The organism is Mucilaginibacter flavus, assembly GCF_030409315.1.
GTDB classification, from domain to species: domain Bacteria; phylum Bacteroidota; class Bacteroidia; order Sphingobacteriales; family Sphingobacteriaceae; genus Mucilaginibacter; species Mucilaginibacter flavus.
Map to the genome: position 1 here is coordinate 1 of NZ_JAUFPS010000015.1, position 57671 is coordinate 57671.

Annotated in this window: 46 protein-coding genes (1 of these 46 running past the window's edge); 20 read left to right on the forward strand and 26 right to left on the reverse strand. The window is 41.5% G+C overall.

The genetic code is table 11. From position 1 onward, the window contains the following. The first annotated feature begins 224 nt into the window (after nt 1-224). The 4 genes from QWZ17_RS05250 (at nt 225) to QWZ17_RS05265 (ending at nt 5740) form a co-directional block, all read left to right on the forward strand. On the forward strand, nt 225-974 hold the full coding sequence (locus tag QWZ17_RS05250) for a DUF4290 domain-containing protein (RefSeq protein ID WP_290303957.1): 750 nt from the start codon (nt 225-227) through the stop codon (nt 972-974). A 448-nt stretch (nt 975-1422) separates the two neighbouring features. Beyond that, a complete protein-coding gene (murA, locus tag QWZ17_RS05255; RefSeq protein WP_290303959.1) occupies nt 1423-2730 on the forward strand; it encodes a UDP-N-acetylglucosamine 1-carboxyvinyltransferase in 1308 nt (435 codons plus the stop codon). Between the two features lie 183 nt (nt 2731-2913). Further along, nucleotides 2914-4479, forward strand: coding sequence for an ArnT family glycosyltransferase (locus QWZ17_RS05260; RefSeq protein WP_290303961.1), 1566 nt, complete (start codon nt 2914-2916; stop codon nt 4477-4479). Nucleotides 4480-4609: 130 nt separating this feature from the next. Beyond that, nucleotides 4610-5740, forward strand: coding sequence for a DUF6438 domain-containing protein (locus QWZ17_RS05265; protein ID WP_290303963.1), 1131 nt, complete (start codon nt 4610-4612; stop codon nt 5738-5740). 5 nt (nt 5741-5745) lie between these two features. Here the strand turns inward: QWZ17_RS05265 and QWZ17_RS05270 are convergent, their stop codons facing one another. Together QWZ17_RS05270 and QWZ17_RS05275 are read right to left on the reverse strand one after the other, a co-directional pair. Next, nucleotides 5746-6129: an NTF2 fold immunity protein gene (locus tag QWZ17_RS05270; RefSeq protein ID WP_290303964.1), complete on the reverse strand. Its 384-nt coding sequence runs from the start codon at nt 6127-6129 to the stop codon at nt 5746-5748. A 408-nt stretch (nt 6130-6537) separates the two neighbouring features. Beyond that, nucleotides 6538-7899 (reverse strand): pyridoxal-phosphate dependent enzyme, encoded by a 1362-nt coding sequence (locus tag QWZ17_RS05275; RefSeq protein WP_290304027.1) that lies wholly within the window; start codon nt 7897-7899, stop codon nt 6538-6540. Between the two features lie 168 nt (nt 7900-8067). On the opposite strand from QWZ17_RS05275, the gene QWZ17_RS05280 reads away from it, so the two are divergent. From QWZ17_RS05280 to QWZ17_RS05300, 5 genes are all read left to right on the forward strand, one after another. After that, nucleotides 8068-13962 (forward strand): carboxypeptidase-like regulatory domain-containing protein, encoded by a 5895-nt coding sequence (locus QWZ17_RS05280; RefSeq protein ID WP_290303965.1) that lies wholly within the window; start codon nt 8068-8070, stop codon nt 13960-13962. Nucleotides 13963-13972: 10 nt separating this feature from the next. Next, complete coding sequence (locus QWZ17_RS05285) at nt 13973-14635, forward strand: hypothetical protein (RefSeq protein WP_290303966.1); 663 nt, start codon at nt 13973-13975, stop codon at nt 14633-14635. A gap of 105 nt (nt 14636-14740) precedes the next feature. Beyond that, entirely contained in the window at nt 14741-15721 is a 981-nt protein-coding gene (locus QWZ17_RS05290; protein WP_290303967.1) for a glycosyl transferase family 90, read from the forward strand. A 150-nt stretch (nt 15722-15871) separates the two neighbouring features. Continuing rightward, nucleotides 15872-16726 (forward strand): cupin-like domain-containing protein, encoded by an 855-nt coding sequence (locus QWZ17_RS05295; protein ID WP_290303970.1) that lies wholly within the window; start codon nt 15872-15874, stop codon nt 16724-16726. 106 nt (nt 16727-16832) lie between these two features. Continuing rightward, entirely contained in the window at nt 16833-18035 is a 1203-nt protein-coding gene (locus QWZ17_RS05300; protein WP_290304028.1) for an NADH-quinone oxidoreductase subunit D, read from the forward strand. Between the two features lie 427 nt (nt 18036-18462). On the opposite strand, the gene QWZ17_RS05305 is transcribed toward QWZ17_RS05300, so the two are convergent. Beyond that, complete coding sequence (locus tag QWZ17_RS05305; protein ID WP_290303971.1) at nt 18463-19557, reverse strand: S1C family serine protease; 1095 nt, start codon at nt 19555-19557, stop codon at nt 18463-18465. 14 nt (nt 19558-19571) lie between these two features. Then, a complete protein-coding gene (locus QWZ17_RS05310) occupies nt 19572-20141 on the reverse strand; it encodes an RNA polymerase sigma factor (RefSeq protein WP_290303972.1) in 570 nt (189 codons plus the stop codon). Between the two features lie 360 nt (nt 20142-20501). Here QWZ17_RS05310 and QWZ17_RS05315 point away from each other — a divergent pair, with 360 nt between their 5' ends. From QWZ17_RS05315 to QWZ17_RS05325, 3 genes are all read left to right on the forward strand, one after another. Further along, on the forward strand, nt 20502-20723 hold the full coding sequence (locus QWZ17_RS05315; RefSeq protein ID WP_290303973.1) for a hypothetical protein: 222 nt from the start codon (nt 20502-20504) through the stop codon (nt 20721-20723). Nucleotides 20724-20905: 182 nt separating this feature from the next. Continuing rightward, entirely contained in the window at nt 20906-21121 is a 216-nt protein-coding gene (locus QWZ17_RS05320) for a hypothetical protein (protein WP_290303974.1), read from the forward strand. A 115-nt stretch (nt 21122-21236) separates the two neighbouring features. Then, the gene (locus QWZ17_RS05325; RefSeq protein WP_290303975.1) at nt 21237-21674 is read left to right on the forward strand and encodes a hypothetical protein; all 438 of its coding nucleotides are present in this window, start codon (nt 21237-21239) and stop codon (nt 21672-21674) included. 151 nt (nt 21675-21825) lie between these two features. Here the strand turns inward: QWZ17_RS05325 and QWZ17_RS05330 are convergent, their stop codons facing one another. Both QWZ17_RS05330 and QWZ17_RS05335 read right to left on the reverse strand, forming a co-directional pair. Beyond that, on the reverse strand, nt 21826-22281 hold the full coding sequence (locus QWZ17_RS05330) for a PA2169 family four-helix-bundle protein (RefSeq protein WP_290303977.1): 456 nt from the start codon (nt 22279-22281) through the stop codon (nt 21826-21828). 89 nt (nt 22282-22370) lie between these two features. Further along, the gene (locus QWZ17_RS05335) at nt 22371-22532 is read right to left on the reverse strand and encodes a hypothetical protein (RefSeq protein ID WP_290303978.1); all 162 of its coding nucleotides are present in this window, start codon (nt 22530-22532) and stop codon (nt 22371-22373) included. Nucleotides 22533-23308: 776 nt separating this feature from the next. On the opposite strand from QWZ17_RS05335, the gene QWZ17_RS05340 reads away from it, so the two are divergent. The 4 genes from QWZ17_RS05340 (at nt 23309) to QWZ17_RS05355 (ending at nt 35239) form a co-directional block, all read left to right on the forward strand. Beyond that, the gene (locus tag QWZ17_RS05340; protein WP_290303980.1) at nt 23309-24811 is read left to right on the forward strand and encodes an ATP-binding cassette domain-containing protein; all 1503 of its coding nucleotides are present in this window, start codon (nt 23309-23311) and stop codon (nt 24809-24811) included. Between the two features lie 191 nt (nt 24812-25002). Beyond that, nucleotides 25003-28221, forward strand: coding sequence for a T9SS type A sorting domain-containing protein (locus QWZ17_RS05345; protein WP_290303981.1), 3219 nt, complete (start codon nt 25003-25005; stop codon nt 28219-28221). Between the two features lie 402 nt (nt 28222-28623). Beyond that, nucleotides 28624-34998, forward strand: a complete 6375-nt coding sequence (locus QWZ17_RS05350; protein ID WP_290303982.1) for a LamG-like jellyroll fold domain-containing protein — start codon at nt 28624-28626, stop codon at nt 34996-34998. A 7-nt stretch (nt 34999-35005) separates the two neighbouring features. After that, nucleotides 35006-35239 (forward strand): hypothetical protein, encoded by a 234-nt coding sequence (locus QWZ17_RS05355; RefSeq protein ID WP_290303984.1) that lies wholly within the window; start codon nt 35006-35008, stop codon nt 35237-35239. Nucleotides 35240-35406: 167 nt separating this feature from the next. On the opposite strand, the gene QWZ17_RS05360 is transcribed toward QWZ17_RS05355, so the two are convergent. The 6 genes from QWZ17_RS05360 to QWZ17_RS05385 form a co-directional block, all read right to left on the reverse strand. Next, a complete protein-coding gene (locus QWZ17_RS05360) occupies nt 35407-36072 on the reverse strand; it encodes a DUF4136 domain-containing protein (protein ID WP_290303985.1) in 666 nt (221 codons plus the stop codon). Between the two features lie 65 nt (nt 36073-36137). Beyond that, nucleotides 36138-36707, reverse strand: coding sequence for a Maf family nucleotide pyrophosphatase (locus tag QWZ17_RS05365; RefSeq protein ID WP_290303986.1), 570 nt, complete (start codon nt 36705-36707; stop codon nt 36138-36140). Between the two features lie 88 nt (nt 36708-36795). Then, on the reverse strand, nt 36796-37317 hold the full coding sequence (locus QWZ17_RS05370) for a KdsC family phosphatase (protein ID WP_290303988.1): 522 nt from the start codon (nt 37315-37317) through the stop codon (nt 36796-36798). 117 nt (nt 37318-37434) lie between these two features. Beyond that, complete coding sequence (gene iscX, locus QWZ17_RS05375) at nt 37435-37677, reverse strand: Fe-S cluster assembly protein IscX (RefSeq protein WP_259096531.1); 243 nt, start codon at nt 37675-37677, stop codon at nt 37435-37437. Nucleotides 37678-37800: 123 nt separating this feature from the next. After that, nucleotides 37801-38133: a 2Fe-2S iron-sulfur cluster-binding protein gene (locus tag QWZ17_RS05380; protein ID WP_290303990.1), complete on the reverse strand. Its 333-nt coding sequence runs from the start codon at nt 38131-38133 to the stop codon at nt 37801-37803. Nucleotides 38134-38152: 19 nt separating this feature from the next. Further along, complete coding sequence (locus QWZ17_RS05385; RefSeq protein WP_290303991.1) at nt 38153-38935, reverse strand: Rossmann-like and DUF2520 domain-containing protein; 783 nt, start codon at nt 38933-38935, stop codon at nt 38153-38155. 80 nt (nt 38936-39015) lie between these two features. On the opposite strand from QWZ17_RS05385, the gene QWZ17_RS05390 reads away from it, so the two are divergent. Then, nucleotides 39016-39936, forward strand: a complete 921-nt coding sequence (locus QWZ17_RS05390; RefSeq protein ID WP_290303992.1) for an alpha/beta fold hydrolase — start codon at nt 39016-39018, stop codon at nt 39934-39936. 79 nt (nt 39937-40015) lie between these two features. Here the strand turns inward: QWZ17_RS05390 and QWZ17_RS05395 are convergent, their stop codons facing one another. Then, the gene (locus QWZ17_RS05395) at nt 40016-41542 is read right to left on the reverse strand and encodes a family 43 glycosylhydrolase (RefSeq protein ID WP_290303993.1); all 1527 of its coding nucleotides are present in this window, start codon (nt 41540-41542) and stop codon (nt 40016-40018) included. Between the two features lie 378 nt (nt 41543-41920). Here QWZ17_RS05395 and QWZ17_RS05400 point away from each other — a divergent pair, with 378 nt between their 5' ends. After that, a complete protein-coding gene (locus QWZ17_RS05400) occupies nt 41921-42643 on the forward strand; it encodes a hypothetical protein (protein ID WP_290303994.1) in 723 nt (240 codons plus the stop codon). A gap of 11 nt (nt 42644-42654) precedes the next feature. Next, the gene (locus tag QWZ17_RS05405; RefSeq protein WP_290303996.1) at nt 42655-43374 is read left to right on the forward strand and encodes a hypothetical protein; all 720 of its coding nucleotides are present in this window, start codon (nt 42655-42657) and stop codon (nt 43372-43374) included. 3 nt (nt 43375-43377) lie between these two features. On the opposite strand, the gene QWZ17_RS05410 is transcribed toward QWZ17_RS05405, so the two are convergent. The 8 genes from QWZ17_RS05410 to QWZ17_RS05445 all read right to left on the reverse strand — a co-directional run bounded on the left by QWZ17_RS05410 (nt 43378) and on the right by QWZ17_RS05445 (nt 51935). Then, nucleotides 43378-44100 carry a phytanoyl-CoA dioxygenase family protein gene (locus tag QWZ17_RS05410; RefSeq protein ID WP_290303997.1) on the reverse strand — a complete coding sequence of 241 codons (723 nt, stop codon included), beginning with the start codon at nt 44098-44100 and terminating at the stop codon, nt 43378-43380. 10 nt (nt 44101-44110) lie between these two features. Next, nucleotides 44111-46573: a cytochrome c biogenesis protein CcsA gene (gene ccsA / locus QWZ17_RS05415; protein WP_290303998.1), complete on the reverse strand. Its 2463-nt coding sequence runs from the start codon at nt 46571-46573 to the stop codon at nt 44111-44113. Between the two features lie 10 nt (nt 46574-46583). Next, entirely contained in the window at nt 46584-46994 is a 411-nt protein-coding gene (locus QWZ17_RS05420) for a cytochrome c maturation protein CcmE domain-containing protein (protein ID WP_290303999.1), read from the reverse strand. Between the two features lie 579 nt (nt 46995-47573). Further along, nucleotides 47574-49010, reverse strand: a complete 1437-nt coding sequence (locus tag QWZ17_RS05425; RefSeq protein WP_290304000.1) for a Glu/Leu/Phe/Val family dehydrogenase — start codon at nt 49008-49010, stop codon at nt 47574-47576. A 152-nt stretch (nt 49011-49162) separates the two neighbouring features. Then, complete coding sequence (locus tag QWZ17_RS05430) at nt 49163-49372, reverse strand: CcmD family protein (RefSeq protein WP_290304001.1); 210 nt, start codon at nt 49370-49372, stop codon at nt 49163-49165. Next, nucleotides 49372-50046: a cytochrome c biogenesis protein CcsA gene (gene ccsA, locus QWZ17_RS05435; RefSeq protein ID WP_435404576.1), complete on the reverse strand. Its 675-nt coding sequence runs from the start codon at nt 50044-50046 to the stop codon at nt 49372-49374. The genes QWZ17_RS05430 and ccsA (QWZ17_RS05435) overlap by 1 nt, the downstream gene beginning before the upstream one ends. A 242-nt stretch (nt 50047-50288) precedes the next feature. Then, entirely contained in the window at nt 50289-51476 is a 1188-nt protein-coding gene (locus QWZ17_RS05440) for a carboxypeptidase-like regulatory domain-containing protein (protein ID WP_290304003.1), read from the reverse strand. Between the two features lie 138 nt (nt 51477-51614). Further along, the gene (locus QWZ17_RS05445; RefSeq protein WP_290304004.1) at nt 51615-51935 is read right to left on the reverse strand and encodes a hypothetical protein; all 321 of its coding nucleotides are present in this window, start codon (nt 51933-51935) and stop codon (nt 51615-51617) included. A 346-nt stretch (nt 51936-52281) separates the two neighbouring features. Between QWZ17_RS05445 and QWZ17_RS05450 the strand changes: the two genes are divergently transcribed. Beyond that, entirely contained in the window at nt 52282-52719 is a 438-nt protein-coding gene (locus QWZ17_RS05450) for a hypothetical protein (protein WP_290304005.1), read from the forward strand. Nucleotides 52720-52786: 67 nt separating this feature from the next. On the opposite strand, the gene QWZ17_RS05455 is transcribed toward QWZ17_RS05450, so the two are convergent. The 5 genes from QWZ17_RS05455 to QWZ17_RS05475 all read right to left on the reverse strand — a co-directional run. Further along, on the reverse strand, nt 52787-54160 hold the full coding sequence (locus QWZ17_RS05455; RefSeq protein ID WP_290304006.1) for a di-heme oxidoreductase family protein: 1374 nt from the start codon (nt 54158-54160) through the stop codon (nt 52787-52789). Nucleotides 54161-54168: 8 nt separating this feature from the next. After that, nucleotides 54169-55239 carry an imelysin family protein gene (locus QWZ17_RS05460; protein WP_290304007.1) on the reverse strand — a complete coding sequence of 357 codons (1071 nt, stop codon included), beginning with the start codon at nt 55237-55239 and terminating at the stop codon, nt 54169-54171. A gap of 7 nt (nt 55240-55246) precedes the next feature. Next, entirely contained in the window at nt 55247-55669 is a 423-nt protein-coding gene (locus tag QWZ17_RS05465; RefSeq protein ID WP_290304009.1) for a QcrA and Rieske domain-containing protein, read from the reverse strand. Nucleotides 55670-55682: 13 nt separating this feature from the next. Next, nucleotides 55683-56921 (reverse strand): hypothetical protein, encoded by a 1239-nt coding sequence (locus tag QWZ17_RS05470; RefSeq protein WP_290304011.1) that lies wholly within the window; start codon nt 56919-56921, stop codon nt 55683-55685. A gap of 104 nt (nt 56922-57025) precedes the next feature. Beyond that, a protein-coding gene (locus QWZ17_RS05475) for a heme exporter protein CcmB (protein WP_290304013.1) crosses the window boundary here: on the reverse strand, nt 57026-57671 show its 3' portion. It continues 38 nt past the right edge of the window; 646 of the gene's 684 nt are visible here — the last part of the coding sequence; its start codon lies beyond the right edge, outside the window — the gene reads right to left on this strand; its stop codon occupies nt 57026-57028.

Below are 57671 nucleotides of genomic sequence, written 5' to 3' on the forward strand. Positions count from 1 at the left end.
TTTTTTTTTCTTTTCTCCCTTTGACATGAAACAAAAGTAAGAAATAAAAAAATAAATTTAATTTTCAAACTGAGACACTACCAGAAATTTGCACAATAACACTTTTAAGTTATATTTGCGTTACTACAGTAATAACAATTCAATTTTAGCCTCCTGGGCCCTCAACTACGCAGGGAAAAGATGCACGGCTAACTTAAAACTTTCTTAAAACATTTAATAATTGCATGGCATTAAATAACACGCCTGAATTTGACTATAATTCAACCAGGAATAAACTGATCCTGACAGAATATGGCCGCAATGTACAAAACATGGTTAAGTACATTATCGCGCTGCCTACTAAAGAAGAACGTAACCGTTACGCCCAGGTGGTGATAGACCTGATGGGCTTTTTAAATCCGCACCTGCGCGATGTGGCCGATTTTAAGCACAAGCTTTGGGATCACCTGCACATCATATCTGATTACCAGATTGATGTTGACTCACCGTACCCAAAACCATCCCCAGAACAAATTCACCTGAAGCCCGCGCCTTTGCGTTACCCGCATCAGCGTATCAAATACAAGCACTATGGCAAAACCATTGAGCTGATGATTGAAAAAGCGAAAAGCATTGAAGAGCCGGAACGTAAACGCCACATGGTGCAAGCCGTTGCCAACTTCATGAAAATGGCCTACGTACAGTGGAACAAAGATTCGGTAGCTGACGAAAGCATTATTGCCGATTTGTACGCCCTATCTGGCGGCACCCTAAAACTGGACGAAAACGTGAACCTTAACCGTGTTGAGTTTAGGCCAAACAACCATCCGCAAAACAACAATAACAACAATCGCGGGCGTACCAACAATAACCAAAACAACAATAACCGTGGCGGTGGTGGTGGCGGTGCCCGTACCAACAATGGCGGCGGTCAGCGTAATAACAACAATAACCAAAACAACCGCAACCGTAACAATGGTGGCAAAAAATATTAGTTCACTTGTTCATTAGTTCATTGGTCTCGTCTGATGGATTAGGTGACAGGATGAATTGCTAAACTTGTTTAAAAATTTTAGCTGATAGCCCGGCTCTTTGTGATGAAGAGCCGGGCTATTTTCGTTTTAAAGACTTTTTAAAGGATGAGTTTGGTATAAGAAAGGTGCATTAAAAGATATGGAAAGATACTTCAAAAGGTGTTTGCAGGGAGCTGTCAAGTATATTAAAAGGCCTGTTTTAACACAAAAAACAAAGTTTAAGAAGTTTTAGGTCGATATTTTCAAATTTCAAAAAGCGACAAACTATAAAAGACCAATGAACTAATGAACCACTGAACTAATGAACCAAAGGTGAAAAAAAATTATAATCTTTGCCGGGAATTAAAACTCTTTTGGTGGAGTTGGAGTTCAACAATTTGAAACATTGATATATCAATTATAAGCACCTATGACTAACGCATTTGTGATCAACGGCGGGAAACCGCTAAAAGGCGAAATCACTCCGCAGGGAGCAAAAAACGAGGCACTACAGGTAATTTCGGCGGTATTGCTTACCGAAGAAAAAGTTACCATCAGCAATATACCCGATATTAAAGATGTTAACAAACTCATTGAACTACTGGGCGATATGGGTGTTGTCACCGAAAAAGTGGCCGATGCTACTTACACGTTCATAGCCAAAGATATCGACCAGGATTTTTTCCAGTCGGAAGCCTTTAAATCAAAAGGTGGCGGCTTAAGGGGCTCTATCATGATTGTGGGGCCGTTGCTGGCCCGTTTCGGCAAGGCATCCATCCCAAAACCCGGCGGCGATAAAATAGGCCGTAGGAGGCTGGATACGCACTTTTTAGGCTTCGAGAAGCTGGGTGCCCAGTTCAATTACAATCCCGAGGACGGCTTTTTCAACGTAGATGCTTCCAACCTGCAGGGTACCTATATTTTGCTCGATGAAGCATCCGTAACCGGTACAGCCAACATTGTAATGACTGCCGTGCTATCAAAAGGAACCACCACCATTTACAACGCCGCCTGCGAGCCATATCTGCAACAGCTTTGTAAAATGCTTAACCGCATGGGTGCCAAAATCAGCGGTATAGGGTCAAACCTGCTTACTATTGAGGGGGTTACCAAACTTGGCGGTACCGAGCATAGGATGCTGCCGGATATGATCGAGATTGGTTCATTCATCGGTCTTGCGGCGATGACTGGCTCCGAGATCACCATTAAAGATGTGCAGTACAAAGAACTGGGCATGATTCCCGATGTATTTAAACGCCTGGGCATCAAACTGGAGCTGCGTGGCGACGATATCTACATCCCTGCCCAGGACCATTACGAAATTGAGACGTTCATCGATGGCTCCATCATGACCATTGCCGATGCTCCATGGCCTGGCTTTACGCCCGATTTGTTAAGTATTGTGCTGGTAGTAGCCATACAGGCCAAAGGATCGGTGTTAATTCATCAGAAGATGTTTGAAAGCCGTTTATTCTTTGTAGATAAACTATTGGATATGGGCGCCCAAATCATCCTGTGCGATCCGCACCGTGCTACCGTGATCGGCCTGGATAAACAGGTGCAGCTGCGCGGTATCAGCATGACTTCGCCGGATATCCGCGCGGGGGTTTCCCTGCTTATCGCCGCTTTATCAGCACAGGGCAAATCAACCATTTACAACATCGAACAAATTGAACGTGGTTATCAAAATATCGATACCCGCCTTAAAGCCTTAGGTGCAGATATAACCCGGATATAAGGCGTTATTGGAGGCGAAAGGCTAAAGGTAAAAGGCCAAAGGTAGCTTCAAAAGTTGCCATGCAAACCTTTTACCTTTCGCCTTTAACCTTTTACCTACCTTTGGTTTTTAACCTCTCTTTACTATCTTTAGCCCTTGGCATTAAGCTTTGGGCTTTTTGCTTTCAGCCTTAAGCTCCTGAACATGCCCTACAAAAACCGGAAGTCGACATACGTTTATTTCATACTGATTTTTGTATTGATCAAAATGGTAATCAACCTGTTTGCCATTGGTCATTTTGGGTTTCACCGCGATGAATTTCTGCACCTGGTATTAGCCGATCATATGGATTGGGGTTATAAGGAGGTACCTCCTTTTATAGCGCTTTTAGCTAAAATCACCATCACTTTATTCGGTAATTCGGTATTTGCGGCACGCATTTTCCCAACCATTTTTGCCGGACTCATCATTTGGTTTACCGGCCGAATCGTAGTTGAATTTGGCGGGCGCAGGTTTGCCATTACCCTGGCTTGCTTAACGCTTATCTTTTCGCCTGCCTTCGCTGCCAGCGATTACCTTTTTCAGCCCGTTGTGTTCGATCAGTTTTGGTGGGTGCTCACCGTTTGGCTGTTTATCAAATACCTCAACACAACCGATGTAAGGTACCTTTACTGGCTTGGTATGGCGGTAGGTTTCGGGATGCTCACCAAGTATACCATGCTGTTTTTTACCGTAGCGCTTATTATCGGTGTACTTATCAGCAAGCAGCGTAAGTTATTGTTCAACTGGCATATATTAGGTGCTATGGCCCTTGCCATGGTTATATTTTTGCCCAATTTTATCTGGCAGGTAACGCACCATTTCCCGGTGATCACCCACATGGCAGCCTTGCGTAAAGAGCAGCTTGACTACATTACACCCGGTAATTTCATTAAACAGCAAATCACCGTGCATGGCGCGGCGCTGTTTGTTTGGCTAACAGGTTTTGCTTTTCTTATTTTCTCGTTCAGGCTGCGTAATTTTCAATTCCTGGCTATAGCTTATGTGCTTATCTTCCTGTTTTTATTGGAGATGGATGGTAAAAACTATTACCTGTTTGGAGCATATCCCATGCTTTTTGCAGCCGGTGGTTTTGGCTTTGAAAGATGGCTTAAATCAAACGGCCTGGTTTTACGCACTTTAACGGTAACACTTTTTACGCTGCCCAATATGCTACTATTGCCGCTGTTTTTGCCCATCCTACCGCTTGAGCAAACTATAGCGTGCTTTAAATACGCCACCCGACATATCAATGCATTAAAATTTGCTGTAACCTGGGAAGATCAAAAAACGCACCCCACCACGCAGGACTATGCCGATATGCTCGGCTGGGACGAAATGGCCCAAAAAGTTGGCCAGGCGTACAACAGTCTCACACCCGAACAGCAAAAACAAACCATAGTTTACGCCGATAACTACGGCGAGGCAGGCGCGCTGCACCATTACCGCAAGCAATTTAACTACCCCGATGTAGCATCGCTAAACAGTAGTTTCACCCTTTGGGCACCAGATACCCTTGCCTGCAAATACATGATCTACGTTGATGACAGCAATGGCGAAAACATCCGCCAGTTTGTGGCCGGCAACATGATAGGCTCCTATAAAAAGATAGGCGAAGTTGAATATTACCTGGCCCGAGAAAAAGGCACGGCTATTTATTTGTTAACCGATATTAAGTTTCCGTTGAAGGAAAGGTATAGGAAAGAGTTGATTAGAAAGAGGTTGGAGTAAGAGAATCCCCCTCTAAATCTCGCCTAAAGGATGAATTTCTAACTTTTCGGCGGTAAAGAATAATGCAAAGACCACAAAATAACCCTTTTAGTGCTATCGTTTAGCTTGTAACTAAAACCTATCGTATAATATGAACCGCATTTCTATAGGTGTTTTATCGATTACATTGTTTTTTTACTCCTGCAAACAGGGCAAATTACAATCTGCAAATGAAAAAAATATACTTGGGGATTGGGTAAAAGTCAGAAATCCCGAATTAAAAAACAAAAACAGCATTGTTTCAGAGTTTCCTGATTTTGAAAGGGCCGGTTTTAGTTTTTTTACCAATGGTACTTGCAACAACAAAACGGGTTATTTAAAACGGACGGACAGCACAACCATCTACCTTGGTAATCATTCAAAGTATCGGATCTCTGCTGATAGCTTATATATACTGAACCCGGACAATAGCAAATGGGAAAGTTATAAACTCCTCAAACTAACACCCGACACTTTGCAATTCTACCTTCGGGATAGGTTAGCAACTTTCAAACATTACAAGCTAAACACCTATAAATCTATCAATTTTGATAAGATAATCCTATCAACATCCGGCTGCTATGGCTCATGCCCTATTATGAGTATTATACTTAACAACGATGGCACTGTACTATTTAGAGGATTAGGACACACTGGAAAAAAAGGCGACTATGTTGGTAAAATAACTAAAGAGGAATTCCAACAACTGCAAAATAACTTCTTTAAAACCAATATCGACTCATTAAAAAACTTCTACCGGGCTGGGTGGACGGATGATGAAACCATTAGTACGACATTTGTAAAAAACGGTAAAATATATAAAACGGTGGATGATTATGGGCGACAAGCGCCTTACCAATTTACATGGGCATATATACCATTGCGGTATCTATATCAGCATATCAAATTAAAACCTAACCCTACACCAGTTTTCTTTGCACGTTTTAACGAGGTGAGAGGTTCAAGTTTTAGAAAAGATGGTAGTATGGCACCGCATACCGAGTCAGAAACTTTTCTATTATTTGATTATTTAAGAAATGGTAAACAGGTAAATTGCCAATTTAACAACCGCTTTAAATTACACATTGAATTAAGCAGTTTTCCCTATTATGATATTGATACGGATGGCCGCTACTACACATTTATCCAAAACGGCAAGCCCGTAACCATCGATATCGGCTTCAACTTTTACGATATAAATGCCAAAAACCGTGAGTGGAGAAAAATTACCGAATATGACTGATGAGGTTACTTATAGTGAATTAGTTTTATAACCTGCGCGTCCTTTGCAGATAAGATAATTAAAAAGCCGCCGCCATGAGATCCTTCTGGCAAAGTTCCGTTTAATACCCAATAACCGTCAATAAAATATACTTCATAAGGGCGTTCCTGCAAAATTTCTTGCTTCCCATAAACCTCAAACAATATTGGTTCGGCTATTGCTATTGCTGCCTCTTGGGTAGTGATTAGATTGCCGTAATTAAGTTTTCGGTTCTCCTTGTAAAGCAATGCGCCTTTAAGCTCATCTTTCGCTACCTGTAAACCTAATTTTTGATGTTTGGTGCAAGAGCAAAAACTCAAAAAAAAGCATATCATCATCAGGTTGTTTTTAAATATGCCTAATTTTTTCATCGCTCTAATTCTATTTTTATTTCACCACCGGCCGGTACGGAGGCAGTAGCTATCTTATATGCTGGTTTAAAAGCTGATATATCCATATTGGGGCGTCCAAATAAACCACCGGAAATACCGGACAGTTCAAACTCACCAGTTGAATCGGTTTACATTTCACGCGCAAACCCGTTTTGCTTTTTTACTAAAACATTGGCGACGGGCTTCCCCGTTGCTTCATCAACAACATTACCTTTAACATGCTGTACACAATCACACGAAATAAAAAAGAGCCTCAATATGATTATAGTCGACAATTTAAACCACGCATTACTCTTCATATTCAAATGTAAATAAAAAAGGTGCCCTGCTCACGCAAAACACCTTCTAAAAATCTTGATACTTGATACTAACTACTTGCTACTTCTCCTAAGCTGATATCGCATTTATAATATCATACTGTGTAATAATCTCAATTTTACCGTTTTCGTCTTCAACCAATACAGCTATGTTTTCTTTGTTGATCATGCCCGAAATCCTATCGATAGAGGTATTCAGATCCACAAACGGGAATGGCGCGGTACTGATGTTTTTTACCGGTTGCGATTTGATAGATGGGTTCTCTAAGAGCGAGTTCAAGATATCGCTTTCGGTGATTTTGCCTATTACCATACCTTTTTGCGTAACCGGAATTTGCGAAATATTGAGCGATTTAATGGTGTTGATGGCTTCTAAAACCGTTTTTTCGCAATCAATGGTCACAATTTCCTGGGCCTCTTTTTTACTGATGATATCAAGTGCGGTGAGTTTACCATCTTTCAGGAAACCACGATCGCGCAGCCAGTCGTCGTTATACATTTTGCCCAGGTAACGGGTACCGTGATCGGGGAAGATCACTACCACCACGTCGCCTTCTTTAAACATATCCTTCATTTGCACTACGCCGGCCACTGCCGATCCGGTTGAGTTACCGGCAAAAATCCCTTCTCTGCGGGCAATTTCGCGGGTCATTAGCGCCGCATCCTTATCGGTTACCTTTTCAAAGTGATCTATCAGGCTAAAATCAACGTTTTGCGGTAAAAAATCTTCACCAATACCTTCTGTGATATAGGGATAAATTTCGTTTTTATCAAAATCGCCGGTTTCCTTATACTTTTTAAATACCGAACCATAGGTATCAATTCCCAAAACCTTAATGTTAGGATTCATCTCTTTAAGGTAACGTGCCGTGCCTGATATGGTACCGCCTGTACCTACACCAGCGACCAGGTGAGTTACTTTCCCTTCAGTCTGCGCCCAAATTTCGGGACCGGTTTGCTCATAATGCGCCTGGGAGTTACTTAGGTTATCATACTGGTTGGGTTTCCACGAATTAGGCACCTCACGCTCCAAACGCGACGAAACGGAATAGTACGACCGTGGATCTTCAGGCTCTACATTGGTAGGGCAAACAATTACCTCGGCGCCAAAGGCACGCAGGGCGTCAAATTTCTCTTTTGATTGCTTATCGGTACTGGTAAAAATACATTTGTAGCCTTTGATAACAGCGGCGATGGCCAGGCCCATACCGGTATTACCCGATGTACCTTCAATGATGGTACCGCCGGGTTTAAGCTTACCGCTCTTTTCGGCATCCTCAATCATTTTAAGGGCCATACGGTCCTTTATGGAATTACCGGGATTGGTTGTTTCAATTTTAGCCAAAACGGTGGCAGGAATGTCCTTTGTTACCTTATTCAGCTTTACCAGGGGCGTATCGCCAATGGTTTCCAATATATTGTTATACCACATAAATTTAAATTCTACTAATCCGGTATACTTAGCGGGATTATTGTCCAAAAATAGTTTTTATAAACTGATATTTCTTTATGGAAAGTTAAATAGATGTGCATCATATAAGCAAAACATCATTAAAATTTATATTTAAACCGAGGCTTAACAGCTACAATTTACCTACATATGTTATCATTTTACAAAAGAGCAATATCACTTTCGGCTTTATCATGCTTGTTTACCATGGCTGCTTTTGCGCAGCGCCCGCTTACCTCAAGTAAAGAACATAGTTATTACACCTACATCTATAAACTTACCACCGCCCAGGTTGCCAGGTTTTATACCCATCCCGATGATTCGCTTAATGAAAACATCCTTCACCACCCTATTGATTCATTTAAAACCAACACGCGCTGGGAAAACACCTTACCAGCAGGCAACTATTTAAAAGTTGCTGCCGATAAAAACAGGCTCACCTATGCTCTTTTAGAAAATCACTCGGCTTTTATAAAGGTATTGCATAATGATTATGACCATCGTTTCATTATTTGGGATAAACAGGGTAATACTATCAAAAATGCCGCAGTATTGTATAATGGCAAAACACTTAATTACGATAGCAAAAGTGGCACCTGGCACAGTAAAAACACAGAAAAAGCTAGCACTATACAGGTAGATTTTAATGGTGTAGCCAACTTTTTCACTTTGAAAGAAGAAGATTATGAGCCTGATAATGATAAAATTAGCTGGTTATCATCCTTTTGGAAATCAATCAAAAACATCTTTTCAAAAGGTAACGATGATAACAGCCGCGACCGGTATCAACAACATGCCCAAAAACCTAAACCTTACTACAGCTTTGTAATATTTAACAAACCGCGATACAAACCAAACGATACCCTAAGATTTAAGGCTTTTATACTTTATTCAAAATCGAAACTCCCAATTGTTCAAAAGAAACTGGACGTATTACTTTGCGAAGGATCATACACCAGCCGTGGTAAAAAGATAGGCACCGTCAATAGCTATCGTCCCGGCGGTTTTGAGTATAGCTTTGTACTGGGCGATAGCATCCGGCTTGATCAATATTACAACATCGCGCTGATTGACCCGGAATATAAACGGGCGAAGAAAGATGCTGAACAGGAAGAAAGTTTGTATAACGATCCGGCAGTTGTGGCCTATGGCGGGTTTAAATACGAAGAATATGAGTTGAAATCGACTAAATTTAACTTACGAACCGATAAAAAAGAACACTGGCGCGGCAACCCCCTGGCGATTTATCTGAAAGCTACCGACGAGAATGATTTACCGGTGCCAGATGGACGCGTCACGCTTACTTTAACCAACAGTTCGGCATCCGCATATAATGAAAAAAACGTTTTTGTGCCCGATACCCTTTGGACTAAACAAATCGCACTCGATCCCGTTGGTGAAACTAAAATAATGCTTCCCGACTCTATTTTCCCGTCTGCAAATATAAGCTATCAGTTAAATGCCCGCTTCCTAAACTCGGCCAATGAGGAGCGCACCCAATACAAATACCTTAATTTTAATAACAAACGCTTTAATATCAACACCGGGCTAACTGCCGATACGTTGAAAGCGCAGCTACAGGAGTTAGGGAAGCAACTAAAGGGCACCGCAATTATCAGCGCCTTTGATGGCAATGAGGATACCATATCTAAAGTAAAAGTAAACTTGCCGGCAAACATTATAATTAACCCGGCTGCTTACAGCTATAATATTGAAGCAGATAGTACAGATACTGATGTAGAATTAAAAGATTTTAATGGCGGTATCTCGCTGGAATCTGACCGAACTGCCGACTCTATTTTTGTAAAGGTTATTAATGATAGAAAGCTGCATTTTTGGTACTCCGTTTTTGCAGGCAATAAACTGATAGATGCTGGCGAAGCAGATAATTTAACCTACAAAAAAGCATATCAAGGACAAAACATGGTTACTTTTTGGGTAAATTACATATGGGGCGGAATAAATCATAGTGAGCAGGCCCGGTTACTTTACCGTAAAGATTTACTCACAATTAATGTAAAACAACCCACAACAGTTTATCCGGGGCAGCGGGTAACTACAGATATTGTAGTTACCGATAACGCGGGCAAACCGGTTGCCAATGCTGATATTACCGCGTGGAGCCTTACGGGCAAATTTGAAGGCTACCGGGCACCAACTTTACCATACCTGGGTTACAAATTCAAATACCGCAAAACACTTAAACCATTCGATACAGAAAAAACAGACGCGGGCGGTTCAAACAAATTGAATTGGCAACGCTGGAGCAAAGAAATGGGGCTTGATAGCATTGAATACTACAAGTTTACCAATCCTAAAAAAATGTATACTATTGAAGAGCAAGGCATTGATACCATAACTCAAATAGCCCCATTCGTGGTAAAAAACGGGAACATTGAACCTGTACATATTTTATACATTGACGAAAAGCCGGTATATTTTAGCCAGGCTCAGCAGTTACATCGCTATAGCTTTGAGGTTAGTGCAGGGCGGCACCAGTTAAGGTTCAGGACCAATAACCGCAATTTCAGAGTAGATAGTATAATTGTAGCACGCGGCAAAAAACTAATCCTCAGTGTTAATGAAAATGCCTTTGGTGGCGATAAAGTAACAGATACACTGAGTACTTATGAGGCAAACCTGCTCAATAACTATTTTGTGACCATAGTTAACAACTTTGATCATAAAATGGCGCTGGTAAGCCAGGATAAGCTTTTGTATTACCTTAATCCCGCGAGCGAAAATCGTAGCCAAATCCTTACCGGCCCGTTTCCTTCAAACTTTGTTACGCTCGATGTAAAAACCCAGGAACCAAAAACGTTTGTTGCCGAACCCGGCTTTTCATACCAGTTTGAGCCGGGCTTACTTAAACAAAAAAGTGTTCCAGGGAAGTATCCTTTTAATCCGATAATTTCTGGTGCGACTACCACTACCGACTACACCCAATATGTGCTTACCTGGCATGCGGCGGATAGCCTGTGGCAAAACTATCTTGATAACAGGGCCAATACTACCGAGCTGTTTAGAAACAACTTTGAGCCTGATGGTGAAACGGGTAAACTAATCATTGAAAGGGAGGTACGGAAAGAAGAAATACCTGTCCTTATCAGGAACATCATCATTTACAGATACAACGAGCCCGACTTTCTAAGAATTTTCCCGGGGAATAGCACCAACCTGGGACAACTTAAAAAAGGCAAATACAGGGTAATGTTTTTGATGCAGGGGGGCAGGTACGATATTTTAGAGAATGTGAATATCAAACCCTACGGAACCAACTTTTACAAAGTTTATATCACTCCCACCCATCCCCGCGATTCGGTGAGTATTAAGATAATTAATATTGTAGATAGCCGCCCGGACAACCGGTATTATGGGGGTCTTAATCAGGACGATGACGCAACTAAAATAAAAGAGGCTTTTAATGACAAATACACCCCGGTTAGTAATTACCAAAATATCATGACGGGAGTGGTAGTTGATAAAAAAGACAAATCGCCGCTGCCTGGTGTAAGCGTGCGTATAAAAGGTACTACAACCGGCACGGTAACCAATGCACAAGGGCGATTTATGTTAAAAGTACCGGCAAACGGAAAATTAGTATTCAATTACATTGGTTACGAAAGCGATGAAATAAGCATTACCGCGGGAAGCGAAGTGAGCGTTGCGCTCGCTGCATCAGCTAAGTACTTGCAGGAGGTTGTAGTAATAGGTTATGGAGCACAAAGCAAACGCGAACTTACGGGATCGGTAAGTGTTGTTAAAGCGGGTTATTTAAATATGCCATCAACCAATCTAAGCAACGCTTTGGCCGGCAGGGTTGCCGGGGTACAAGTAGTAAACACCGGCACACCCGGCTCTACAGATAAAATTTTTATCAGGGGCACAGCATCACCAGCAGGCGGCAGTCCACTTTATATTGTCGACGGCGAAATAGTAACTAACATAGCTGGCATAAACGTTAACGATATAAATGACCTTAACATTTTAAAATCATCGGCGGCCGAAGCCTTGTATGGTGCCCGTGCTGCAAATGGCGTTATCATCATCACCACGAAAAAGAAAAACCAGGATGCAACGGCGCCCTCCCAGGCACAGCAAACCGAACAAACCTTACGTAAAAACTTTACCGATTATGCTTACTGGCAGCCCAAACTGACTACCGATGCGCAGGGCAAAGTTAGTTTTACAGCTACCTTCCCGGATGACATAACCAACTGGCGTACGTTTATAGCCGGAGTGACGGACCATAAACAAACCGGTTTTATAGAAAACCAAATAAAATCATTTAAACCGCTCAGCGCGAATTTCATTGCCCCCCAATTTGCCGTTGCCGGCGATGAGATGAAACTGATAGGTAAGGTATTAAACTACAATGCCACCCCGGCTACACTCACCCGCACATTTACTTATAATGGCCGGCAACTTAAACAAGATGTATTATTGGTAGATAACTCCAAAATTGATACGCTAAACATTATCGCATCAGCTACAGACAGCCTGGCGTTTGAATATACCCTTAAACAGGATAAGGGCTATTTCGATGGCGAGGAACGTAAAGTACCGGTAATAAAACAAGGCGTTGAAGAAACCAAGGGCATTTTTGAAGCGCTGAACAGCGATACCACCGTAAACCTGAAATTTGATGCCGCAATGGGGCCGGTAACTTTCAGGGCAGAAGCTTCTGTATTACCTACGCTTATAGAGGAGAGCCGTAAGCTAAGGGAATACAAATATTTGTGTAACGAACAACTGGCTTCCAAACTAAAAGGCCTGCTTGCCGAGCGCAGGATTAAAAAGTTCCTGGGGGAAGAATTTAAGTATGATAAAAACATTAAAGCGGTTATTAAAAAGCTACAGGAAAACCGCAAAACCAATGGAACCTGGGGTTGGTGGAAAGATACCGACGAAGAACTTTGGATTAGCCTGCACGCTGTTGAAGCTTTACTGGATGCCCAAAAAGAAGGCTACGCCGTTCAGCTCGATCAACAAAAATTAATTGATTATTTGGTTTACCAATTAGAAAGCTACCGGGGTGCCGATAAACTCACCTGCCTGGAGTTACTGCATAAACTACAGGCCAAGGTTGATTATGCCAAATATGCAGGCCTGGTTGAAAAAGAATATAAGGTGGTTAAATTAAACGCCGGGTTCGCGCTATCAAACTACGATAAATTGAGGTTGATGCTAATTAAACAAGAAACCGGAACAACCATTAAGCTGGATAGCTTACTGGCAAAAGAGCGCCACACGTTGTTTGGCAACGTTTATTGGGGCGAGGATAGCTACCGTTTCTTCGACAACTCCATACAGTTAAGCGTGCTTGCCTACCACATCATCAAAAACGATGGCAAACACCCCGAGCTATTGCAAAAAATCCGTGGCTATTTCCTGGAACAACGCGGCCATGGTGATTGGCGCAATACTTATGAATCGGCCCTCATCCTGGAAACCATTCTGCCCGATTTGCTTGTAAACAACAAACCCATAAAACCGGCATCAATCACTCTAAAAGGTCAAAAAAACGAAACTATTACCCAGTTCCCCTATTCGGCTAAACTTGATGCCGGAAACCTAAGCATCAGCAAAACAGGCGATTTACCTGTGTACATTACAGGTTACCAACAGTTTTGGAATGCAAAACCAGAAAAGGTAAGTAAAGATTTCACAGTAAATACCAGGTTTGAACACCAGGGCAAAAAAACAAACCAATTAAAAGGTGGCGAAGTAGTTAACCTGCAAGCCGAGGTAACAGCCAAAGGCGATGCCGATTTTGTAATGATTGAGGTACCTATCCCTGCCGGGTGTTCGTACGAAAGTAAAGAACAAAACTGGACCAATAACGAAGTACACCGCGAATACTTTAAAGAAAAAGTAAGCATATTTTGCCGTAAACTTAAACAGGGAACATATACTTTCAGCATTAATCTTATACCACGATATGATGGTAAATACACCCTAAACCCGGCCAAGGCAGAAATGATGTATTTCCCGGTATTTTATGGGCGAGAGGGGATGAAATCGGTGGTTATTGCTTCGCATTAGTCATTAGTCATTGGTCATTGGTCATTGGTCATTGGTCATTGGTCATTGGTCATTGGTCATTGGTCATTGGTCATTGGTCATTGGTCATTGGTCATTGGTCATTGGTCATTGGTCATTGGTCATTGGTCATTGGTCATTGGTCATTGGTCATTGGTCATTGGTCATTGGTCATTGGTCATTGGTCATTGGTCATTGGTCATTGGTCATTGGTCATTGGTCATTGGTCATTGGTCATTGGTCATTGGTCATTGGTCATTGGTCATTGGTCATTGGTCATTGGTCATTGGTCATTGGTCATTGGTCATTGGTCATTGGTCATTGGTCATTGGTCATTGGTCATTGGTCATTGGTCATTGGTCATTGGTCATTGGTCATTGGTCATTGGTCATTGGTCATTGGTCATTGGTCATTGGTCATTGGTCATTGGTCATTGGTCATTGGTCATTGGTCATTGGTCATTGGTCATTGGTCATTGGTCATTGGTCATTGGTCATTGGTCATTGGTCATTGGTCATTGGTCATTGGTCATTGGTCATTGGTCATTGGTCATTGGTCATTGGTCATTGGTCATTGGTCATTGGTCATTGGTCATTGGTCATTGGTCATTGGTCATTGGTCATTAGGGCAAGTTGATTCTGCTGATGTTGTTTCAAAATTCTCAAATAAAAACTAATGACTAATGACAGCGAAGCGAAATGACCAATGACGCGAAGCAAATGACCAATGACCTAATGACTGCGAAGCAAAGAATTTGTAGCTTTGTCGCGTAAAGCAACATATGGGTTTCAGGAATTTATATATCGACGTAAAAAAGAATAAGATCCCCTATTATGTTGTAAACATCCTGAGGCAGGCTGTACCTGTATCGCTTTATCAAAAGGCCTTAAACAGAAAGCTTAAATCCATCAAAAAACACGATGAAGCCGCGGTGATTGATAGAGTGAATTATTACAATAAGCTGCAAACAATTTCGCCTATTAATGATGACGCTTTTGCTATAAAAGAGCTTAAGGTTTTTAATAGTCCTAAGGCTTACAACTTTGATCTTTTTGAATACTGGCGCTATTTTAGTCACCATCTGAAGCTGAATTTTCTGTTAGGCGATATCACCCATGTAGAAACTAAACCCACCATCCAAAAAAGCCGACCTGTTGGGGATGATAACCAGAACGCCATATTGCTTAAGCTGGATAAGAAAAGGCATTTCCTTTTTGTAAAAGACACCAAAATATTTGCAGCAAAAAAGAATTTGCTGATCGGACGCGGGGTGATGAGCCAGCCGCATAGGATCAGGTTTATGGAAATGTATTTCGATAATCCCCTTTGCGACTTAGGGCAGGTGAATAAGCGTGGTGGCAATCCGGATTGGATAAAACCGAAGATCAATATTATTGATCACCTTGATTATAAATTTATCCTGAGCCTGGAGGGGAATGATGTAGCCACCAATTTAAAGTGGATCATGTCGTCAAACTCCATAGCTGTTATGCCCAAACCTAAATACGAAACCTGGTTTATGGAAGGCCGGTTGATGGCCGATTATCACTATATCCAAATCAAAGATGATTTTTCTGACCTGGAGGCCAAGCTTCATTACTATATAGCCAATCCCGATAAAGCCCTTGTTATCATCAAAAACGCCAATGCTCACGTTTGGCAGTTTATGAATAAATCGCAGGAAGATTTGATCTCTTTATTGGTGCTTCAAAAGTTTTTTTACTACACCGGGCAAACCCAAAGTATTAGTACGCAACTTTAAAGCCGGGCTATCTTCGCAATTTTATAACATAACCTTAGCAGTTTATTTTTCGTAAAAATCTATCTATAGGAAACAGTAAAATATCACCTAAAACAGCTGTTATATACTTAAATATTTTACTTAAGATTGTATAAACCTAATTGCTTAAACATGGACATCATCAGGAGAGACAACATTACGTACGAAGAATTTATGGAAGAGCATTATAAACCGGGCATTCCCCTGGTTTTTACCAATGCCGCCAAAGTTTGGAAAGCAAATGGCCTGTTTACCCCCGATTGGTTCCGTGAAAATTACCCCGACCGTAAAACCGACGTGCGCGGTACAACACTTACCATTAAAGAAGCAATGGATATGGTTGAAGCCAGTACCGAAGAAAAGCCGGCCGTATACCCTATTATTTTTGATATCCCGGCAACCATTCCCGAGCTGATGCCTTTGATAGATCCGCTGGATTTAAACTACGCATCGCCAAACTGGCTAAAAAACAAAATGTTCAGTTTAGGTAAATGGGGAGGTGCTACAGAAATGTTTATAGGCGGTCCTGGTGGCAGGTTCCCATATATGCACATTGATTATTATCATCTTAATGCCTGGATCACTCAACTTTATGGCGAAAAACGTTTCACCGTTTTCCCACGCGGACAGGAACACTTACTTTACCCTCGTCCGGACGATCCGTGGCGCTCTGAAGTAAATGTTTTTGAGCCTGATTATGAAAAACACCCGTTGTTTAAACAAGCAACCCCTATTAGCTTTGTGGTTGGCCCCGGCGAAACTTTATTTATACCCTTTGGTACATGGCATACAGCATACTCCCTTACGCCAACAATTTCGGTAGCGTTTGATACTCTGAATAAGAAAAACCATAAAGAGTTTATGCAGGACGTTTGGACCTTTAAAAGCCGTCAAAGTAAACTAAAGGCCGTGGCCATGTATAGCTACGCCTGGTTAGCTACCCAAAGTTCAAAATTTGGCGAAACATTGTCAGGTAAAAAATATTAATATCCTGCACTAAATTTTATTGATTTAGCCGGATTAACAGAAAAAAAACTGATTTTTGAAACCCGACCTGACAGGTCGGGTTTTTTATATTTTACAGCGTTTAACTATGGTGGTCACTAATTCCAAATACGAAGAGGCATTAATTAATTACAATAAAAAAATTGCTGATGCCAGCGTTGAGGATATGGTGCTTAACATGGGGCCGCAGCACCCATCAACCCATGGCGTTTTACGCCTGGAACTGATAACCGATGGCGAAATTGTTAAAGAAGTTATCCCCCACATTGGTTACCTGCACCGCTGCTTTGAAAAACATGCCGAATCATTAACCTACCAGCAAACCATCCCCTTTACAGATAGGTTGGATTACCTGGCCTCTATGAATAACAGCCACGCTTTTGTAATGGGTGTTGAGCGAATGATGGGTATTGATAAAGATATCCCCAAACGAGTGGAGTACATTCGCGTACTGGTTTGCGAACTTAACCGCATTGCATCCCACCTGATAGCTATTGGAACTTACGGCATTGATATTGGTGCTTTTACCCCTTTCTTATGGTGTTTCAGAGATCGAGAGCACATTATGGGTATGCTGGAGTGGGCCTCGGGCTCACGCATGCTGTATAACTATATTTGGGTTGGCGGTTTATTTTACGATTTACCGGTTGGCTTTGAAGAACGCTGCCGCGACTTTGTGGAATACTTTAAACCCAAAATGGTTGAGCTTAATCAACTATTAACAGATAACCAGGTATTTATATCGCGCACAGCCAATATTGGCGTGTTACCGCTTGATGTTGCCATTAACTATGGCTGTACCGGCCCAATGCTGCGTGCTTCTGGCTTAAAATGGGATTTACGCCGTATTGATAATTATTCGGCCTACCCCGAACTTGATTTTGAAATACCAGTAGGTACAGGCCTGATGGGGAAGGTTGGCGATTGCTGGGACCGTTATAAAGTTAGGGTTGATGAAATTGAACAATCGCTAAGGATTGTAGAACAGTGTCTTGATCGCCTGCAAAAAGAACTGAAGCGCACGCCAGACTTCGATCCGCGTGCCAAAATGCCCCGCAAAACTATCCCAAAGGCACAAGACTACTATGTACGCTGCGAAGGGGCAAAAGGCGAATTGGGCTTCTATTTTGTATGTGATGGTAAATCAGAGATCCCTACCCGCGTAAAATCCCGCGGACCAAGCTTTAACAACCTATCGGTGCTCCCCGAACTTTCAAAAGGCGTACTCATTGCCGATTTAATAGCCATTGTAGGCTCTATTGATTTTGTGTTAGGCGAAGTGGATAGGTAATCTGTCTGAATCAGAATTTTCAGGATTGAAGGATTAACAGAATAAAAAAACTCCTTTACCTAAAAAGCTTTTTATCCTTTGTTCAAAAGTCCTTTGTCCCGAAGTCTTTACTCCTTACTCCCAAAATGGGCGTTGCCTACGGCCGGGCTCTTTGCTCATACTCCACAGGCCTTAACCACATTGGCCGGTATCCGCGCCGATCCCTAACGCAATTGTCTGAACCCCAGTATTTAGAATTAAAGAATTAGCAGAATTTCTAAAATCCTTTGTCCAAAAGTCTTTGCTCCTTCATCTAAAAGTCCTTTATCTAAAAGTCCTTTGTCTAAAAGTCTCAAAGTCCAATAGTCCAAAAATCCTTGCTCAAAAAAAAGAGACGCCTTCCGGCGTCTCTTTTTAATTATTAATTTTTATTGGTATTTGGGCATTATTAATAAGCTTTAACCATAAACACATAGTTTTTAAGCTTTTTAAGCTGTTGTGGTCGGCTTAAGCCTATCAGTGTGTTTTTAGTACTAATGGTTAAAGATTTGTTTAACGAATCGGCAGGGATATTTTGTATCGCTTTTAACAAGTAGGTTGATTTTTTGGCGAAGGCAGCACCTGCAATATCAGGTTGTTTACCACTGATAATACCTATTAGGTTGCCTTTGTCATCCAACAGCGGGCCGCCGCTATTACCCGGGTTAACCGGTATAGAAACCTGGTATTCTGTAGTATCGCCAGAATGCCCGTTAATAGCACTTACCGAGCCAAGATTATAAACTTCCTCGCCCCCAGGATAACCAAAGGTGTAAGCATTTTCGCCAAGATCGCTTATTGATTTTTTGAAGTTATAAGGAACGTTACCTAAGTCCTTGAACGCTGGATCGTTAATTTGCAATATCGCTAAATCGTATACAGGTTCGGTATAAATAACCTTCGCGTGGAAAGACTCCCCTGCAGCGTTTTGTACGTAGATCGAATCGGCGCCATCAATAACATGATAATCTGTAGCTATATAACCATTTGATGATAATGCAAATCCTGTGCCTCTGTATTTACCGGGGCTTGAAATTCTTGGCTTTAGCGGAGTTCGATTATTATTAATAGTCCTCTCTATTTTTTTTGTTTTATCCTCAACGCGCTTTATCTGGTCCTTCAACAATACAAAGTTAGAATCCTGATTATTTAACTTGCCGGTAAAGAACAATGTACTCAAAATAGCAAATATAGCTATCGAAGCAGCTACCGATATTTTGGAGTGGTGATGCCTCCACATGCTTACTACCCAATTCGGTTTTATCAGCAGTTCTTCTTTCAAAGCATCAACATCAATTTCGCTGTGGATAGCGTCAAGGCGTTTTTCAAGTTCAATACGTTCGCCATATTGCTTTATTAAACCAATAAACAATTTGTGCTCAATTACTTTACTATCAACATTGGCATCTTTTTTACGCAACAATTCAAACTGGTTACGTTCTTCGGCAGTCATTTCGCCATTTAAGTAACGTTCAATTGTTTCTAAAAGTTGATTCTCGCTCATTTATGTACCCTCCTTTACTTCTGCTGAAAAAATAATTTCTTCAGCCTTTGCAGGCATTTATACTTTTGTGTTTTGGCATTATCTGCATTGGTATAGCCAAAACGTTCACAAATCTCCTGCATAGATCTGTTGTTTATATAAAAATCCTCCATAATGGTTTTACAGGGCTCACCTAAAAGCTGAAGCGCTGCTTCCATCTTATTAAACTGAATATCCCGGTCATTATGTTTTTCAACCTCATCATCAACAGGCAGGTACTCCTCAAAATCCCTTATATCCCCTCCGTACCTGTTCATATGGCTCAGCTTTTTAAGCCAAAGCCTGCGGCAAACCGAGTAGATATATGTTTTAAGCTTACTGCTTAATTCAAACTCGCCCGATTTTACCTTGTTATAAAGAACAATAATTGCTTCCTGATATATATCCTTGGCATCATCCTCACTTCCGTTATTGTTGATAATTAGCTGCAATATCATCGGAAAATAGGTAGTATATAACCTTTTTAATACAATTTCCGAATTGTTAAGTATCCCCAGAACTATTTCACTATCTGTTGGCGCCGAAGCTTTTATATCTTTATTCACTCTTAATACTGTTTATACAAAATTGTAACCCATCGTTTAAAAAAAAAGTAGAATCAAGAGTTAAGAGTCAAGAATCAAAGAGAATCGCTATTTTATTTTGCCTCTCTTGTACCTATTCGTCCATTTATCTACGCCCCTAAATTAATACCACAAACGCAAATAAGGTAACCCGGAGTTAATAATAATTACACCTGCAAATCTGCGATAAAAAAACGGCAGGCAAAACATTCCCAAGAGCTATAAAATCTACCAATTCTATAGAATTTAATTTTTTTTTCAATTTAATGGGTTACCTTTTTTAGAATAGGGTATTAATTACCGAAAACGATCAAAAAACATTAACATTTAAAACTCACGAAAATGAAAAATTTATTTAAAACCGGTTTAGTTGCTTTAGTTATTGCTGTTTCTTTCTCTGCTTGTGGTGGTGCTGCTAAATCTGGCGCTGCTGATTCAGCTAAAAAAGATTCAGCTAAAGTTGATTCAGTGAAAAAAGATTCAACAGTAGCTACTGATTCAACTGCTAAAGCTGGTGCAGCTAAAGTTGACTCTGTAAAAAAAGACACAGCAGCTAAAAAGTAATTGCTGAAACATATTTATAAAAAGGGAGCACAGGTATAAACCTTAATCCCTTTTTATTGATTTTTTAGTTTTTTTACAACGTAAAAGGTAATTCTTAATTTTTTTTTGAAAATTATGGGTTACCTTTTTGCATTTGCGGTATTAACAGAAAAACTATTAAATCATTTATTAAAAAATTAAACATGAAAAATTCATTCAAATTAGGCTTAGTTGCCTTAGCTATCGCTACTTCATTTGCAGCTTGTAAAGGTGCTTCATCTTCTTCTGCTGCAGATTCAGCTAAAAAAGATTCAGCTAAAATGGACTCAGCTAAAATGGATACTGCTGCTAAAATGGGCGCAATGAAAGATACTGCTAAAGTTGATTCAGCTAAAAAAGACACAGCTAAAAAAATGTAATCTTACTTTTTTTAGATTGCTAAAAACGCTTCCGGTTTCGGAAGCGTTTTTTTGTGCTATCAATTTCCCAAAACAATTTAAAGCGCCATTGTTTAATTGGGTAAATTATCTATCTATGAAATATTCCGACTGGAAAAATTTATCTGCCCAAGAGCGTAAAAATATTGGCTGGCACCGGCATCCTCATATTAAAACCGCCACTCTTTATAGCATTGCTTTTTTTGTTACCGCCATCATTATAATTTTCGGCATTAGCAAAAACAGCGTAGTGCATATAAACCGCAAGCCTACTTCAAAAGAAGCCTTCGAAAGTGCAAAAATATTTGTGCGCGAACGTTTAAAGCAACCAGGCACAGCAAGTTTTCCGGATAACAACTTCAGTCCGGTTATTGATACCACTACAAACAGCTATCAAATTAAATCTACCGTAAAGTCTATTGACGCAAACGGCCAAACAACAAAATCAAACTGGACCATCAAAATGACATACAAAGGCGGCGACTGGTCTGAACGAAACAGCTGGCAAGTTCAGGAAATTAGTCTCGGGCAGTAAAGGATGAATTGTGAGCGGTCAGTAGTGCGTGGTGATTACTTGTAAAGTTGTTTTTTAAGGAGGGCCTGGCTTAAAAAAAAGGTCTGGCGTTCTCTGCGCCAGACCTTTTTGTTTTTTGTATTGATACTTACTACTTGATACTAAAATCAAATCAATGAACGCTATCGCGTAAAGCTTTGATCTCATCGTGAGCATCAAGAATTTCGTCTTGCTGCCTGGTAATCAGGTCACGCAAAAAAGCGGGAACATACTCTTCGTTTAACGCTGCGCGATAGGCCTTCACTATAGCATCTTCTCCAAACTCACATTCTTCGAGGATGTTGTGCGTATCGTGACCCGTAAAGGCCGCCTTAACGTCGAGCCAGGCCCTGTGAATCTTTCCGCTGGTGGTGGTGCTTGTGTCAATATCTTTACCTAACACTTCCACCTCTTTTCCGAGTTCGTTTTTATAACGGTTACTGGCATCAATGTTTGCTAAAAAGAGAGATTTCAAATCGGGCTCTCCGTCTTTCAAATCTTTTAAGGCACGGTTATATCCTTCAATTCTGTCGTTGTTGATCTGAATCAGATCATTCAGTACTTCTGTTGTTGCTTGCGTATTTTCCATGGTAAATTATGTTTTTGTTATTAATACAACTCAAGAAGCAAAGGATTGTTTAATTAAAAATACAATAATTATCCCCATAGTAAATATATCTATTTTCTAAAAAGAGAAATAAGCCAAACAATAACAAGGATTACAACAATAACGGCTATAATTCCAACAACAGCCCCAGCTTTAAATATTCCTGAAATTACAGAGCAACTGCTTAGCGTTAACATGATCATTCCGATCAACAATAAATTTAGGTTTTTCATAGTGGTTTTTTTTAGATAGAATTAGCAACAGCGTTCAATTTTTTTCTGTGCTGTTAAACTTAATACAATAACCAGACCTACTTTAAAAATGGCCATTTTATAGCGCTAACTCAACCTTTAAGTGTATCATGTTTGTTATCAACTCAAAAAAATGTACAGAAAGTTATACATTGCATTAAACTAAATAAACTTTCTGAAGTCATAGCTCAAATGATAGCAGAGGGCATTTTAGAGAGATTTAATTAATCAATCATTTAATAACTATTTTTTTGATTAACTAAAAAACAATTGCATCGCCCATGCGTTTTAAAATTTATTACAAACTTCAAAAGCCTGCAACAACAGTACTTTACTATCCCCTGTATATACATTAACATACTAATAGTGCATGTTTTTGTTAAATATTAAAAAGTACTGTTCAGTTTTAGTAATTTTGAAAATTCTATTTATAACTATACATTATTATGACTATCGAAATACAACCAAACATTGAATGCGAGAATTGCATCAAATGTGGAACCAGACCTCAGGTTGAGCAAGTAAAAAAACACTGGATTGTTGCCTGCCCGAATAAGAAATGCAATAATTTTGTAAAGGACGAAATGGTTAATATAGCAGGCTGGAACAGGCTAAACAAAAACAACGCGCAATTAAACCCAAATCAATCGTTAAAGAGAACCGCATAATTAAAGATAAATCAACTTTTATGTTTAAATAATACTTGATAGAAGCGCTTTTTCATGTAGATGACTAATTTTGCCACTACAGAACAAGCTATGACTACAAACTATTTTTCTATAAACAATGCCACTGTTAGATTTTTGAACAATACGCTGTTCAAAAATCTAACTTTCAAAATAAACCAAAATGAACATTGGGCACTCATCGGTCCAAGTGGTTCTGGCAAAAGCGCCTTGCTGCAAACAATAGCAGGGAGATTTAATATTACCGGGGGCGAGATCAATTATCATTTTGATGAGCAGCTTTTAAGTACCCTGCCCCATACTAATGGTGTAAGCGCCAAAACAAAGCTAATTGCACTTGTTGAGCCGCGCCATCATTTCAAAAATTTATCAAACACAAGTGATTTTTATTATCAACAACGATACAACTCCTCTGACTCTGAAGATGCGTTAACAGTTGACAATTACCTGGCATCTGTAAATACAGGGCAGATAACAGCCGCCAGGTGGACAACAGAAAACGTACTCACCTTACTCAACCTGCACCAGCTACGAGATAAACAGTTAATCAAATTATCAAACGGCGAAACCAAACGCCTTATGCTGGCCGCGGCACTACTCAAAAATCCGGTATTATTATTATTGGACAATCCGCTAACGGGACTGGACATAAAAACAAGACAGGAGTTTAATGGGATCATTAACCAGATCATAGCATCGGGCATAAGCTTAATCATAGCCACCTCGGCACATGAAATTCCGGATGCAATTACGCACGTGGCAGTTTTAAAGGAAGGCACTATTGTGCATGAAACACCCCGCGCCAAATTTAACGCTGAATTATTTAGCGCCGGTACCGAAGATTATTTAGATGCTGCCGAACTTAGCGCCCTGCTTAACATTAATACAAATACCACCAACTACCACCATATTGTAAAAATGGATAAAGTACATATCCAATATGGCAGCAAAGTGGTTTTGGATGATTTAAACTGGGAAGTTAATCCGGGCGAGCGTTGGGCTTTGCTTGGGCCGAACGGCGCGGGCAAATCAACCTTGCTTAGCTTAATTAATGGTGATAACCCTCAGGCTTATGCCAATAATATTATTTTGTTTGATAAAAAGCGCGGCACCGGCGAAAGCATTTGGGATATTAAAAAGAAAATAGGATTTGTATCGCCAGAACTGCATCAATATTTCCCAACGGACAACAGCTGCTTACAGGTAATAGAATCTGGCTATTATGATACCTTAGGTTTGTTTAGGCCCAGCAGCAAAGAGCGCGCTTCCATAGCCCTGCGTTGGATGAAAACTCTTGAGATTGACCAATATGCGCGAATCCTACTTAAAAATGTACCGGCCAGCACTCAACGTTTATGCCTGTTAGCCCGCGCCCTGATTAAAAACCCTGCGCTTCTTATTTTTGATGAGCCATGCCAGGGAATGGACGACCACCAGCAGCTACATTTTAAAAACCTGGTTGATACCCTTTGCCGCATCAGCAATGTAACCCTTATTTATGTAACACACTATCAGCATGAAATACCTAACAGCGTTGATAAAGTGCTTCAGTTACAGAACGGTAGAGTAGTTTAACTAAACCCAAACCGCTACATAATTATTATATATATTTATAATATTTAATAACTACAAAATAAACAATCTATTCACTTTGTTCATTATCCGAAAAAGGCCGTCATAATTATAAAACACTCGTACTAAGAGGTAAATTCATGTATTATTCCAACAACCAATAGGAATAAAATACTACTTAATTTACTTGCGTTATGAGAAAGCTAATAGTGTACATGGCTATGCCGTTGCTACTGCTTGTTTTACAAATATCTTTGGCAAATGCCGGCACAAAAAATTGGGTGGGAGGCACTACCGGAGCGGTATCAAACTGGAACACAGCAGGTAACTGGTCGCCATCTGGTGTACCGGCTACTGGAGACGATGTAAATATCGGCTTAATTTTATCGTTCACTAATCCGCCAACGGTGGCATCTACCGATAATTTATCCTGCAAATCTATCACTTTCGGTGCCTTGGTTCCGTTAAGCTCGCTTTTATTAACTGTTAATGGGAAATTAACCGTAAGTAGCAACATTATTCAATCATCTTCATTACTAACCACATACACTACTACTATTGCAGGTACGGGTTCCCTTATTTGTAGTGGCTATTTACAAATTGCTGATAATACTACATTTTCTTCTGTACTTAACCTAACCAGCAACTTAAAAATGATATCAACCATTACCAACTTTAATATAGCTGGTGATGTAACCGTTAACTCAACTGTTATAGGCGTAAATATAATATTGACACTCACCCTCGGGCAAATAAACGGTTCATTTTCACTACAAGGTGGCACCACAACTGTAGGCGGTAAAATATTAACACAAAGTACCTTTACAGGTCTTGGCCCATCGGTGGCTGGTACACCCACATTTTATATAGAACCTGGCACAGGCAACAGCGCGGCTTTGCGACTGTCGGGCGCAACCCCTATTAATACCTCAAGCCTAAGTAACTCTATTGACTTTTATGCAGGCAGCGGCACCTGTACGGTAGAATACAACGGAACCGTAAGCCAAACCGTTTATACCGATAATTCAACCAATACCTATTTAAATACATCGCCATCGGTGTATCAAACCGTGAAATTTACCGGCACTGGGCAAAAAAACGCGCAGTCAAGCAACCTTACCATTGCTGGCGATTGGGCGTCATCCGGCGGCAAAGTTGATGTGGTAAGTAACAACCCAACCGTAATATTCCAGGGCACTGCGCAAAACCTGTCTGATACCAGTTCAGACTCGGGCAATGGTGTGGTATTTAAAAACATAACCTTCCAGGTAAGCGGCACCAAGTTAATTAGCCTGGGCAACTTTGCGGTATCAAGCACAGGTATTTTAACTATGGCTACAACATCATCAACTACTTTAAACGCCAATAGTTTACTAACATTAAAATCTGATGCCAATTCCACAGCCGCTGTAGCGGCAATACCAAGCGGCTGTAGTATTACGGGTGTGGTGCATGTTCAACGCTTCATTACAGGTGGCGGCACCAATAACAATCGCGGTTACCGCATGGTAAGCTCGCCGGTAAACCAAACAAGCCCCACCTCGGCACTAACCAATACGTTTGGCTTAACTTATTTAAAAGATCACACTTTTAATGGTATCGCTTATACAGGCGTTTATACAGGAGGAACCGCAGGTACTTCCGCAGGATTTAGCACTACAAGTGCAGGACCTACAATTACCATTTTTGATGAAAGAAAGGTAAATAATAATTTCGCTTACTCTGCCGGTAAAAACATCGGGGTTACCAAAATTACGCCTACCAACGGCGTTTTCACTTCGGCCACCACAAATACCATCGATCTGACAGACGGAACCACCGGGCTATCATTGCCAGTAGGTAATTCATTCCAGATGTTTTTTATCGGGCCAAGCAGCCGCACAAACACATTAGCATCCGTGGCTCCACAGGATGCAGTGCTTACTGCTCACGGTTATCTTAACCAGAAAAACGTTACCGTGGCATTGTGGCATACACCAACCGGGGGTGTTTCAGGAAATTTATCCTATACCAGCTCGCTGGGTACTACCAATGCCGGCTATAATATGGTGGGAAATCCGTACGCTTCTACAATTAACCTTCAAACCGTGTTGAATGATAACTCGGCAAGCATCGATAATATTTATATCCTATCAGCCATGGCATACCCTTATCAGTCATTTGTCGCTTACACACCAAGCGGAACTTCCGCTCCCTCATCGGGTTATGCCGTTAGCGGCGAAGGCTTTTTTGTACATGCTATTGGAACTGGTAAAACTTTAACATTTAATGAAAATGAAAAAGCGCCGACAACTCAGCTAACAGGGGGTGCGCTCATCATGTCGGCTCCAAAGGGAGAAACAATTACGGCAAATGGCGGCGTAGCCAGCGGCAACTTTAAAACCATGCTCACCCTTCAAAACACACAATCAACTAACAACGCCTTAACCGGATTTTATATGAAGATGGAACACGATACCATCAACTATAATTATTGCGGTATTTATTTCGGTGATCAATGGTCTGCAAAATTCCAGCAAGGTGATGCCAGGGATATCAATACGGGGGCTGCTTATGTATCCATGTCAAGCCTGTCTTCCAATGGCGTAATTTCTGCAGTTAAGCATTTTCCGGGTTACAAAAATGGCTCGCGGATTAAATTATACGCAGATGGAAAAAAAGATGGAATGTATACTTTGAGTATCGAAGATATACGCAACATCGATACCAATAATTATAAAATTAACCTGCTCGATCATTTTAAAAATGACTCCCTCGATATTGGCCGTTACAAGAAATATGCGTTCAATATTTTAAAAAGCGACACCAATTCTTTTGGCGGCAAAAGGTTTGAGCTGGCCATTGAACCACTTGCCGCAAGCGCCAAGTACAAACTTGCAAGCCTCAACGCTCAAAAAGCCAATGACGGCATACTGGTTACCTGGAGAACATTAAATGAAGGGAGTAATTATTCCTTTACTTTAGAAAAACAACTCGCTAACGGAACTGATTATGTCCCGGTTTATAATTTACAAAGCAACGGCGGTACAAATTATGCCTATACCGATAAAACACCAATTAAAGGAAACAACGTTTACCGGCTAAAACAGGTTGATTTATTTGGTAACATTACTTACGCAGGGCCCGTTAGCGTTTACTACGATCAATCCGGCACCTCAGATCTTTTTGTGGTTTACCCCAATCCTACTGCCGAACAATTGACCGTAAACGTAACCAACAACCAAAACAATAACGCGTTGCCCTCATATAATCTTAAAATTTACGATGCGACAGGTGCCGTGATCATTCAAAAAAACGCGGCCAGTACCTGCTGGAGCGAAAACGTATCGCAATTTAAACCGGGACTATATATTGTCGAGCTGAAAGACACCAATGGTTATTCATTGGGGCAGGCTAAGTTTTTAAAACGGTAATACTCCCCCTTCTTTCAATCTTTTCTTTCGAGCTATCGAGCTTTTTAATCAAAAAAGTTAGGTACACCTCCTGCTTTGATTTTCCTGAAATTGACTACTCAATAACGGACACAATATCCGACCATTGAAATTATCGCCTCAGTTAACTAAAGTAATTTTTTTAAATAAATTTTCCTCAAAATACGCGCACCTTAAGCACAATTATTTTAAAGGAAATTTTTCCCCATCACGGAAAAAAAGTCACAACCTATAGGAATATGTTTATTGAAAATATTTCGCTAAAAACGCAACTTTGTTACCATTGTTTTACGTAAATGCTTTAATTGTTAGTTTTTTGGCTAATTTTAAGGGTTTAAATTTCATTAGCACATTTTTTGCGTAACCTTCACAAATCTTACTCGTTTGAAAACACGTATACTTAAATATTTATTAGCAATACTGATAATATGCTGTTCTACTTACTCAGTTAAGGCACAGCGGTATATTACTAACAGTATAGGATACGCCTGTTATAACTATTTTGACAGCAACACTGTAGACAATACCAATAATAACAACCCAAGTGGCGTTTATGCTCCAGGTTTTTTACCAGACCCTAACGTAGCAACCAATAATACATCAGTAATTGTTTCTGGGGCTGCTACAAATAATCTTGCAGCAGCATCAGGCCGTTGTTTACAGTCCAAATACCAGGCAACGCCAAAAGGGCTCGCAGTAAACTACATTCCCAATGCTGCGGATGCATCATTTAAAACATCTTTAAATAATAATGATTGGGAATGGTCATTGATATATAACTGTAATTTAGGTTTTTTTCGACCATCAACACCATCAACTACAATAGGGTCAAATTTAACAGCCGGTTCAAACTCTTGGCGGTATTGGCTAAGCGCATCAAGCAGTACATTTTCAACATCAATGGATGGTTTTTATCTAACGCAAGACGCATCCGGTTTTTTACGCGTTTATGTTGTAAAATCAGGAACTGCTTATCAATTACTTGTCAGCAACTCCGCACTCAATAACGGAACTTCATATTGTATAAAAATACAGAGAAATGCAGGTGGGTACTGGAAAATGTACTTAGATCCACTTACAACTACAGTAACACAAGCTCAAACGCTGCAAACTTCAAGAACGAATGCGAGCGACGGCCAAGCTGTTTCTCTTACCTACGGATCATCTTATTTGGAGGCAGAAAATTCATTCGGTTCGGATGGGGCGTTTCAGTTTGATGAAATGCATATGTATACCCGATATTTAAAATATTCCGGAATAACAAGCACTGCTAACGGTATTACTCCATCGCCACTTTACGCGGGGATGGGCACGGCCATATTATATGGCATGCAAATACAATCAAGAGGCAACTATGAAATGGGTTCACAAATATACTTTACAAGTACGGGAACCAACAGCGCGCAGGGCAATTTTACAGGCAACGCAAGTCTTTACCGTACAACTAATAGCGTATTTGCAGTAAGTGGTTCAACTTTAATAAACAATGCACTTAGTTTATATGACACCGGCACACAAAACACCTTTTCCTTCAGTGATACGTATGTAAGCGCCGGGAATACTGATGGTAGCGCCACTAATCTGGGGTATTATTTTATTACAGCAACCCTTAATTCAAGTGTTAACACAAGTTCAACTTTAACATACAACGGCTTCTCATCAATATACGAAGTAAAAGCCTCTGGTAATTCATCAGCCGCTACTATTGTTAATTCCCCGGGTACAACCGCAGCGATCACTTTTGCCAGTCCAACTACAGCTACCGTTACAACCACAACACCAGTAACTAATATTTACGGTGGAACAGGTACAGTTGGCGGCAGTATCACCTCAACTGGCGGCAGTACAGTTACCGAATATGGGGTTGTTTATTCAACAAGCGCGACAACCCCAACTACTGCAAACAGTAAATTTATAATGGGATCTGGCGCTACAACAGCTACTACATTTTCGGCTCCTTTACAGGGCCTTGCACCTAATACAACCTATTACGTGAGAGCATATGCTATAAACTCACTAGGTACGTCGTATGGCGCCGCTACCTCATTTACCACACTGGCGGCGCCCAACATCGCCTATGTTACGCCCCAGACTTATACAGTAAATACAGCAATTACTCCCCTTTCACCTACCAATACGGGAGGTGCAGTGCCGGCGACAACATATCTTGCTACAAGTAATTTCGTAACTTCGGGTTTAAGTCAACCTTTCAACCTTGATTTCGATGCTGCAGGTAATCTATATGAAGTTGATAATACCACTGGAAATATTTTAAAAATTTCGCCAGCAGGAGTCGTTACAACATTTGCGACCGGCCTCGCCGCCGGTACCTTAACAGGCATTGCGGTAGATCCCTCAGGCTACGTATATGTTGGTAGCGTTTCTAACGTCATTTATAAGATAACCCCAGCAGGGGTTGTTAGTAATTACATATCGTCAGCTTCGCTAAATTCCCCATATGGTCCGATACTTGATAATGCAGGAAACTTATACTTTGCTTCTTTTACAACAGGTAATATTTACGAAATTCCATACGGCACAACAACACTTACTTTAGTTGGCTCAGGCTTTAATGGCCCTTGGGGGCTGGCGTTTGATCCGGCAGGAAATTTATATGTTTCCGAACGTACCGGAGGAGGTCTTTATAAAATTATAAATAGTACAACAAAAACATTAATAGCTTCTTTTGGCAGTCTAAGCGGAGTTGTAATTGATGCAGCAGGTGATATATTTGTGGCCGATTACGGTTTGGGAATTGCTGGTAATGGCGCGGTAAGAGAAATACCGGCGGGCTCCAGTACTCCGGTTGCCATTTTAACAGGCTTAAATAGTACTCGTGGTTTAGCCCTTGACCCTACCGGTCAGAGTTTATATATCGCAGATTCGGGAAATAATAAAATAATTAAAGAAATTTTAACAGGGTACACTTACACCGGTACCCTACCTGCCGGTCTTAGTTTCGATTATACTACGGGTACTGTAAGCGGTACACCAACAGCTGTTACTTCTGCAACCGGTAATACAATAACCGTAACGGGATATAACAGTGCTGGCAACAGTGTAACAACATTAACTATAATAGTAAACCCTACAGCCCCAACTGTAGCGGGTACAACAACACTTTGCGGAGCCCAAACAACATCCTTAACCGCCTCTGGTGGTTTGCCGTCGGGGGGGACTTATAATTGGTATACCGTTGCTACGGGAGGTACGGCTGTTGCCAGCACAGCTACTTACACTCCGTTTATGGGGGGTACTACTACATTATATGTTTCATACACATCTGGTGCAAGTATAAGCGCACGCACGCCTGTAACAGTTACCGTTAATCAAAAATTTTCTTCTTCAATAAATACGCCCATGCTTAGCTATCCTTTTGAGAGTGGCAGCTTAACAGATTGGTCTGGACTTGCTAATACCGGGACTCTACAGGGCAATACGCTACCTGTAGCTACGGCCGATAGAAATGGCATTACCAACGGTGCTTATCAATTTAGCGGTACTAACGCCAGTCCGCAATACATTTCTACAACAACACAGTATGATCCTTTAGTTTATAGCTATAGTATTTGGTTTAAAACCACTACTGCAGGTGGTAAATTGATAGGTATTGGCGGTGCGCAAACCGGAAGTAATGCTACGCAAGATCGTAACCTTTATATTGGCAGCACAGGGCAACTTTTTTATGGTGTGTACAACGGTGGTACAGTATCCATTAATACAACTACAACATATATAGATGGGTTATGGCACCACGCGGTGGTTACAGACGGCCCAACATATGGTATGAGAATTTATGTAGATGGAACTCTACAGGCATCTACAGCCACCTATACCATACCCCAACAGATTAATGAATACTGGAGAATAGGTGGCGACAACCTTGCGGGATGGCCAAGCAGACCTACCAATGACTATTTTGTTGGTACACTTGATGATGTAGCTATTTATAACCATGAATTGACGCCTACAGAAGCAGCATCCAACGATATGAACCTGTATAGTTTTTCGAGTGCATATTGTGCCAACAACCCGTTAACGGTAACAGCACAAACCATTCCTGGTGCTACCTATAGTTGGGTTGATAATGCTACGCCGTCAATTACCGGCACCAACAACCCCGTGACGTTTAGCAATGCAACCGCAACTAATTACACCCTTACAACCACCGTTAACGGCTGTACACAAAGCACAGCAATTGTTACTCCAGCTATACAGACATATACATGGACAGGCGCCAATAGCAGTACAAACACTGCCAGTAACTTAAACTGGACCAATACATCAACCGGGATTGTTGGAACGGCTGGCAGCGGTGCCCCTACCTTTAACGGCACCGAAAATATAATTATACCAGGTGGTTTAAGTTTCTATCCGGCTTTAACAGGAACTACTAAGATTTACACATTAACCATTAATAGCGGAGGCTCATTAAATCTAAATGGCAATACGTTAACGGTTGGCTGTAACATTTTCAACAGTTCGGGTGGTCAAATTCTTTACTCATCAAACAACTCTTCGGGTATTAACTGGGCTGGCAGTGTATCAAACCAAAGTTTTACAGGAAGTACTACGGCCAGCACAACGCAGGTAGGCACAATGACAATTGCTAACACAAATGCAACTCCTGGAACTATAACCGTAAATAGCGGTAGCCTTGATGTTTATTACGCCCTTAACATGACAACCGGTAACCTTGCTGTAACATCGCCAGCAACGCTAACTTTAAAAAGCAGTTCCACTCAATCGGCAGCAGTGGGCATAATACCAACCGCATGTAGCATTACTGGTATTGTAAATGTCGAACGTTTTATTACGGGTGGCGGCACCAATAACAATCGCGGTTACCGCATGGTAAGTTCGCCGGTAAACCAAACAAGCCCCACCTCGGCACTAACCAATACGTTTGGCTTAACTTATTTAAAAGATCACACTTTTAATGGTATCGCTTATACAGGCGTTTATACAGGAGGAACCGCAGGTACTTCCGCAGGATTTAGCACTACAAGTGTAGGCCCTACAATTACCATTTTTGATGAAAGAAAGGTAAGTAACAATAAAGCTTACTCTGCCGGTAAAAACATCGGGGTTACCAAAGTTACGCCTACCAACGGCGTTTTCACTCCGGCTACTACAAATACCATCGATCTGACCGACGGAACCACCGGACTATCATTGCCAGTAGGTAATTCATTCCAGATGTTTTTTATCGGGCCAAGCAGCCGCACAAACACATTAGCATCCGTGGCTCCACAGGATGCAGTGCTTACTGCTCACGGTTATCTTAACCAGAAAAACGTTACCGTGGCATTGTGGCATACACCAACCGGCGGTGTTTCAGGAAATTTATCCTATACCAGCTCGCTGGGTACTACCAATGCCGGCTATAATATGGTGGGAAATCCGTACGCTTCTACAATTAACCTTCAAACTGTGTTGAATGATAACTCGGCAAGCATCGATAATATTTATGTGCTATCAGCCAGAGCATACCCTTATCAGTCATTTATTGCTTATACACCAAACGGAACATCGGGTCCTTCTACCGGATATGCCGTTAGTGGCGAGGGCTTTTTTGTGCATGCCATTGGAACTGGTAAAACCTTAACATTTAATGAAAATGAAAAAGCGCCGACAACTCAGCTAACAGGGGGTGCACTCATCATGTCGGCTCCAAAGGGAGAAACAATTACGGCAAACGGTGGCGTAGCCAGCGGCAACTTTAAAACCATGCTCACCCTTCAAAACACGCAATCAACTAACAACGCCTTAACCGGATTTTACATGAAGATGGAACACGATACCATCAACTATAATTACTGCGGCATTTATTTCGGTGATCAATGGTCTGCAAAATTTCAGCAAGGCGACGCTAAGGATATCAATACAGGTGCCGGTTATGTATCCATGTCAAGCCTGTCTTCCGATGGCGTAATTTCTGCAGTTAAGCATTTCCCGGATTACAAAAATGGCTCGCGTATTAAATTATATGCAGATGGACAAAAAGATGGAATGTATACTTTGAGTATCGAAGGTATACGCAACATCGATACCAATAATTATAAAATTAACCTGCTCGATCATTTTAAAAATGACTCCCTCGATATTGGCCGTTACAAGAAATATGCTTTCAATATTTTAAAAAGCGACACCAATACTTTTGGCGGCAAAAGGTTTGAGCTGGCCATTGAACCACTTGCAGCAAGCGCCAAGTACAAACTTGCAAGCCTCAACGCTCAAAAAGCCAATGACGGCATACTGGTTACCTGGAGAACATTAAATGAAGGGAATAATTATTCCTTTACTTTAGAAAAACAACTCGCTAACGGAACTGATTATGTCCCGGTTTATAATTTACAAAGCAACGGCGGTACAAATTATGCCTATACCGATAAAACACCATTTAAAGGAAACAACGTTTACCGGCTAAAACAGGTTGATTTATTTGGTAACATTACTTACGCAGGGCCCGTTAGCGTTTACTACGATCAATCCGGCACCTCAGATCTTTTTGTGGTTTACCCCAATCCTACTGCCGAAACACTGCACGTCAATGTAACTTTTGGCAAAACTAACAACACAGCGGCTACGTATAAACTAAACATTTATGATGTAACCGGCTCACTTGTAATGCAAAAAACATCAGTTAATACAACCTGGAGCGAAAATGTTTCGAAATTCAATCCGGGCATATATATTGTTGAGTTGAAAGATAATAACGGAAGTTCGTTAGGAAAAGCTAAATTTGTAAAAAAATAAATTTAAGATGAACAAGAAAGTGATGTTTAAATTGGGCTGGCGATTATTGTTTACCTTATTGATATTTATATCGACTGTATTTTTGCCAATTATATCAAAGGCTCAAACCTCTATCGATTGTGGCGATGGGCAAGATCCATTCAATAACGCCTGCCCTCTTGATACCTGGGTTATTGTATTAGCAATAACTGCAGGCGCATTAACCACAATACATTTATACCGTAAACAAAAAGCTGCTTAGAATAGGATAAAGGATAAAGGATAAAGGATAAAGGATAAAGGATAAAGGATAAAGGATAAAGGATAAAGGATAAAGGATAAAGGATAAAGGATAAAGAAAACCTTTGGGCAAGCCCAAAGGTTTTTTTATGACATGTAGGTTAATTCAATTATTAACAGGAAACCGCCTTAGCCTTTTTTAGGAGCAGGAAGCTGAGGATGTGCCGGTGTTAACTGCAATTGGGCAACTACGCCGTTTACTACTTTGGGTAATTCTTTGATGGTTGTTTTAGGGTTATGCAGTTCGCCTACGCCAAAGCCGCGCCACACCAGCTGCCTGCTGTTACGGTCAATCATATCAATAATCAATGTGCCCTCTTTGTAAGGTACCCTGGCATATGAACCGCCTCCATAACCGCCCCAGCCCCAGCCTGGTCCGTAGCCAAAACCACCGTAGCCATAAAACGAACGGTAACCCCAGCCACCGTAACCTCCCCAGCCCCAGCCGGTATAAAGGCCACCATAGTAAGATGGGTAAAACTCGGTTTTCATACCACGACCGGTGAGGGTTGAATAGCTAACAATCAAATCTGGATTGCTGTTATTATCCACCAATTTTAGTCCTTTGGCTTGTAAAGCGGCAATGGTAGCGCTTTTTACAGCTTCGTCACCAATTTCCTTTTTCACCATAGCGCCGGCCTTATCGGTTTGCATATCGGGTGCAAGCCAGGTAAAGGTGCGGTAAGATGAAAGATCGGTTTTGTTTCTTGCCGCGGTGTAATAGTTGTAGCTGCTGCAAGCAGATAGGGCGGATACCAACAATACCACCAACCCCAGGTTAATAATTTTTTTCATGACAAATTCGCTCCCTTATATATTTAACTGTTAGACTACCGAAAAACGAAAGGTTTAATTTAAAATTACTTATTTAAATTAATTAATTGAGCATATAATTTCTCGGTAGGTAGCCCTACCACATTGGTGTATGAACCTTGTATTTTTTGTATGCCAATAAGGCCAATCCGTTCCTGGATGCCGTATGAGCCGGCTTTATCCAAGGGGTTATATTGTTCAACATAACTGCTTATTTCTTCCAGACTCATCTGCCTGAAAAACACTTCAGATACATCAAAAAAACTATTGTATTTGCCCTTGTATAAAATACAAACCCCGGTAACCACCAAATGGATTTTACCGGATAACATTTGTAGCATTTCGATAGCGTGTTGCGGCGTTTCGGGCTTGCCAAGAATCAAGCCATCGACACAAACAATGGTATCGGCGGTGAGTACTACCTCATCCCCTACCTCCTGGTCAAATGCTTCGGCTTTTTTGCGGGCGATGTATACAGCCACTTCCTGAGGCGTTAAACCATCGGGATATGATTCGTCAACCTCTTTCAACACAACCTCAAAATCAAGATCCATCAACCTTAAAAGCTCCTGCCTGCGCGGCGATTTAGATGCAAGAATGATTTTGGGAATGTTCATTGGGACTATGGGATTAGCGGACTTTGAGACAATTGGACAAAAGAGGAAAGATTTTTGAATTTTAACTTTTGAATTTTGACTTTGAAATCTACCAGCTATAGGCTTCCTCGCTCATCCATCTGTCTTGTACCTTAAGTACCTTTTCGATGATATCGCGGGCGCAGCCTTTGCCGCCGCCGTATGGCGATACGTAGGCGCTTACTGCTTTTATTTCTTCAACAGCATCGGCGGGGCAAACGGGTAAGCCGGCCAGTTTCATTACTTCCAGATCGGGAATATCATCACCCATGTATAGAACATTAGTGGCTATAATAGCTTTCTCTTCGAGGTAAATTTTAAACCTTTGCGATTTGGTATGTGTACCCATGTAAACATCCTGTATGCCCAGGCTGTTTAAGCGGTAAATAGCACTTTTTGACCTGCTGCCAGATATAGCACAAACATTGTATCCGCATTTAACAGCTAATTGCAATGCATAGCCATCTTTGATATTGAAAGCACGGCTTTGCTCGCCGGTATCCGTCACAAAAACAGAACCATCGGTTAGCACGCCGTCCACATCAAAAATAAACGTGGTTATATCTTTTAACTTATGTAAAAATGACTCCATTAAATGTGTTTTGATTTCACCGATTAAGGCGATTACACTGATTTTTATTGCAATTGTACTGATGTAAGAATGATTGAAGGTAAACTACTCACCGTTCACCACTCACTACTCACAACCCTATTGGTTATCCCGCCACTCATAAACCCAGGCCGATTGGATTTGCTCCAGGTGGCCTTCGTTTGATTGTTCTTTTGTACCGGCAAAGTTAGGGAGGCTTAATACCCACTCCAACAGTTCGGTAAAACGGATGCGGTATATTTTCGATTCATTAAAATCATCGCCAAACTTTTCGTAAAGTTCCATGGCAATGTCTTCATAATCGTTCCAGTGAATTGGCAGGGCAAATTTATTGTCGCTCATCTTATTGGGTTATACGTTGTACGTGCTACGTTATACGTTTTTATTTGAGTTTAAATTTATTGGTCTTAAAATTACGTACCACGTATAACGTACTACGTAAAACCTCACAAAATGCAAGGCCGCTTAGTGGCCCATAAAGCCCGACTGATCTGGCAGGGTTACTTCAATATCGCCATCAATAATCACGCACTGGCAACCAAGGCGCGAAGTAATGCGCGGATTAACAGCCCTATCGATAAAATCTTCTTCCTTATCAGATATTTCCTGGATGTTATCCATCCCCTTGTTTACATAAATATGGCAGGTACTGCATCCGCAAACGCCACCGCAATTGTGCTGTAATTCAATGCCATTTTCCAGGCATACGTCTAAAACAGATTCTCCCTCAGCTATTGGCAGTTCGATAGTTTCGTGATCTTTTTCCTCGAAATTTATCTTTACTTTAAAAATATTCATTTAGGCAAAAGTAACAAAATTACTTATCCCCACGCCCATCAATATTGTTTTTGATAATGGCCTGACTTAATAACGTATAGATAGCCTGCATTTGAGGTTCATCGTGCAACAATTGCAAATGAGCCGCCATTGTTGACTGATCATTACGCACCGCCGGGCCTGTTTGTACACTTGCAGGGGCCTGCTGCTGCACTTTTTCGGCTGTCTCCAATATCAATGGTCGTAGTAAATTAAAGTCCAACTGATGATGTGCCAGCAGTTGTTGGGCCACGCCGTATAAATAATTGGGGAAATTACATGCAAAAACCGCGGCGAGATGCAATATTTTTCGCCCGGCAGAGTTAATGCTGTAAACCCTGTTACTAACCGTTGCTGCAAATTGCTGTAAATCAGCATAAATACTATCACTTGCGGCTTCAATACAAAGCGGAACGTTGAGAAAATCAACTTCACGGGTTTTGCTAAAAGTTTGCAGCGGATAAAGCACACCGGCTTTATCGGTATATTTTAACAACACATCAAGGCTTGTTGCGCCAGATGTGTGCACCATTAATTTTTGATGACTGGCCAGCGTTTGGGCAATTTGTTCAATAGCATCGTCCTTAACAGAAATGATAAACAGGCCTGTATCGGCACTGATATCGGCTATGTTATCTGTAGCAGCGGCCCCCACATGGTAAGCCAGTAAAGAAGCATTATGCAAATTAGGGCTGTAAACCTGTACAATACGGTGGCCGGCATTTTTAAAAGCAGCCGCCATATGAGTTGCAACATTACCAGATCCTATAAATGTTAAGCGCATATAATTTTTTAATTAATGTTTCAATTGGCTAATTACCAATTAAATATTTCAGTATTTTAGCGAACATCATCTAATACCTTATGAAAATACTTAAAGTAAGTATAATAATTTTGATATTTCTTGTCGGCGCGGCCTCTTTGATATTGTACGGATTTTACGAAGCCAACAATAAAGAGAAGAAAGTATTAACAGATGCCGATCGTAAAAATATCCCGGGTAGTTTCATCAAATTAAGTAAGGGTATTACCCATTACGAACTTAACGGTCCCGAAAATGGCGAAGTTGTAATACTTGTTCATGGCTTTAGCGTACCGTATTATATTTGGGATGGCACCTATGAATACCTTGTTAATAAAGGGTACAGGGTATTACGGTACGATACCTACGGCCGCGGCTATTCTGACAGGCCCGATGTTACTTATAATAAAGAACTTTACAACCATCAATTACTTGAACTCATTAGCGGGTTAAAACTACAGGGTAAAATTAACCTGGCCGGTGTATCATTTGGAGGCGCTATTATAACCAACTTTACCTGCACCCACCCCGATGTTGTGAACAAAGTTATACTTATTGATCCGGCTTACCAAAACGATAACCCAAACGCGCCAAGGCTTTTTACCATTTACAACGAAGCCGTTAACTCAGAAAAACGGGCCAAAGGACAGGCTACCGATTTTAAGTACCCCAAACAACACCTTGATTGGGAAAAACGTTATTTGCCGCAAATGCGCTTTAAGGGTTTCAGAAAAGCGCTGATATCAACCATGTATGATTATAACGAGCAGGGCCGCGAAAGTAATACCTGTTTAAATGCGCAAAACAAACAAGTATTGCTGATATGGGGTAAGGATGATCAAACCGTGCCATTCCGCTTTAGTGACTCTATACGGAGTGTGTTAAAAGTAGATTTTTTCCCGGTGACAGACGCCGGTCATTTGCCTTTTTTAGAAAAACCTGATTCTGTTAATGCGAAGATAGCGGCGTTTTTGAAGGGGTAGCATCCGTATTTATCCAATAAAAAGACCGGTTTCCTTATCGAAAACCGGTCTTTCTGTTTTTAGCCGATACAAAAAGAACTTATGGCACCACGCTCCATAATTCGGCATCGTATTGATTTTCATACCATTGCTCCAGCTTAGTACCGGGTGTGGTATTGCTGTTGGGTACGTTTAAGGCAAGCAAACTGCGGCGGCTAACTATTTTGAAATAGCCACTGCCCATATCCTGCACACGCCACTCCTGCGCGTTGCCGCCTACATCGTTCCACTCTATCAAAATATTACCGGCAGTTAATGAATTGCCGGCGTCATCCAAACATAAATTGCTGGCTGCCGATTTGATTTTGTAAAAACCATTGCCCAGGCTGGTAAATACCCATTTTTGCGCTATGTTGCCGTTATCGGTCCATTCCTGCAGCTGCGTACCTGGTGTTGTTGAACCGCTTGGCACATCCAGGCATTGCCCCGTTACTTTTGATTTGATGCGATAAGTACCGTTAGCTATAGGCATGCTATAGCTTGTGCCAATAGCGGGGGCCGCAATAGGTATACCTTTTTCAATCGGGTAGCCGAAGAACGGCACATCGCCATCCCAGGTAAATTGCTGGGTCATGATGCGCCTGTCCCAGCCAGAGCCATCCGCATTGGCGGCATGGTACACTATCCACCACTGGATATTATCGGGCGATTTAACAAACGATGCATGACCCGGACCAAACACATTGCCAAATTTGGAAAATGCCGGGGTAGATTGCTTTGTCCACGATGCTTTCGACATTAAATTACCGTTAGTACAGGTTATGCGGCCAAGGCAATAATCGTTTGTCCAGCTACCGCTGGCCGAGTAAACCACACTCACAGTTGTGTTACTTACCAAAGCTTCCGGACCTTCGTTTACCGTTGGCGTACCCACTTTTTCCCAGGCGTAGTCGGGGCGCGAAATTTCAACTCTTTCACTGTTGATGGTGTAAGGGTTGCTCATGGTAGCGATATACAAATACTGCGATACATTGGTAGTACCCTCCCATCCCGACCAGATGAAATACGTTACCCCGTTATAAACAACGGGTGAGCCATCAATTGCCCAATTATCTGTAGTGGCAGCTAACCTGGCTTTATAAGCATAACCTCCGTTTAAAGGGTCATTAGCATCGGCACCGCCCTCTAACACGTGCATGCGGTGATTGTTGTTATTACCATCATCAGCAGCAAAGTACACGTACCATCTGCCGCCCAGGAAATGAAGCTCTGGTGCCCATAAATCGCTGGAATAACTGGTACCCGCGGGTGGTGTAAAAATGTAGGTTTTGGTTTGTTGTAAAACAGTTTGCAACGTGGTTGATTTGGCTATCCAAAGCCTGCCACCATCCGAGCCGCAATAATAGTAATAGCTACCAACCCTTATAACCCAGGGATCATAATAGCTGCCATTATCGATAGAGGGCAGCGCGTTGGTGAAAATTGCCGAGAGGCTGTTAACAGTTTGCTTTGATGAAGTTTGAGTGTCGGCAGCCGCGTTAGTCTTTATATTATTGCCCGATTTTTGGCAACTATTAAACAATAACAACGACGCAACGACCGAAAGAAAAAAGAAGTTGTTTTTCATTTTTTGGGTTTTGGTTTGCATTCTCAAAAATTCGGCAACATTACTTTGGCATCAGCATAATTCATTTACCCAAACGCGTTGTTATTTTATAGACTATAAAATGCCACGGGCGTCATTTTTATAAAATGAGCCCTATAAAAAAGCCTTTTAAACACGCGAGCGGATTTAAACCAGGAAGATCTTAAGCAATAGTTACTGTTTATTAATTGGTGTAATAAGCCCCATCGATGGTTTGCTTAATAAGCAAGCAAATAAGCTTATTTATTTGAAATCACTGAGTATCAGCGTATCAATAGTTAGCAAAATCGTATCAATTTTATTTATCAGGAAGTGTGCATGGTCGTTTTAAAAATCAACAACCTTTTACTACCTTGAAAAATGAAACCTAAATTATTATTCTCCTTGTTTTTATTATTGAATTTGAGTTGCTATGCACGTAGCACCACTTTTAAACCCGACACACAAATTACCGCCGAGCAAGGAAAAAAATTATACGCGAAAGAGCATATACTGTATCCAAGAAGTAGTATCAAAGGTTACAAAAAAAAGTTCGACAACTGCTCTTTTACCAATCAATATACTTTAACCCAACGGTTGAAAATGTACCCTTATTCTAAAGCAATAAAAGTAATGATTGTTTCTTATTTTGGAGGAGGGATGCCTAATCAAGAGATTCGTCTCGACTCTGATACGCCGGCCAAAAAGCAGTTAACCTACAAACAAAAACAACACTATGAAGGCCTGGTAATAAAACACAAAAAACTGGATTACTCCACCCTAATAGAAACCAAAGTTTTGAATCGTCATCAAATTGACGTTCTAACCAATATACTTTTCAATTATGAGTATACCGGCATGAGGGATTATACATTGACAGGCGAAGCGGCATGTTTTGATCCCCGCAACTCTGTCATCTTCTTTGATAAAAACGGGAAGATATTTGATCACCTCGACATTTGCTTTAGCTGCCATCGCTCCGATTCAGCATCTGGAAAATTGAATGTAGGAACAGAGTGCGCTCAGAAGTTTGATATGTTGACGAAATTCTTTATAAAAGCGGGGATAAGGTATGGGTCGGATAAAGCTGTCCCTTTAAATTAAATTTAATGGGCGTGAAATTAACTTTAGCATTTATTTTATCCGTCTTTATAAACATTGGTTGTTTTGCTGCACAAAAATACCTCACAAGTATTGACACAACGCGGCGGCATACAACAAGGCAAATTAAAAGACCAGCTTATCTACCTCAGCCCAAATCGCTTGTAGAGTTTGACCGCTTGTTTAAACCCTGGTATAGCGACTGTGTTTTTACAAGCAAATATTCAATAACTAAACGGTTAAGAAAGTACCCGTTTTCAAAGGCCGATAAAATACTTGCTATATCTTACCACGTTTTTGAATATCCCACCGCGGGCAAAAACGATAGTTTAACTACTGATTCTTTATCGCCAAAAGATAAATTATTGCAAGGCGGCTTTTCAATAAAGGCAGACACTCTTGACCATTCAACGCTGATGGAATGGAAAACTTTAAACAATAATCAAATAAGGCGTTTAGCCACCGTCCTTTACAACACTGGTTTTAAAAAACCTGGTTATAACCTTATAGGAGGTGCCTCATGCTATGAACCACGTAACGCGCTTATTTTTGTAAATAAGCAAGGGAAAGTTTACGATTATCTCGAGGTTTGTTTTGCCTGCAAGCACTACTCCTCGAAATCTGGCAGGTTGAACGTTGGTATCGAGTGTACTCAAAAATATGAGATATTGCGAAAATATTTTAAAAGCATGGGGATTGATTTTGGCACCCGGAAAAATGAAAACCGGCAATAACAATTAAACTACCAGCTTCTCATCCCACTCCAATCCACCATCCAAATCTGCCCTGCTAAATTCAATATGCACCACTCGTCGCTTTTTGTTATTGGTAGTTCGGTTTGATGCGTGGAGTAGCAAGGGGCGCATCACCATCAAGCCGCTTGCTTCTACATTACAGGCCGTTTCAGTTTCGATATCCCAATTAATGGTTTCAGGTCGATAGATTCCTTTGGTATGTGAGCCAGGAATCACTTTTAAAGCCCCATTAGCCTCGTCGGTATTATCAAGGTGGATACGAATAGTGAAGTTATCCTGTAGAATTGACAATGGCGGCTGTACCCCGAATTGATTTTGTTTAGCCGTCCAGGGGCCATAGCCTTCCACATCAGCCTTTTTATCAACTACAATGGTTAAATCCTGGTGCCAGGCTACAAACCAGTTACTTAGTTCGGGTTTATCAAAGTAGATTGATTTGGAAACAAAATAGCCCGCGGGGAAAAGCGTGTTGATTATCGCTTTCAGTTTATCATTAAAAATTAAAGGAACTACCTGCGGTAATTCCTTTAAAAATTGCCTTATGGCAAACAGATCATCTGTTTTGCGAAAGGCTGGATTATTTTGATTGGCCGATGCTATTACATCAAGGATGCATTTAACCTCGGCATGAGTATATATTTCATTGATAACCGTAAAACCATCGCTTAAAATCTCTTGCTGATGCTTTTTCAAATGGTTATCCATCTAATTAAACTTAAACTACCTTCAATTCCTTTTTACGACGCAGTATCGACATAAAGAAACCGATCACCATAATGATGCTACCGCCCCAGAACAAGTTGATATACGGGAACTGGATAGCCTTCATTACCACAAATTTCTTTTTGCTCTCAGGCTGTTGGAACACCACAATTTCTACCGTTTTATGCTCAGGAATCACCTTGCTGAAACGGAGCTTTAAGCCAGCGTCATCAACCTTGCGGGCAAAATCAAATACGTTTCCGTTTTTGATCATGTAAACCGGGCGGGCGCTGTATTTATTGCCGTTTGATACAATTTCCAAATCGGCACCAATGGCCACATCACTATCGGTAAGCGGGATATTTTGTACTTTGGTTTCTTTGTTAAGCGCTTTCAACACAATATAACCGTCACGATATTTGATGGTATCGCCTGCTTTAACCTCGTGGGCTATTGGCGCATCATAGTTTTTGTCGTCGTTATCGGCATCGTGTGCTGCCTCGGCACTTTCGCTGCCCGCCTCAACTGGGGTAATGGCGTTGGTGAGGGTGATATGCGTATAAATATCGCTAAACAGGTAATGCCTTGTATCTGGCGACGCGGCCAATGAACCTTTGCTAACCTGTACTTTTGGTTTCAGCGTAAACTCCTCAGTTACTTTACCCGCGGCATCCACTCTTTTGTAGTTGATTTTGAAGAAATGGTTGGGCGATGATATGGAATCGCCAAGGTATGTAACCATGTAGTCGCCCATTTTGATGGGTTGGTTACGGTATACCGTGATATTTTCGCGTGGGTTTTCTTCTTTGGCAAATTCGGCAGAATAAGCCTCGCCAGTATTATTAACAGATATAACCGATTGTGTACCCGCCGATATCACCGCGCCAAGCAACAACAAGCCAAACCCAATGTGCGCCACTGCCGACCCCGCCAGTTTAAACTTGCCTTTGATAGCGTCAATCAATACTTTACCGTTGGCTATAACTGCATACAATGAGCCCCACATTAACAGCACAAATACAAAGTTAAGTTTGTACAAGCCGCTTAAATAAGCGAATAACGCCGTTAACGCAGCTGCCATAAGCAGGTAAGAGCCGGTGGTAATAAAGAACCGGGTAACATCCGTCTTTTTATATTTTAAAAACTGGGCAATCCCTGTTAACACCGCGATCACAAACGCGAACGAGGCCTGGATCACGTTATAGTGTTCTTTGATATTTGATGGCGGCGCCATTTTGGTTTTAAACATCTCGTTCCAAACCGGCACCGATGTTACCACCAGCATATGAAAGCACGAAAGGCCTAAAAATACCGAGCCAACAAACATCCAAAATTCGCGACTGTAAGTTTCTTCGTCTTTTTTAGTGATGGGCAATTCCTTGTACCTGCGTACCAGCAATACTACCGATAACACCAGGAACAGCATAATGCCTGTGATGAGCTGCCAAAACATGCCCAGATCTGTAAACGAGTGTACAGATGTTTCGCCCAAAATACCGCTCCTGTTCAGGAACGATGAATACCAGGTAAGCACATTGCTCAGCAATACCAAAAATGTAGCGGTAAAGTACGAATGACCTGAGTTTTTGAAAACGATCATCACGTGTAAACCCGCTACCAATACTATCCATGGGAAAATAGAAGCGTTCTCAACAGGGTCCCAGGCCCAAAAGCCGCCAAAGTTAAGCGACTCATATGCCCAAAAAGATCCCATTACCACACCAGTACCTAATATCATACAGGCAAACAGCGCGTAAGGAATAGCCTGCGAAATCCACTCTTTGTATTTTTTTTGCCAAAGCCCGGCCACCGCGTAAGCGAACGGCACTACCATTGCGGCAAAGCCCAGGAACAGGGTTGGCGGGTGAATAATCATCCAGTAATTTTGCAGCGATGGCACCATACCCTGCCCGTCTTTGATAAAAGAAAGATAATCGGGATTAGAGAAGATTGGCGCTTCCATGGATTGCCTTAATAGCAAAAATGGCGAACTGCCTATACGCTGACCAAATATTTCAACACCCAATACCATTGAAGCCAACATTACCTGCGATAGCGCGATGATAGTCATTACCGGGCGCTCCCATGATTTTGAACGGAAGATGAGTACAATACCTAATACCGCCTGCCAGAATAACCAAAGCAAAAAGCCACCCTCCTGTCCGTTCCAAAAGGCCGACAGGATGTAGTAAATAGGTAACGAACGCGAAGTATATGCCCAGGCGTAGTGATACTCAAAAAAGTGTTTGTAAATAAGGTAAAACAGGCAGGTGCCTATCCCTATGATAGCTACCGCGTTAACAAAGTAGCTTATACGACCTAATTTTTGCCAAAAGCTATCGGTTTTACCGGCATCTTCGGTAGTGGCAAAATAATAACTGATACATGATAAAAGAGCGGCTCCGAAAGAAAGTACAATAAAAAACTGACCTATCTGCCCCGGTAAAAGGTGTTCACCTTTAAATTGAATATCCATCAAAATGGTTTTATATGCTGGCCGATTTAGCCTTAAGTTCTGTAGTTTTTAATTCGCCCTGCTGGTATTTGGATGGGCATTTCATCAGGATAGCCGACGCGTGAAACTCGTTGCCTACCATAGTACCGGTAAGTACCAGCTGCTCGCTACGCTCAAAATCCTCTGGCTTGGTACCGGTAAATACAACTTTACGTTCTTCACCCTTGTTATCTTTCATATAAAACGAAAAGTAATTGGCATCCTTAGTAGCATCAAAATACAGCTCCTTTGCTTTATTAAGGTGACCAACAATATGCAACTCGCTGGTAGTTTTGGTAGCATCGTTAAAAGACCCGTAAGTACTTGAGTTAGCGTATACACTTATGATAACCGCTATAGCGATAGCTATAACAACAAGGCCAAAAATTGAACTTTTTTTCATCTGCGGTTTATAAAATAAAAATCGATTTGCAAAAATACAAAACGTATAGCTAATAATGTTTATTACGGGGGATATGTGTTATTTAGAATTATTCTTGATAGAGTAGAGTAAGGATGAGGGAGTAAGGACTTTTTTGAATGATAGTAAACCGTTTACAGCTATTTTGTCTGAACCACGATTTATTGGATTAAAGGATTCTCAGGATTTTATTCAATGTTTAGTTTTTTTCTGAAAGCAAATCCTATAAATCCCTTAATGCGTTGTGCGCGTATGAGCGGATAGCACGGCCCAAAGGAAACGCCCGAAAAAACAAAAAGAGGCAAGTTTTTAAACTTACCTCTTTTATATTTTCAATAGTGACGCCTAACAGTATTAGATTATTTCGGGCCTACCATAACAAGTTGTAGATCCAAACTTACGAAGTTTTAAAAACTTCGTAAGTTTTTCGTCGCTTTGTCACTTCTGCCTTTAAAGTCCTCGGTTCAGATAGCCACAAGCATATGGTTGTTTCCCACCACCCCAATGACCAATGACAGCGAAGCGAAATGACCAATGACGGCGCAGCCAAATGACTAAAGATTACGGCCAGATACCCAAATTCTGGTAGCTAACTGCGATCTTATTAATAGCACCCACCATGGCAGCGCTTCTTAAGGTATCAATTGCCGGGTTGCTTTTGTAAGTTTCCCTGATCTCGTGGTATGAGCGGATCATGGTATCCTCTAAGCCCGAGTTCACCAGCTCTAACTCTGACGCGCCTTTTATGATGGTTGAGCGTTGCATTGGGGTTAAAGATGTACCGGTGATACCTTCTACCATATTTACCAGGTTAAGGTTTGAGTTTTCTTCAAACCTGCGGTTCATGCGGCCAAAGGCTACGTGGCTCAGGTTTTTTAACCACTCAAAGTATGATACGGTTACGCCGCCGGCATTGGCATACATATCCGGGATGATCAAACCGCCGTTCGCGTAAAATATGGTTTCGGCCTCGGGCGAGGTTGGACCGTTTGCCCCTTCGGCAATAATTTTTGCCTGTATGTTGCGGATATTGGCTTCGGTAATCTGGTTTTCTAACGCTGCAGGTACTAAAATATCGCATGGCTGCTCTAAACCTTCCATGGTATTTTTAAACTCCTGGGTAGCACCGGCGTAACCTAAAATAGATCCGCTGGCTTTACGGTGTTGGAATACGGCTTCAACATCTAAACCATTCTCATTGTAAATAGCGCCTTCAAACTCGCATAAACCAACAATGATGGCACCAAACTCGGCCAGGAATTTAGCCGAATAGTAGCCCACGTTACCCAAACCCTGTACAATAACTCTTTTACCTGATAGGCCTGGCAGTAAGCCTAACTTTTGCATATCATCGCCAAAGCTTACACACTCGCGGATGGCAATAGCCACGCCCCTGCCGGTTGCTTCTCTCCTGCCTGCAATACCATGCAAGGCGATAGGTTTACCGGTAACCGCGCCCATAGCATCCAGCTGACCAGGGTTCATGGTGGCATAGGTATCGGCAATCCAGCTCATTTCGCGTTCACCGCTTCCGTAATCGGGCGCGGGTACGTCAATGCTTGGACCAATAAAGTTTTTCTTGATCAGCTCTACCGTGTAACGGCGGGTAATGTTTTCCAGCTCGCTTACAGTGTAGTTTTTAGGGTTTATTTTGATACCGCCTTTTGCACCACCGAAGGGTACGTTTACAATGGCGCATTTGTAGGTCATAAGCGCGGCCAGGGCCATCACTTCATCCTCATTCACCATTTCGCTGTAACGGATACCGCCTTTGGTTGGCGATTGGTGGTGCGAGTGCTCTACACGCCAAGCGTCAATTACCTCGAAGCCATTACCCCTGCGGATTGGGAAACGGAAACGATAAACACTGTTACATGATTTGATTTGATCAAGCAGGCCGGCATCGTGTTTGGTAAATTGAGCGGCATAATCAAAGTTTTTACATACGTCGCCAAAAAAGTGTGTTTCTTCGTCAGCAACCAAAATATTGGTATCCATAATTATTGTATAAATATTAAACTCTTAAAAAAGTGAGCAAATTTGGTACAATTTTTATCAATATTGCAAATATATTATAGTTAGTGTAGTGCTTACACACTATGCATGCATAGTAAAATCAGTGTTTAAACAACATAGGCCATGTTTTTTTGTTAGCCGTTTTTTTCGATTTTTTTCAGCCTTCTGTCTATAGAAAACAGATAAATGGCCAAACCCACAAAAACGATTACAATAGTCCCCACCACAACATATATTTTCCCCGAACCGCGTAACGCGTCGGCCATTTCAACAGGCTGGTTTTGCTGCGCAAACGCGGTAGCAAAGCTCAGCAACAACATTAACATTAATGTTAACTTCTTCATTAATTTATTTGATTCTTTTTGTTTTCAATTAAACGGATGCGGTAACGTACCGATGCTATCCAAACGCCCATAAAACTCCAGGCAATAAATGCAGGGTATAATACAATGCGCATGCGGTTATCTAAATCGAGCTTGCCAAAAGCGGGGTTACCGCCATTGCCGGGGTGCAAAGAATCCGTCATGCGGGGCAGCACCATAATCAGCACGATCATAATAGGGAAAGCGAAGATGTTATAGATAGCCGAAATTTTGGCCCGCTTCTGCTCCTCATCAATAGAATTACGTAATACCGAGTAAGCGCAATATAACAAAAAGGCTATGGCCGCGCTGTTTTGTTTAGGATCGTTACTCCAGAAAGCTCCCCATGTAAACCTGGCCCAAAGCATACCGGTTACAAGCCCAATAACAAAAAAGAAAATACCGGTATTGGCACTTTCAACAGCAATCAGATCGTACTCCTCCTTACCTGTTTGCAGGTATTTGATACTGTAGTAAACAGATATAGTAAACACCGTGAACATGGCCATCCACATAGGGACATGGAAATAAGTATTACGGATAGTTTCGTGCAGGATGGGCATGGCTGGCACGCCAAGTAATAAGCCCGCAATCAAAGTGTAAATGATTACAATTACGGTTACTACCTTCCACCAGGTTTGATAAATAAACTTCATATTATGCAACAAAGGTAGCAATTAGTCATTGGTCATTAGTCATTGGTCATTAGTTTTTTTGTGCAGTCATTGGTCATTGGTCATTGGTCATTGGTCATTGGTCATTGGTCATTGGTCATTGGTCATTGGTCATTGGTCATTGGTCATTAAGGCAAGTCGAGCTTTCAAAAGCTGTTTTAAAAATTTTCAAATAAAAACTAATGACCAATGACAGCGAAGCGAAATGACCAATGACGGCAAAGCTAATCCCCCGGCTCGTAGTCTACCGGTAATAAATCGCATAGTTTAGCTTTTGACCAGGTGCCTTCGTACAGTGGGGCGGGATTTGATATCACGATGCCGTTTTGATCAAACGCGGTATAGCCACCATACTGGGTTATGATACTGGTTTCAAAGTTTTCCATATCCAGCGGACGGTATACATCTTTAAACTCAGTAAGCTCATGCTTTTTGGTGTATACCACATATAAAAAGTGCGGGAACGTAATGGCATAAATACCGGCCTGCTGCGTCTGGCGCAGAATTTCTAAAGACTGATATGGAATTTTCACCACGTTCTCGTTATTCCACTTGGTGTAGTTGGCAATATGATACCAATGAATCAGCGAATCGCGGTTGGTTTCTTTATAACGTTTTATCTTTTGCTGGATAACTTCCTCGGGCGGTCGTTCCCTGTTCAGTGTGCGGGTAAAATCATGGGCTTCAAAGCCTTCTTCCTGCAGCTTATTTTTATACAAAGCCCTAAAAAATTGTTGTGGCGAACCATAGTAGGCCTCTTCCCTTTTCAATTTCCAAAGCTTCTTTTGCTCGGGCGATCCCGGCAGGCTTTCGAACAGCGCGCGACCAGTATATTGAATAGTATGCTCAATAGCATCGCTTACAAAATTCTTCAACAGGTATTTGGTACGATAACCCAGCGCACGGTTCTCCACCACTAAAAATTCATCCCCATCGGCCGATAACTGTTGTTTAGTACGGTTGTAAACCAGGTTTAGGATATGCGGATTAAGTACTTTGCAAAGTTCGGAGTTTTTGGTAGTACCAATAAACTCCCGCCTGAATTGTTCGTAGTTTTTTTTCCAGTCGGCATTGCTGCTGATGACTACTTCGCGCAGCATGAGTACCTTTTGGTTAAGCGAGATATCCAGCTTGATTACATCATGCCCTACCTGTACCGTTTGCGAATAATCTTCATAACCAACCACCGTAACAATCAGCTCATACTGACCAGGCTTCACACCCGAAAGCGTAAACGAACCATCCTCGGCAGTTGATGTACCATAAGTAGCATTGTTTAAAAACACGCTGGCATTGGCAACGGGGGCTTTACTTTCGCCGTGCATCACTTTCCCCGTAATGGTAGCGGTTTGCGCCAAAGCAACAAAGGGGAACAGTAAAAATAAAATCAGGGATAACCGGTACAGCCGCATCGATATTGTAAAATGCTCAAATTTATTCCAAGCTACCAAAAAAACACATTTTTTATGAACGCACGATGAATTAAGCTGATAATTATTTTGTGATATAGGATTTTTACAAAGGAGGGGATGCGAAAATTAATTGTAACGTTAATTCCTTTGATATTTCAACAACTCCGTCAGCAATTGCTCCCGGTTCAAAATCTCTGGGTGAATGATGATCCATCCCCGACCATTCATTTTCCGAGAGAAAGCAGAAATACTTTTATCATAAAGGTTGATGGTACCGTTTGGCTTTTCGTTAATAATTAAATTATCCCAGGAGATATTTTTATAAGGCATCATTTCGGCCTTTGACTCTACGCCGGCATCGCTAAGCATTATTTGTTGTGTTTTGTAACTTTTCTTTACCCGTTTAGACGCCAGGTAAATAGGTAAAAACAAGATAGGAATTATGAAAAGCTGGCTCATTAAAAGTCTTTGAATATCGCTCTCCTTTCGGGTTAAGTATTGAGATCCTACAACAAAGACCATCACGAGCAGCAAAATTATAATGTTTTTTAAGGCCAATCTTTTAACAAGTGTGTCGATCTGAGTTTCGTCAATTTTGTATATCTGGCTTTGCATTAACTAATAAATTTTCATTTTGGAGGTAAAAATAAAAAAGATGTTTTAACAACAAACTGTTTATACAAATACTTTCTATTATTGCGGTAACTATCACACCATGCAGGAAAAAACTATTCATATCCCATTTAATCGAACCTACTTTTTAAACAAGCAGCGCGTTCATTGGTCGTTATCAAACTCTAAAATAATGAAGCGTTATTTTATTTTGACGTTAATAATTATGATTGTGGCAGCAGCAGTATTTTCCGGCGATACCAGCAACCGGTTTCCAATCGATAAGATTATTGAAGGGGGCTCGGTATTTTACCTGTTTTTATGGTGGTTAACTTTTATAGAACGATGGGTTCGCTTTTCCCGAAAAAACAAAGCCCGCGCGGAGCGGCTTGAAAAGGAAATGATGGACTGTACATTTACCTTTAATAATGAGGGTATAGATTATCGGGATAAGGAAAAGCGTTTGCAATTGAACTGGTCGCTTTTTAACTCCGCCATAATTTATAAAGACACTCTTTTTATTCTGGTTAAAGAATCTGCGGGCGTAATGTTTTTCTTTAGTCGCGAAGAACTTGGCGACGCGGAGTTTAATGAAGTATTTGAATTGCTGCAAAGCAGGATTAAAAAGTAGCTTATAAAAAAAGACAGGATAAAATTACCCTGTCTTAATTCTTCATTCTAACCTCTTGACTCCTCCCCTAAAGAGTTCCTAAAAACTTCAGCACCAAAGCCCTGTCTGATTTGGATAATTTGGAGAAATATACCTTCGATGCTTCGGCCTCTCCTCCATGCCACATAATGGCTTCGGTTACGGAGCGGGCGCGGCCATCGTGCAGGTAATAACCGGGACTGTTCACTTTTTCAAATAAGCCAAGGCCCCAAAGGGAGGCGGTGCGCCATTCCTGTCCACCGGCTAAAAAGTCGGGGCGGTTATCTGCAAGGCCTGTGCCCATGCCATGTACCAGCATATCTGTATAGGGGTGTATCACCTGGTTTGATATGGAAGGGAAAGATACATTAACAGCTGTAGTTAACGTTTGCCTGTGGCAAACCGCACATTTGGCCGCTTTAAATAACGCCTCCCCTCTTAGCGCGTCTGCATCAGTAACACTGCGACGGGCCGGTACAGCCAGCGTGGCGGCATAAAAGCGTACGGCGTTTAAGGTACTATCCGGTAATTCGGGATCATCCTTCAAACCATCGTCCTGGGTTTGGCCAAAGCTGCTCTCTACCGGGAAAATCCGGTTGGTGATGCCAATATCCTGGTTATAGGCAGCGGCAACCTGTGTTAATATAGACGCGGTATTAGCTTTCCAACCAAAACGCCCTAACTGGCGCGATTGCGTGGCTACATCCCAAACATAGTTTGGCTTGCCTTTTATACCATCGCCGTCGGCATCGTTGGGGTCGGCCATAGCAACAATTTCACTTTCGGGAACGGCTTCCAGCAAACCTAAACCAAACATAGGCGGTGCCAGGCGTGGCGAAAGCATGTAGTTGCCAGTTATAGGAGCGTACAAATTGGTTAAGGTATATGTTGGTGCCCTCAATTCGTAAGTTTCGCCATCGGCAAAACTGTAGGTGGTATAAGTGTAGTTGATATTTACTTTAACCTCGGGCACTTTGCCATAAACAGCCTTATCCTGTAACTGTAATCCGTAGCCGGGTACCGCTACCGGACCGCCATGGGCATCGGTACCGGGTAAACTTATCCGCACCAATAATGAAGAACGTGAGTCGCCGGCTGTGGGTAAGCCAATGCCGTCATTATGGTGGCACGATATGCAGGAGTTATTGTTAAAAACAGGTCCTAAACCACTGTTAATAGGAGCAGGCGCGGTAACAAAATTTTTGCTGAAAGCCGCGTCGCCAAACGCGTGCACTATCTGATCACGATCAGACAATCCCGGAAACATATTGCTGAACGCGTGCGATGTAATATCAAACACGGTTGCTACACCGCCCGATAAACGCGCGTCATAACCTGTATCCGGAAAAGTTGCCGCCTTTTGGCATTGCGACAAAACAAGCACTAAAATTGCTAATACGCCTACTACTGATAACTTCTTCACCTGTGTACTTAGTCTTTAATATTTGCTTCAACAAAAGCGTTTAAATCAACATCTAATGTGCTTTGCAATGCGGCGATAGCATCCTGGGTTGCTTTTACCTGCGCGCGCTGGTTATAAATCGCTTTTTCGAAGGTTTGAGTGATAGTAGCAAATTGTGCCAATACAGTGTTGTATTGAGTTTTGATCTTTGCATCTAACGATACGTTTTTAGCAGCTACCAAAGTACTTAAGCTTGCAGTACCGGTTTTGCCACCATAAGTACAGGTATAGGCGTTAAGGATACCTTTAATGTTGTTTGTAAAATCGACAGTTGAGTTGTGTGAAAACGATGATTCATCTAATGTACTGTCGCGTTGCGAATACGGATCTTCCATTTTGCTGGTGCCAACCTCGCCGCAAATATCGCTCATTGAGCCAACCATTGCTTTAAACAAGTCTTTACGGGTTTTGTATACCGTGCTGCCGCTACCTGCTGTTGTTACTGTTGTAGAATAATTGCCTTTTGCAGTATCCCAGCTATCGCGAAGCGCTTGTGTGGTAGCTACTAAACTTGTAGTAGTTGCCGCCAGGTAAAGTTTTTCACGCGCGGTGATGTCTGTGGCTTTTTTTGTACCACCTTCACCAAAAATGATGTACTCAATACCGTGGAAACCTTTGGCTGTACCATCCAGCCCATCAATGTACGATGCAGAAAACACATCAGCACTGGCTAAACGGGCATCAACATCTGTTTTATTTAAAGGCCAGCTATCCATAGTAGGGTCGTAATCATTATCCTCTACCGGACCAAACAAAAAGCCTTCGCATGATTCCCATGGTTCGCGGGTAGCTTTCCAGGCATCCTGGGCCGCCTTTAAATTGGCAGCGTTAGGGGTGGCAATTAACAACGTAACCGCTGCCTGTAACTTAACAGCGTTATCATTAATTGAAGCATAGTTAGGGTTGGCAACAACACTTACAAACTGAGTAATAACTGTTGCTTCGGCATCTGTAGTTACCGGGGTTGGCGTGCTTTTGGTGCTGCAGCTGCTTAAGGCAAGCAGGGCAGCGCCTGATAGCGCAAGTAATGTATTTTTCATAGGTAGATTAACTTAAATGGATAATTATTTGATCTGATTGTACTTCTGTGGCATATTTTTTTAACGGACGTTCGGCAGGGCCGATAGTTACTTTACCGGCGGCATTAAAGGTACTGCCATGCAAATCGCATTTGTAACCATTACCGGTTGGGGTTAATTGATTGTCAGCATGTGTACATTTTAAAAGCAGCGCGGTGTAGGTGCCATCGGCCTCCTTTTTAAGCCCTATATTGTAATACTGATTTTTGGGTTGGATGAGCTGAAAATTGGTGGTAGCGAATATAGCCGTAGGTACGCTCACCTCATTATTGGCAACCGCGGTTTTATAAACCGGCAGCGTAGCGCAACCTTCCAATGAACCTATCACCATACCCGCGCCAACAGCTACACACAATGAGCACGACTGTTGTATAAATTTCCTTCTGTCCATTTGATCAATCAGCTTAAAATGAATATCCTATACCCAGGTTTATCAGGGCGTTGTTGTTTTGGTAAGGTAAAGCCACCGGGCTTGGGTTTATTACCAACGCCGGGTTTTGCGCGCCGCCGTGTATCAACCTTACATCGGCCTTAACGGCTACGTTACGTAGTGGCAAATAAGTAAAGCCTGCCACCACATGGTTTTGATTTAAAGTTTGATCGGTGATACCGTTGGATGGGATGCTGGAGTTAAGGTTAAACTTTTCATCGCGTACAAATAAAATTAGTTGTGCAGGATTCGCTTTACCATAACCCTGGCGATAAAGCAGGTCGTAACCAATTTCGGCATAAGCACCATAGGCAGTTTTTGGGGTGTTGCTGGCGTAGGCCTTGTTTATTTTATCAGCATCGGGGATAGATAAAATCGTTCCTAATATTTTTACCTGGAAACCCTGGTTGCTGTATTGAATGTCACCTTCACCCATAGCCACCGGGGTACCAAATACACCCGAGTTTAAGCCAAGGCTATCGGCCTCTGTTTTCCTGATTCCTACTGTACCGCCGTAGTAGCCCGATACCTGAGCTTTAAAGCCGCTTTGGTAATATTGTACAGCGCCTGTTATTGCAAGGTTGGTACCTGTTGCGTTACGACCTTCAAACCTACCGTCTACAATTCCGGTTCCATGTGTGAAACCGCCAGCACTTAAACCATTCATTAATCCTAACGAATAATTAACAGGCAGGTTATTTAATCTACCGTAAAACCCAACACCCAATTCGCGCCAGGTAGCCGGGATTATCAGTGTTTCTACATAGTTACGTTCGTTACCATTAAAGGTGGTGGGCAGGTGATTTTCGTTAAGGATACCTATTCTTGGTAAAAACAAGCCGGCAACAATGTAATGGTTGGGATTAAGGCTGAATTTTAAATAGGCTTGCTCAATAGTGATCTCGCCGCCTGGTTGACCGCCGTTTACTTTGGCGTCTTCCAGTTCCATTTCAGAAAAGAAAGAAATTTTATCGCTGAATTTGTGACCGATGAATAATACAAAACGCTCCAGATCAACCTTCGCCGTTTTTTGATTTTTGTTGTACTGGTAAAAAGCATTTCCATAACCACCAATAGTTGTATTGGATAGGAAATTTTTAGCCGAATTGTTATTTAATGAATCTTCGGCAGTTGAATTATTAGGTTGTTGCGCTAATAAGGTGCCCGAAATAAAAAGAGAAGATATAACTAAAGTAAAGAATTTACCATGCATCGCCAAGAGTTTAATGTGGCAGCAAAAATAACCGTTACTTAGACTTAATCCAAATAAAGTTTTTAATCAATCTAAATAAAATATAACTAATTAGTTTTCAGATATTAATCCCGCCACAAAAAGGGGAATAACAGTAAAGCGGTAGTAATTACGATGGCGTTTATGGCAAACAATACACCAATATCACCGTAGCTAAAACTGCGGTCAATACCATCCATCGCCCTTTTACTGAGGCGGATAAGAATTAATATTACTGGGATGATGACCGGAAAGCTGAGAATAGCCATTAATGTGCCGTTATTGCCGGCCTTTGAAGCAATGGCCGAGATCATGGTAAACACCGTTGAAAAACTAATGCTACCCAGTAATACTGTTAAAAAGTAAAACAAAGAGTCGCCAAGGGGTTTTACAAAAAATATCTTGTATACCAATAATGCCAGGACGCTGATCAGCGACATCAGCAGGATATTGTAAATGGTTTTTGACAGAATAATAGCCTGCGGACTGGCAATGGAATAATAATAAAGCAGGCGCCCCTTACTTTCCTGCATAAAGCTTTTGGCGATAGCATTCACTGATGCAAAAAGCATAATGATCCAGAATAACACATTCCAAACCACTGCGTACCCGCTGCTACCGCTAAAACCAGGTGTAAGGTTAAAGGAGATGTAGCAAACAAACACGGTTGATACCACGTACAGCAAAATACCGTTAAAAGCGTATTTTGAACGCCACTCCAATAAAATTTCC

Excerpts from the sequence above, each read along its gene's own strand:
- QWZ17_RS05250 (WP_290303957.1), top strand. The coding sequence starts at position 225 with ATGGCATTAAATAACACGCCTGAATTTGACTATAATTCAACCAGGAAT.
- murA (WP_290303959.1), top strand. The coding sequence starts at position 1,423 with ATGACTAACGCATTTGTGATCAACGGCGGGAAACCGCTAAAAGGCGAA.
- QWZ17_RS05260 (WP_290303961.1), top strand. The coding sequence starts at position 2,914 with ATGCCCTACAAAAACCGGAAGTCGACATACGTTTATTTCATACTGATT.
- QWZ17_RS05265 (WP_290303963.1), top strand. The coding sequence starts at position 4,610 with ATGAACCGCATTTCTATAGGTGTTTTATCGATTACATTGTTTTTTTAC.
- QWZ17_RS05270 (WP_290303964.1), bottom strand. The coding sequence starts at position 6,129 with ATGAAAAAATTAGGCATATTTAAAAACAACCTGATGATGATATGCTTT.
- QWZ17_RS05275 (WP_290304027.1), bottom strand. The coding sequence starts at position 7,899 with ATGTGGTATAACAATATATTGGAAACCATTGGCGATACGCCCCTGGTA.
- QWZ17_RS05280 (WP_290303965.1), top strand. The coding sequence starts at position 8,068 with ATGTTATCATTTTACAAAAGAGCAATATCACTTTCGGCTTTATCATGC.
- QWZ17_RS05290 (WP_290303967.1), top strand. The coding sequence starts at position 14,741 with ATGGGTTTCAGGAATTTATATATCGACGTAAAAAAGAATAAGATCCCC.
- QWZ17_RS05295 (WP_290303970.1), top strand. The coding sequence starts at position 15,872 with ATGGACATCATCAGGAGAGACAACATTACGTACGAAGAATTTATGGAA.
- QWZ17_RS05300 (WP_290304028.1), top strand. The coding sequence starts at position 16,833 with ATGGTGGTCACTAATTCCAAATACGAAGAGGCATTAATTAATTACAAT.
- QWZ17_RS05305 (WP_290303971.1), bottom strand. The coding sequence starts at position 19,557 with ATGAGCGAGAATCAACTTTTAGAAACAATTGAACGTTACTTAAATGGC.
- QWZ17_RS05315 (WP_290303973.1), top strand. The coding sequence starts at position 20,502 with ATGAAAAATTTATTTAAAACCGGTTTAGTTGCTTTAGTTATTGCTGTT.
- QWZ17_RS05320 (WP_290303974.1), top strand. The coding sequence starts at position 20,906 with ATGAAAAATTCATTCAAATTAGGCTTAGTTGCCTTAGCTATCGCTACT.
- QWZ17_RS05325 (WP_290303975.1), top strand. The coding sequence starts at position 21,237 with ATGAAATATTCCGACTGGAAAAATTTATCTGCCCAAGAGCGTAAAAAT.
- QWZ17_RS05330 (WP_290303977.1), bottom strand. The coding sequence starts at position 22,281 with ATGGAAAATACGCAAGCAACAACAGAAGTACTGAATGATCTGATTCAG.
- QWZ17_RS05335 (WP_290303978.1), bottom strand. The coding sequence starts at position 22,532 with ATGAAAAACCTAAATTTATTGTTGATCGGAATGATCATGTTAACGCTA.
- QWZ17_RS05340 (WP_290303980.1), top strand. The coding sequence starts at position 23,309 with ATGACTACAAACTATTTTTCTATAAACAATGCCACTGTTAGATTTTTG.
- QWZ17_RS05345 (WP_290303981.1), top strand. The coding sequence starts at position 25,003 with ATGAGAAAGCTAATAGTGTACATGGCTATGCCGTTGCTACTGCTTGTT.
- QWZ17_RS05355 (WP_290303984.1), top strand. The coding sequence starts at position 35,006 with ATGAACAAGAAAGTGATGTTTAAATTGGGCTGGCGATTATTGTTTACC.
- QWZ17_RS05360 (WP_290303985.1), bottom strand. The coding sequence starts at position 36,072 with ATGAAAAAAATTATTAACCTGGGGTTGGTGGTATTGTTGGTATCCGCC.
- QWZ17_RS05365 (WP_290303986.1), bottom strand. The coding sequence starts at position 36,707 with ATGAACATTCCCAAAATCATTCTTGCATCTAAATCGCCGCGCAGGCAG.
- QWZ17_RS05370 (WP_290303988.1), bottom strand. The coding sequence starts at position 37,317 with ATGGAGTCATTTTTACATAAGTTAAAAGATATAACCACGTTTATTTTT.
- iscX (WP_259096531.1), bottom strand. The coding sequence starts at position 37,677 with ATGAGCGACAATAAATTTGCCCTGCCAATTCACTGGAACGATTATGAA.
- QWZ17_RS05380 (WP_290303990.1), bottom strand. The coding sequence starts at position 38,133 with ATGAATATTTTTAAAGTAAAGATAAATTTCGAGGAAAAAGATCACGAA.
- QWZ17_RS05385 (WP_290303991.1), bottom strand. The coding sequence starts at position 38,935 with ATGCGCTTAACATTTATAGGATCTGGTAATGTTGCAACTCATATGGCG.
- QWZ17_RS05390 (WP_290303992.1), top strand. The coding sequence starts at position 39,016 with ATGAAAATACTTAAAGTAAGTATAATAATTTTGATATTTCTTGTCGGC.
- QWZ17_RS05395 (WP_290303993.1), bottom strand. The coding sequence starts at position 41,542 with ATGAAAAACAACTTCTTTTTTCTTTCGGTCGTTGCGTCGTTGTTATTG.
- QWZ17_RS05400 (WP_290303994.1), top strand. The coding sequence starts at position 41,921 with ATGAAACCTAAATTATTATTCTCCTTGTTTTTATTATTGAATTTGAGT.
- QWZ17_RS05410 (WP_290303997.1), bottom strand. The coding sequence starts at position 44,100 with ATGGATAACCATTTGAAAAAGCATCAGCAAGAGATTTTAAGCGATGGT.
- ccsA (WP_290303998.1), bottom strand. The coding sequence starts at position 46,573 with ATGGATATTCAATTTAAAGGTGAACACCTTTTACCGGGGCAGATAGGT.
- QWZ17_RS05420 (WP_290303999.1), bottom strand. The coding sequence starts at position 46,994 with ATGAAAAAAAGTTCAATTTTTGGCCTTGTTGTTATAGCTATCGCTATA.
- QWZ17_RS05425 (WP_290304000.1), bottom strand. The coding sequence starts at position 49,010 with ATGGATACCAATATTTTGGTTGCTGACGAAGAAACACACTTTTTTGGC.
- QWZ17_RS05430 (WP_290304001.1), bottom strand. The coding sequence starts at position 49,372 with ATGAAGAAGTTAACATTAATGTTAATGTTGTTGCTGAGCTTTGCTACC.
- ccsA (WP_435404576.1), bottom strand. The coding sequence starts at position 50,046 with ATGAAGTTTATTTATCAAACCTGGTGGAAGGTAGTAACCGTAATTGTA.
- QWZ17_RS05440 (WP_290304003.1), bottom strand. The coding sequence starts at position 51,476 with ATGCGGCTGTACCGGTTATCCCTGATTTTATTTTTACTGTTCCCCTTT.
- QWZ17_RS05445 (WP_290304004.1), bottom strand. The coding sequence starts at position 51,935 with ATGAGCCAGCTTTTCATAATTCCTATCTTGTTTTTACCTATTTACCTG.
- QWZ17_RS05450 (WP_290304005.1), top strand. The coding sequence starts at position 52,282 with ATGAAGCGTTATTTTATTTTGACGTTAATAATTATGATTGTGGCAGCA.
- QWZ17_RS05460 (WP_290304007.1), bottom strand. The coding sequence starts at position 55,239 with ATGAAAAATACATTACTTGCGCTATCAGGCGCTGCCCTGCTTGCCTTA.
- QWZ17_RS05465 (WP_290304009.1), bottom strand. The coding sequence starts at position 55,669 with ATGGACAGAAGGAAATTTATACAACAGTCGTGCTCATTGTGTGTAGCT.
- QWZ17_RS05470 (WP_290304011.1), bottom strand. The coding sequence starts at position 56,921 with ATGCATGGTAAATTCTTTACTTTAGTTATATCTTCTCTTTTTATTTCG.